Origin of the sequence: Peribacillus sp. NPDC096540, assembly GCF_050278525.1 — a bacterium.
Taxonomy (GTDB): Bacteria; Bacillota; Bacilli; order Bacillales; family DSM-1321; genus Peribacillus.
Map to the genome: position 1 here is coordinate 222,357 of NZ_JBNNTG010000001.1, position 57,671 is coordinate 280,027.

Genomic DNA, 57,671 nt, shown 5'->3' on the forward strand with positions numbered 1-57,671 from the left:
TTCCCCTTTAATATATGTCATTTGGATCATACTGAACTAGACATTGAACTGATTTGTTCTGAGACGGGTAAAAATTTAGGCAGACCATATTTATCACTTTTAATAGATGCCTTTTCTAGAAGGGTTTTAGCGTCTTACCTCTCTTTTGAACCTCCGAGCTATAGATCATGCTTGATGGTTTTCCGTGAGTGTGTAAAGCGGTATAACCGGCTACCTCAGAAGTTAGTCGTAGATAATGGGAAGGAATTTCATAGCACATATTTTGAAACTTTACTTGCAATGTATGAATGTGAATCTAAAAGGCGTCCTGCAGCGCAACCGAGATACGGTTCGGTTTTAGAACGACTATTTGGTACAACTAACACCAGCTTTATTCACAATTTAACAGGAAATACAAAAATTATGAAAAATGTGAGGGAGGTTACTAAAACTGTAAACCCAAAATCTCACGCAAGATGGAACTTAAAGAATTTAACAATTGCTTTAGAGAGTTTTTTCTTTGAACTATACGATACCATTGAACATCCTGCTTTAGGTAAAACACCTAGAAATGCTTATGATGATGGTCTGTTTTTAATGGGAGAAAGACAGCATCATTTCATTCCTTTTGATAGGATTTTTGAGATATTAACTTTACCAACTACTAGGTCAGGGGAATCAAAAATACAGCCGAGTATGGGTATTAAAGTGAATTATATATATTACTGGAATGATGACTTTAAAAACCCTCAATTAGAAAATACAAAAGTTAAAGTGAGGTATGATCCATTTAATGTGGGTATTGCTTATGCCTATATCAATAAGATGTGGGTAAAGTGTATATCAGAACATTATCCTCTTTTTAAGAATTTAACTGAAAAAGAATTGAAATTTATTACTGCTGAATTTAAAAAAACAAAGCAATTGCATGCCCAAAACTTTTCAATTACTGCACAAAGAATAGCAAAATTTATTGATGATTTAGAGGGAAATGAACAATTCCTTTTGTTGAAAGCAAAGTCAGAAGAAATAAAAAATGTGATTAATTTAGGAGATAATATACCCTTAGAAAAAACTGATTTATCAAAGAACAAACTGAATAGCAGTAATAGTGAGGGGATAGTAAAACAAAATAAAGTACGTATTGAAAAGTCATTAGATATCTATGGGGAATTTTAAGATGGATAGAAGTGAACTATTTCCTCTTAATATAGATACTGCAACCATTAAAGAAAGAGAAGACTTTTTTCTGGAACGAAATATAAACCATCCAATTCTTAATAAAACATATTTAGAATTAATGGAAAAAATAAAAAGATCTCCAGGTGGAAGAGTATATCTTATCTTTGGACCTACCGGCGTAGGAAAATCAACATTATGTCAAAGAGTTAAGACTCAGATTTTAAAAGATTACTTAAAGGAGATGCCACAAACTAGTGGACTGTTGCCAGTTGCATCAATTGAACTCCCCTCACCGGATAATGGTAAATTTAATTGGAAAGATTTTTACCAACGAATGTTACAAGTACTTCATGAGCCGTTAATTAAGGATAAAGTTGACCTTGATAATTCTGTAAAAAGGAAGAAGGTTTCTGATTATCTAACATATACCTCTCCTGAATTAAGGAAATCTTTGGAGAATGCTATTATTTATAGAGAAACAAGAGTGATTTTGCTAGATGAAGCCCAACATTTACTGAAAATGTCCAGTGGTAGGCGTCTACAGGATCAAATGGATGCTATAAAGTCATTAGCTAACCTGACAGGTTCAGTGTTCGTTATGTTTGGAACATACGAGCTTATGAACTTTTTGGATTTGAATGGACAACTAAGTAGAAGATCCGATGAAATTCATTTTCGACGTTACAATGCAAGACTGGAATCAGATCTTAGAGAATTTAAAAGTGTCCTTAATACCTTTCAATTGCATATGCCGTTTAATGAACCATCAATTCTTTTACCATACTGGGAACTTATGTATGAAAGATCTGTTGGTTGTATTGGAATCCTTAAGGAGTGGCTGGATGTTTGTCTTAAGGATGCTTTGCACAGTGGTCTTCCTAACATTAATTATGACTTAATTGTAAAACACGCTCCTTCACCAACAAAATCTTTAAAGATTGCTGAAGAAGCTATAGAAGGGGAGCGAAAGTTAAGTAATCACGGCAAGACGCTGTCGAATCTTCAAAAATTATTAGGTGTAGGGGATTTAGAATCTATAGAAGAAAAGGAAGAGAGTATTAGCTCTCCTAAAGAGAAGCGGAAGAACGTTGGAAGAAGAAAACCCAACAGAGATCAGGTCGGAATTACTGAAAATGGTGCTTAAAAGAATACAGATTAGGGAGGGAATATGTTCCACGATTTCGAAATCTATGATTTTAATATGAAAGAGGATGTTGAGGTAACTCCCCTTAAATTATATAATCTTAAACCTATTTCCAAGGGCAGTGGCAAAGAGATGGAAAGTCTGAGTAGTTACCTCCAACGAATAGCAGTTTCTCACTGTTTGCCTTTAAGCAAATTGTTATCCAATTTATTTCACCTCCAAATTAAAGATGATTTTTCTAACGGAAAAGTCTATAGTTCCCATAGAATTAACGGTAATGGAGATTTAACCAAAATAACAGTTAAACTTCTAAGTGAATATACAGGAAGGAATGATTTAAAAAAACTTACTTTAATAAGTACTGAAAACTTACTCTCAGGACATAAACTTTTTAGGCAGCAGAAAGCCTGGTGCCCTGTTTGTCTCCAAGAAATGGTTACAAGTACCTTGCCAATTTATGAAAAGCTAATATGGGTGATTAATCATTATGATTATTGTGTTCAACATTCGGTGAAATTGCATGATAAATGCAATAAATGTATGAGATACCAAAAAATTTTGCCTTTTAAAGGTAAGCCTGGTCATTGTTCTAACTGGAATAGCTGGCTAGGGGAAATGCAAAATAATTACTCAGGAATTTTTCAAGAAGAAATTTTCCATAAATCTATACAAATTGAGAAATTACTGGATTGGGTTATTGAAAGGGGTAATTTAAATCAATATTCATTCGCATCTTCTATTAGAACTATCATCCAAGAAGTAGAGAAGAATTTATGGAAAAGAAAGGCGGATTTTTATAATAAAGAACTTAAAATTTCTCACAGTGAGATGTTAAGATATGCAGAAGGAAGCACACCGACTTTAGGAAATATCCTTAAAATTAGTTCGGTATTTAAATTGGACGTTATTGACTTGCTCCAAAATAATCAAATTAACGAATTCCCCTTAAATTTTAAAATTGAGCGTTTACCTACCCAAGAAGATTCCGAAATGAAGCATTATTTAGAAGAAGTCTTAATAGTTGGAGAAATAATTTCCCTCTCAATATTATCAAGAATAATGAGATTGGAGGAAGCGACGTTGTGTAGAAGATTCCCTGAGTTAACTCGGAAAATAGTGAAAAAAAATAGGGAGATTGCAGCAAGTAAATTTAAATTTTCATTTCAATGTAATGATAGAGATAGTACAAATATAACAATATGGCTTGAGAAGGCTTTAAACTCTAGACAAATAACACCCTTAGAAGAAATTGCTCAACAGGTTAATATTCCACTAGAAACATTACGCAAGAAGTACAGGATAATTATAAATCGAATAAGTGAAAAGAATAAGATTATTAGGAGAGAAAATTATAATCGAGATAAAAGGATCATAGCGGATTTATGGGAATACTTGGATGGTGATATTTATGTTGAACCGGAAGTTATTGCTAATGAATACGGTCCAATTTTGAGGAGTGTGAAATATAGCTATCTTTGGAGAAAAGTCCAAGAAAAAGTTAAAAAATCAATTGAACCAAAAGATGATGTAGAAGAAGCAGATATAGATTCATTCCAAATTGCACTGTTAGAGATAGTTGAATTAAATAATGATAATCCTCCATCAGTTAATTCCGTTTGTAAGGCCTTAGGAAAATCGCGCTCCTTCTTAATGAGACATTACCCTATTTTAATAGATATAATTTATAAAAAAAACAAAGAGGCTATTGAAAGAAACCGCATTTTAACAAAATTAACCCGACAAGAACAATTGAGAGAAACAATTATGAAAATATACTCTCAGGGTATATATCCATCCATTTCTAAGATTCAGAAGGAGTTTAATTTAAACCCTTATGACAAAGTGTTGATGAATGTTTGGAGAGAAACTTTAAAGGAACTAGGTATTACCATACAAATTAGCAGATAGAAAAAACTCCCTCATTTTTGTCTTATTATTTGCTCAGTTTTTAAATAAAATTATTATTTGTTGTTTGATACTATTAGTATACAAATTGTGGAATTAATAGTATTTTAATAGTAAAGCAATAAAAGTATCAAATGAACAAATTTAACAATATTTAAATAAAATAAGGCTGTGAGTAAACATGTTTTTTGAAGAGTATAAAGAGTTCTTGATTCAGACTTCGAATGAAGTGTATCCAAAATATATTCAAAGTCATTTGTTAAAAGGTTTAGAAAAACAGGATATTGTTAATGATGATGGTAATTTATCATTGTTTGGTGAGAGTATTGATTTATCTGAGTTGCCAGAAGAAGAAAAGCTTGTTGCGAGTATAGAGCAAAGATCAGAAGTGATTAAGTTCATTGAAGAATGGGAGTTTAACAAACATTACAAATATTCCGTTATCTTCAATTGTGAAAATTTTAATAGGGAAAAAGTTGATAATGCAATCCTTAATAGTGAGATTCTAGATTTTACTTCAACTGATGACTCATTCGATGAACTTGTATCGACTAAGAGAAACAGATTTGGAGAGATGGAGTTTGCTGAAGAAGGCAAACCCACTAAATATGAAACAGAGGAATTCCTCTTTTTGAAATTTAATATTAAATATCAGTTTAACTTTCAAGAAGGGCGCATAACAAAGTTAAAGTACCCTATTTTAGTGGTATTCTTTAAAGAGCTAAATATATTTGAAATAAGATTCGATAAAATTAAAAATTCGTATAAGGATAAAGACACCCTTTATGTTGACAACATTAGCATGATACATGGATGGCTTAAATCTAAATTAGGAATAAATATCTCGAACGTTAATCTTGAACCAAAAATTGAATCTATTTGCAAGGATAAAAATAACCATGTGGTAGTACACTCTCAATGTATGAGTTTGAGAAGCGGTGGTAAAGCCACATTAGAAGTAGGAGGACATATAGAAAATTTACTTCCTATTTTGGGTGAATTGAAAGAACTAATGAAAAGAAATAAAATTTTATTTGATGAAAGCACTGAAATAAAGGATTTGCTAGAAGATTTTATTTCTGATACAGAAGAAACTGCAAATTTACCATGGATAGCCCTACGTTGGACAAATAAAGTCAAAGCAAAAGAAATAATAGTTAAATTCCAACACCGTTATATGGGCGCAGATTATAGTTTGCTTCAATATTTTGGAAGTCAAACACAGGTGGAGAGAATGAATTATGTTACCAATTATCTTATTAAAAGTTGAGAAGACACTTGAAGAAAAGGCAATTTTGTCTAAAGAACAGCTTATTGTATTTCTGTCGCTATTAAAGCGCTATAAAAAGAATGAGTGGTTGTATCCTGGCGTTCTAATTAGAAAATTGGATATTACTTCTGCTCAAGCTTATAAAGTACTTGAAATTATGAAAGAAATGGACGTTCTTGAGGTTAATTATGAACTATATTGCCATAATTGTAATACATTTGAAGGGCCGATATATGAAACGTTTTCTTTAATGCCTAATGAAGTCGAGTGTGAGTCATGTGATACAGAACTAAAGCCGTTAATTAACTCTATTGTTATTTACAAGGTGATTTTTGATGGTGAATAGTGGGGAACTCACTGCTAAGGATTACTATTTACAATTTATTAATGAAAAAGATAAAGTATTTAAGGAAATAACAAGATTTAAACAATCAGAGAAGGAATATTACAGTGATTTATTAGAACATTTAAAAGATGTAAATAAAAAAAGAACAAAATTTTCTAATGCCGAAAAAGGAAAGGCGCTGGAGGATTTAGTAAGTTTTATTTTGGAGAAATCTTCTGTTTTCGAGATCAAAGAAAATATTCATACATCTAGCAATGAAGTAGACCAATTGGTAATGCTTAATAGTACAGGGAGAGAGTTTCAAAACGCCGGTTATCTTGACATTCGTGGAGAACACCTTTTAAGTGAATGTAAAAATTATGGTGGTAAAGTAGGGGTAACTTGGGTTGGGAAATTTTATTCATTAGTTAGTGTATTAAGTTGTAGATTAGGGATTCTTTTTTCATACAAAGGCTTGTCAGGAAGTGGATGGAATAATGCTGTAGGTCTTACCAAAAAGCTATTCTTTACTAGAGAAAAGATTGAAGATCGAATTTTTATTATTGAATTTAACATAGACGACTATGAGGCAATAGCTAATGGAGAAAGTTTTTTAGGAATATTAGAGGCCAAAATAAATGCGCTAAAAACTGATACTAAATTTTCACACTATTTAACGGAGCATCCTGCAACGAAAAAAGCTAAAGCAAAAGGATTATCCTCAAGTATCTAAGAGACGATTCTATATCGTCTTTTTATTTTTGAAAATGGAATCTAAACCATAATGACGTCCAGAGTATATTAATAAATCATAATGTTGTCACGAGTAGAATATATACTAATTTTTAAAAAATTGAGCTTTATCTAATGACACTTTTTAGGTGTCATTTTTTGGTTAATTGCTCCAAAAATCAGTTACTCCAATGGTTTGCAATGTTATGCTTTATAATTGGAAACTTTATGGTTTAAGTCACATTTTATGTAACAAGAAGCATAACAAGGTTTTTGGAGATATTTGTAGAATAATTGTCTGTAATGAAAGGAAAATTAAGTTTCCTTAGTTAAGAAAAGGGCAGAAAGGACAATAATTTGAATGGATAAATGGGATTGTTTAAAGCAACAAATAAAAGAAAAGTACAAAAAGCATAATATAGATAGACCTTTTGTTCTTGCAATAGATGGTTAAGTGGTGCTGGGAAAACGACACTAGTACATCAACTAAAAAATGTCCTAGATAATGTAGTAATTATCCATATAGACGACCATATTGTTGAGAAAGCTAAGAGATATAATACAGGGCACGATGAATGGTTTGAATACTATCAGTTACAATGGGATACTAATTATCTAAAAGAACACTTATACGACAAATTGTATCAAAATGAAAAGTATTTATCTTTGCCATTTTACAACAAGGAAAAAGATACATTTACACAGAGAACGATAAAGATACCACCTAAAAGTATTGTAATCATTGAAGGTATTTTTCTTTTGAGGGAAGAATGGAAAACATTTTATGATTACGTAGTATTCTTAGATTGCCCTAGAGAGATAAGATACGAGCGTGTACTTCATCGTGATACATACATAGGGGATTTGGAAGAGCGATTAAAGAAATACCAAAATAGATATTGGGTAGCAGAAGATTATTATTTAAAAAAGCAAAAGCCTTTAGAATTTGCTCATTGCGTTCAACAACTAGCGGAGGCTGATTAATAATTATTCGCTACTCTAAAAAATAAGCATATTCGAGTTTCATTTCGAATATGCTTATTAAGTTTGAAGAAAATCAACAATCAAGTTTAACAGAGCCATCTTAATAAGGGTATCACCACATCTCCATCTAGCTAAGAAACTCATTGTTCCCCAAAACAAAAAATTCAGCTGAATTCTCATAAATAACTATAAAATAATAAATTTTTCGTTTTGGGGATACTTCAAAACTTTAGCTTGATGGGCATGGGGTAGTACCAACAAAACGTGGAAAACATACGTTATCAAGACCTAAATTGTAAAAAGTCATAAAAAATAAAGGATGATACATATTAGTCATGTATAATATGTATCATCCTTTTACTTCTTGTTCATCAAACGCGCCCGATTACGGAATAAGAATAACATATTTCTTTGTCTGCCTATTTTACATAATCAGATACTATAAGAACACTAAATTATTTTGTTTCTATACATTACCTTATTTACATTATGCCTTACGGTATTATGACCGGCTTTAGCACCTTTACCAATAGCTATAAGCATAACATCTAAATACCTTTCAGAAATATTTAAAATTGCTTTTAATTTCTTAGAATCATAGCCTGACATAGTAATTGTTTCAAAACCTGCTTCATTTGCTAACAAAATTAATGACATTGACGCAAGACTTACATCTCTAATTAATTCTAGCTTTAGATCTTCATTTGATTTATTTTCATAATAATTTATTGCAGCATTCGCTAGATAATCTCTTAGCGATCCATCAAAAAAACCTGCTTGAAAGCCTTCTTCATGAATTTTAATAATATTATCTTTGTCAAACGCTTGATAATCACCCAACATAACAATTAAAGTTGAAGCTTCTACCACTTGTTGTTGATTAAAAGCTATAGGTAGCAATAAATTTCTTAAGTCTGGATCATCAATAATTAAGTATCGAGTTGCTTGAATATTATTTCCGTTAGGTGACTTACTTGCACTTTCAATTAATGAGGTTAGAATTTCTGAACTTATTTTATAACTTGAATCATAATGTCTAACTGAACGTCTTTTTTCCAAAATATTTTTTACAGTCATTATTTCAACTCCGAAATTTTTATTTATTGCTCCTTTAATTATAGTAAGCAATAATAAATAAGAAAATAACGCACAAAAATGTGGTATAGCCACTTTTAAGTGCCTATTCAGGAGGAACAGCACATGGTTAACTATAATACTGGAATTAACATTTTTATGAACATTGCAGGAGGAAAATGGAAATGTTTAATACTCTTTTTCTTGAGTCAAAAATCAGTAAGGACAAAAGAGTTTTACGAATTAATACCTGGAATTACACAAAAAGTCTTAACAGATCAATTGAAACAGTTAGAGGGAGATGGACTTGTACGAAGAGAAATATTTAAAGAAGTACCACCAAAAGTAGAATACAGCTTAACTGATCTAGGAAGATCATTTGTACCAGTATTAAACACAATGTGTGAATGGGGTAATAAGTATGCAATTATAAAAGGTATAGATAAAGATCAACAAATTTATTGTGATCATAATTAAACCTAAATTTCACCTAATGGTTCCCTCTTATAATTTCAAAGACAATTATTAAAAATAACTTATTCAACAGGTAAACAAATCGAAAACTATATGAAGTTACTAAAAATGCCAAACCCATATGGCTCAATGGTTTGGCATTTGTTCGTTTTTTAATGTTTATGCATGATTCTATACATTGTTGATAAATCAACGTTTTCGGCTTCTGAAGAAACCTGGTGATTGCATAAAAAATGGATTTTTATTTAACCTCATATTCAATATAATGGCCCTTTAGTTGAATAAAGGAGGGAACGATGTTCCCTTAGATTTTTTTATAAACCTCTGCATAAGCAAATTTTAACTGCTCACGTAGTTTTTTATTTTCTTCATCCAATTTCTTAATTTTACGTTTTAAAGATACTATAATTGCATCTTTATTATTCTCATCCATCTCACGTTTTACCTGCTTTGGAGTTGAAACTTGGGCTTGCTGCTCTCGTAACGATTCAATTCGTCCTCGTATTTCTGGATTGTTATATAAAGTAGCTTTGCTAATTCCTGCTTCTTCTGCAACACTATTAAAGTTAATGTTATCATTGGCTCGGATGAGCCTTTGAATCGCATCATCAACTGTTTTACGAGTCTTTACTTTTCTTGCTTCATGTACTTGTTTCAAATGCTCTATACGGTCATATTTAGCCATTTAAATCACCTTACTTTCGTTTTGCACGTTCTAATCGACCAAAAATTATGTTTCCTTGCTTTATTGTGTTTAGGATGTCTTCATATCGCTTTAAATTAGTACGGTTCTTTTCTGCAGTGTCATGACGTCCTCGCTCATCCAGTACTTTTATCATCTTTGCTGTTGTTTTCATATGCAGTTCATATTTTTGTACATCTAACTCCGAGAAGCCGACCGCAAGGTCCTTACATGGGCTACCACTGTTACATGTCAAACATGGTGGTTCTTCCGAATGCGGGCAATTGCCATTAACTCGTGCATAACATGTACCATATGGGTTATCAACTGCATTCAGTTTATGATCCTTCCACAGCGCCTCTAAAATATCATTTGGGATGTCCTCATTTGGCTGTATCTGTTGAACCTCACCGTTTAGGTCAAAGCTAAAGACCCCTTGCTTTATGACAGATTCAAATGCTTTTCGCTTTGTATCATCTAATAGCCGCGCATAACACATAGTCATTCCTGGAGAGGCATGAGCTAATAGCTCTTGAACTGTTAGAATATCAGCCCCACCGTTTAACATCTTGACGGCATAAGTATGACGGAACTGATGAGGCCTAAATCGAAATAAATTCCCATTCTCGTCTTTAATATCCTGTTCTCTTGCGAAAAAATTAAGCTGTTCGCGAACCCAGTCTTGACTGTAAGGCCGTCCTCTTCGAGGACCACTATAACGTACAAAGATATACCGGTTAGGATTATTTTCCTCGTTACTATTCTTTTTAGATTTTTCAATAAGAGCTACTAAGACATTTAAGGCCAACTCATCATCAATAGGTATAGAGTGACCCTTTACATAGGTTTTCTTTATATCTGTAACAATATGATATTTGTCATTTAGTTTTACTAAACAGTCCTGTGTCAAAGTAAGTGTATCGGAGATACGGAGACCTGTTTTAAATGCAATCCATATGAATGGTTGAACTTCAGGGTGAAGGTATTCAATCTTCTGAAACAATTGCTCCAATACATAATCTGGAATATAGTCAACATGATCATAACTCTTTTTCCTGCGTTTCGGAATGTCTTCAGAAAAAATTAGTGTTCTCGCACTCTTCGTAGGTGCAATGCTATATTCATAGGTTTGAAGATCTTCTAGGAAATTTCGGATGATGACTAGGGTTGTTCCTACATAGTGTTCAGGGTGCGAATTCCTTTGTTTTAACTTAGTTTTCGCATGGTGGTGGATTTGCTCTATGTATTTCAACAGATGTTCTCTCGTCAATCCATTTAAATCATTCCATTCAGGTTCCATTGTACATATAAAATCGACGAACCTGGGAAGGAAGTTCATATAGGTTTTTGCTGTTGCCCAAGAGAAACCTCGACTTCCTAATATGCGCTGCTTAAAATATATTTTCACTTCATCACGAATATAGGTATTCTCTATTTTTGAGAAGTTGATGCAATGATTAGACCTGGACTGATTAAATTCGATGCCATACATTCGATTTAATACTCGTACATCCCATTTTTCCTTCTCCCATTCATCGCGGAGATCAGCCAACTGACATATGAAGGAGTATATGATTCTTAAGAAATTAGCTTCAGCTGTATATACTGTGGACTCCCCATATAGACTTTTATTTACCTTTTTTGTCGTTTTAATGTTATTCTCGTTTAACCACCATATCCATCTTTTTGTGCTTTCTCTATGTCTAAATCTAAGAGTGAACTCACATTTGGATAGATCTCATTTAAAAATTGTGCCAACTTTTTTAATAAAGTTCTTTGACCACCAAATATACTTGTTAATGCCCATTCCTCACTGAATAATTTTTTAAAAAATATATATTTCAGCTCTAAATTTACGGAAGAATTATGAACTAAAAACCGTAAACTTTTACTTCTAAAGTTCTTTCCTCTGTATCTTTCGAAATTACCCATCCCTGTTATAAAATCTAAATTCCAAACATCATTTACTAAAAAATAAGAATTAGAGACAGTGTTGTCTTGGTTTATCTTTCTTTCTGTAATAGTAGTGAACTCGTTTTGAATCTTCTGATGGAACTTTTGCTGTTCCGCAATAGATTTAACGTTTTTATAAATCATTCTTTACTCCTTGCTACATTCTGTATTGATTTGAAAAGCTGGCTGTGCCTTTTCCCAATTCTTACGAATTTCTTCGCTAGAAGGATGTACATACATATCCATTGTGGTTTGAATATTGGCATGGCCTAAACGTTCCTGTACCTGTTTAATATCTTTTGTTTCACGATAGAATAGAGTAGCGTGTGTATGGCGAAACAGGTGTGGATGCACATGTATCCCTGTTTTCTCCCGTAAACGCCTGAAGAGTGCACGAACATCCCAATCTGTCATTGGCAGCCCTTTATTTTGACCATGTAATTTCACAAACAGAAAGTTTGTATCAACCTCCATTTCATCAATGACCTCGTAGAGGTAATCATCATACAAGTCCATGAGTTCTTGTGATACATAAATTTCTCTTTCTCCTGTCTTTAACTTGGCTCATTTGACAATTCGCCACGGTCCCGTAATCGTAGGCGGTGTCCGCACTTATGGTCAAAGATGAAGTCTTCCAGAAAGAGCGCTAACGCCTCACCAATTCGCAGTCCAGTCTCAAAGAGAAGAGAGATAAGAAATCGGTCACGCACATTATTTATCGCTGCATACAAGACTTCTACTTCTTCTTTCTCCAGGACTTTCACCTTACGGCGAGGCACTTTCAATTTAAGGATGTTTTTACTTATAGGCTTACCTGCACTCACGTGATGAAGGAAGCTCTTGTACCGTCTACGTCCTCCAGTAAATACTTCTTTTATAATCCTGTCACGAACATCTTCTTCTAGTTCTCCATTTCGATACAGGTAATCATAAAAAGCAGTAACTACTGTAACCGTAAGGTTTATTGTTCTCTCTGTCTTCTTTGCCCTTATCTCTTTAAAGGGAGTAACTTTGTGGTGGCTATATGGATTCCGCAACCATCCGATAAACTCTGCTAGGTCCTGTAAGATGATCTCCATATAATCTTTGTCAATTTCCCCTAAGTAATCAAAATACTGTTTCAAGGCATAACAGTACGTCTTTTGAGTATTGCTACTCTTTCCAGTATTATCTAAATATTTGAGATATTTTGCCACTGGCATCACAGGAATACCATCCGAGTCGAGTAATAAATATCTCCTTTTGTTTTCATCCAACTTCACTTCTTGAACCTTCATTCTTCCTCCTCCAATAGCTTAAACATATGATTATATTAAACTTATTAAATAAGATTTATAAGCTCTTGTTTATCTTTCTGATATATTGAAAAAGAGAGGATATTCGCTCATATATTGAACGAACTATCCTCTCTTTATGATAGTCTAATTAACATACGCTAAGACATTAACTGGAAAATTCATGCCTCAAAAGTCTTAATCTAAGAATAGATTGAGACTTTGTTTTTGTTATGAGTTATGAACACTAATTAGGAAGCGAATTAGCTATAACAAAGCATAAACATAATCATCTCAAAAACGTTCATTTTTGAGATGTACCTTCTCTTCTGCTTCACACTAATTTATTCTCAATCACTTTGCACACCGAACATGTTTTAAGTACATAAAATACCTATATAATTCTTATGTAATGAGGTGAAGAAAATTATGACTTTAAATATGGATTACACATCACCATCAACTCAATACACATTTGACGTAAATAACAGTCCCTTGTTTAAAAAGGATAACAACAACCTTATTAACATATTAGGTGTGAACCAGTTAAATACATTGGAAAATGTATCTCTGTTAGACATTTTCCTAAGTGCCAATAATGTAGCAGAACCTCAATATCACCCAAATGCTGCCGAGTTGAACTATTGTATTTCCGGGGCGATAACTGTTTCGATGCTGAACCCATTTACAAAACAAATTCTCAATTACGCTATTACCCCCGGTCAAGTGGTAAACATTCCACAAGGTTGGTGGCATTATCAAATGGCTACTGCTGATAACACTCACTTTTTAGCAATTTTTGATGCACCAACTCCAGAGGTGGTTTTTGGTTCAGACATTTTAAAATATACTCCTACAAATATTATGGCACATACCTACTGTCTTGATGAAAATAAATGGAAAGATGCAATTGGACCGGTTAAACCATCAACAGTTATAGGTCCTTACACAAACTGCAATAGTAAAAATGAAAATTTCTCTCAGCGGTATTTAATTCAACAGTATCAACAACAACAATATAATCAACAATATCCCTACATGCCTCAGTATCAGCAATATTGGGGCTTTAGATAAATTAAATAAATAAATAAATAAATCTATCGGCATGGCTAAAACCATGCCTTTTCTGTGTACCTGTTTCGCTCAAAAGCAACATGAAGGAGTTATCTCGCTTTTTCAACTAAACTGCCCGTTAGTTAAGTATCTTCCTGTTTATTCTGGAGTAGCTGCTTCTTCAATTCTTGAATCTGACCGTTTTGAATCTCAATTCTTTTCTTTAACCATTCATTTTCTTGCGCCAGCTCCTCAACCTTTTTTTCCACTCCTTGATTGATGACTTCTAGTTGGGATGCCGTTGTATTTTTCCTTTTCTTTACGTAAACATCAAGTAACTCCAAAATATACAATAAAAGTTGATTTTGGAGTTATTTTTTGTTTTTTTCACTTTTTTTCGGCACTCTGCATCTAGATGGTAAATCTGTTGACCACGGCAAGACTTTATCAATTTCTTCTTTAATGTTTACATCGATATTGGGGAGTGTTTCAAACAAATAAAGAAGATAATGATAGGGACTTAAATTGTTCTCTTTTGCGGTTTCAACCACACTATACATGATGGCACTTCCTCTAGCACCTCGCGGTGTATTTGAGAACATCCAATTTTTTCTCCCGATTACAAACGGTTTTAAGAGCTATTCTACGAAGGTCACAAAAAAGACTACCGTTACGAGCTCTTTTATTATTAAGTTATTATACAAGGACACCTTTGTTAGAGGTAATGGGTGTATCATATAAAGATTCTAATGAATAAGCTAGTAATTTTGAATATCCTATGCTGCTAATAGGTATTTTTATTGCTGTTTTGTGAAATTCACGGTCAGCTTATGGGTTAATAATTAGCTCACGGCCAATTTATACTTCCAATTCTGTTGAATAATTAGATAATTATCTGCGAAAATAAGTGTTTTCTGGCCAACTTATGCTTCCAAATGCAGCCAACTTATAGGTAAAGTGACATTTTATATAACAGGAAGCGTAACTTTTCATAAAATGCAGGGTTATGCTTCCTTTTTTGTTGTGCAATAATATGCTTCCACAAAGTTAACGTTAACTCACTTATTGTGGTTTTATAAAAAAGATTGATAATTTATAATAAAGCAACACTTATTGGGATAGAGTCAGGAAAATGCGGATTTACAACGTTAAGAAAGTTTTAATGGTCTTTAAAGAATCTAGGGTGATCATTTTCTCTGAATTAATCCCGTAAATTAATATGATCCCATCCTAAAGTAGATATATGATGTAACAAGTCACCATTAAAATTACCTAATCCGAGATGAATTATATGGAATTGCAATATCTGAAAAATAACAAAGCATATCTGAGATTTCTCAGATATGCTTTCAAATACACTAAATAATAATGTTGACTATTTTAGTTATGTGATTCACTTTCGTATTTTTGAATTGCTACTTTTTCAGGCATAAAACATGCAAAAATAAATGCTACAAAAGATACGAATAACATAAATACATAGGCGTCACTTGAGCTGAAGATAGAAGATAATTTCGCTAGTTGTATAGCTGAAATGTCTCCATTTTCAATGGATAACTGAGAAGCATGCGAAGTTGCTTGAATTGTATACACTGTGATGATAACTGCTGTTCCTATAGCACCTGCTAATTGGCGAATGGTATTATTTACTGCTGAACCATGTGAACCCAATTCTCTGGGTAAAGCATTCAACCCTGCTGTATTTAAAGGCATCGAAATGAAACTTAATCCAATTCGTAAAATAATGGTACGAACCATTAAATACATATAGGTTGTAGATTCGGTCAAATCAATTGCACCCCACATCGAAATAATGATAAATACTAAACCTGTAATAAAGAGTGGTTTCGCCCCGTATTTATCATACATTTTACCTGTGATAGGTGATAAGAAGGCATTAATCACGGCTCCAGGTAATAGAAGTAGACCTGATTCAAATGCGGTAAAACCTCGTCCATTTTGCAAGTAAATTGGTAAAAGAATTAGATCGGCATACATAATCATCGTAATGAGTATGTTAATGACTGATGTAAGAGTGAAAATTTTATACTTAAATACGGATAAATTTAATAATGGATCGTTAGACTTTATTTGACGTAAACAGAATAGAGTTGTAACGATTATTCCGATGATGATTGTTGTAATAACAACTGGATGAGCCCATCCTTTGCTTCCTGCACTACTAAATCCAAATAAAATACAACCAAAGCCAATCGTTGATAAAATGACACTTACGATATCTAATTTTGCTTTTGTTGTGTCTGCAACATTCATTAAATATTTAAAAGCAAGAATAATGACGATTAATACGAGTGGAGCTAATCCAATAAATAGCCATCTCCATGATACATATTCAATGATAAAGCCAGATATTGTTGGAGCGATGGCTGGGGCAAAAATTATGGCAAAGCCGATAGTTCCCATAATACTTCCACGCTTTTCACTAGGGTATAAATATAAAATAACCGTCATCATTAGTGGCATAATAATTCCTGCCCCAATTGCTTGAATCATTCTTCCTGTTAACAGAATGCTAAAGTTCATGGCACAGGCACATAGCACAGTCCCCATGAACAAAAAGAACATCGAGCTAATAAACAGCTGCCTTGTTGTAAAACGTTTCATTAAAAACGCAGTAATCGGCACTAAAATACCGTTTACGAGCATAAAGCCTGTTGATAGCCATTGTACAGTTGCAGCCGTAACATGAAATACCTCCATAAAATTACTCATTGCTACATTTAATAGTGTTTGATTTAATGTTGATAAAAAACAGCCAGCAATCAGGACCATTAATAAGATTTTTTTATTTTTTTCCGCTATTTCCTTCTGCATTCATAAACTCCTTTATTCTAGACTTGAATTATCGACACCGTGTCGATAAAATCAATAGTAACAAAATATATATTCTTTAACCATGAACAGTTTTTTTAAAAATGTTCACTACTCGACATAAAACATATATGATGTTGAGAAAGTTAACGGAAAATCTATAAAGGGGGTTAAAAATGTCTACACCTAAAAAAGAAGATCCTCGTACAATTCGTTCAAGAGAAATGTTTAAAAATGCCGTCTTTTCTCTTTTATGTGAGGACCCCACCATTTCAAACTTAACGGTTCAGAAAGTCGCAGCCAAAGCAGAATTAAATCGGACAACATTTTACTTACATTATCAAGATATTCAAGATTTACTAACGCAAATCACCAACGAGATTTCAAATGAGCTTTCTAATAAAATTGTTGATTTAATACATGCAAAAGATTTATCAGAAAAACAAAAGCTAACACAATTTCTTGATTATTTATATATCCATCGAAATTATTTACTTATTATATTTAAAATGAATCAATTTGAGGAGCAATTGTTTTTATTTTTAAAGCAACTAGTAGAAACAAGAAGAAAGAATACCAAAAAGGATTTACCTGCTGACTATGTCGCGGTTGATATTAAAACAGCTTCATTGGTAGGCATCATCATGTGGTGGATAACGAAGGGGCTTCATTTTAGTTCAGATTATATTGCAAATCAAATTTATTTAATGTACAAAGTGCAATGATTTAATGGGAATTTCTTTTCTTGCTGAAAATATAGACAAATAAACTTTTGAACGACGGACTTGTTAGATAGGTCCGTTTTTTTTGTCGATATATCGAGTAGATAAATGAGGTGTTTTCGTAGAAATAACTCAATTTTCGTAGATATATCCCGAATTTCGTAGATAAACTACATGCAGAAAGAAAATAAGGCTGTCAAATAAAGGAATATCACTTGCTACTGTAGAATCCATTGTGAGAAACCAAGATTGGAGTGGAAAAATGATAGTAAAAGAACGGAAAGTCCCTCTTTCTATCCTTAAATTACGAGCCTTGGCGCACAGGCTTCCTCCGTACCATCCTAAAATTCCCTCAATAATGAATGAACTCAAAAAAAGAGAAGCGGGTTATAAAGGGGAAAGTGCCATTGATTTTCCTTTAAGCTTTCTTGAACCGAAAAACTATTTCATCTTCCACGATTTAAGGTTACTGGATCAATCCCGGTTTTTTCAAATGGATACCTTATTAGTATCCAAGAAATTCGCCCTTATTATAGAAGTGAAGAATATAGCTGGTTCCATCTACTTTGATCCACATTTCAATCAACTCATTCGAACGAAAGAGGGAAAAGAAACGGCATTTCCAGATCCTGTTATTCAAGTCAGCCGCCAGGAATCACAGTTGAAGAATTGGTTCTTGAAAAATGGATTTTCGGCTTCGCCCATCCTTTCTTTGGTTGTTATTAGTAATCCACAAACAATCATTCGTACGTCTTCTGAAAACCTAAAACTCCACTACAAAGTTATCCATCGCGACGTGCTTCCCTCTAATATTAATAGGATAGAACAATCTATTAAAAACCCAACATTTTGTGAAAAAGAACTGAAAAAATAATTCGGGTAATAAATAAGAATCATATCGAAGCGGATTTTACTGTCTTGGAACGTTATAATCTCAAACCGGGGGAACTTATTAAAGGAGTCATATGTGAGAATTGCAAGGAGAGCCCGTTATTAAGAAGGCATGGTACATGGTTTTGCGATCATTGCCAACTATCGAGTAAGGATGCTCATATCCATGCCTTACGAGATTATTTTTTCCTTTTCGGATCGACTATAACGAATCGTCAATTGAGGGAGTTTTTAAATGTTTCATCTACTGCTAGTGCAACGAGAATATTGCATTCATTGAATCTAAAAAGTAGGGGTGCGAATAAGGGGAGAGTATACAGCTTGTCTTTTGACGAGTAAAAAAAAAGAGGCCAACTCTTAAGAGTCAACCTGTTCCATTATGCTTGATTGATTATATCTTCTGCTAAAGATGTAAAGGTTTCTCCAACGTAAGATTCTTCATCAAAGACAGAGGCGTCGTTATTTTCTTTACGGTTTGAGAATGGAATGGTCGCGATTACTTCAGTTTCAAGTCGTTGTGCCAATATTTCCCCGCCGCCTTTTCCGAAAAGGTAATTCCTTGATCCGTCTTGTTCTTCAAAATATGCCATGTTTTCTATAACACCTAAGATTTCATGTTTAGTATGTTTGGCCATTGCACCTGCTCTTGAAGCAACAAAAGAGGCGACGTTATGCGGAGTGGTTACAACGATTTCCTTAGCTTGTGGAATCATGGCTGCTACATCGATGGCTACGTCTCCAGTTCCAGGAGGTAAATCAAGTAGTAAGTAATCTAATTCTCCCCAGTGTGTGTTCACAAGGAAGTTTTTTATCCATTTATTAAGCATAGGTCCTCGCCACATAACAGGATTATCATCTGCTGCAAAAAATCCCATGGACATGACCTTCACACCATGACTGACAACGGGTATGACGGTTTGGTCAATCATCGTTGGCTTTTGGCTAATTGCCATCATTGCTGGGACACTGAAGCCATATATATCAGCATCTAAAATGCCCACACGTTTGCCCATGCGTGCTAAAGAGACTGCGAGATTAATCGTAACAGTAGATTTTCCAACTCCACCTTTACCGCTTGTCACGGCAATGAAGGTCACACCTGAATCAGGGCGAAGCATATTAGGCATACCCGTTTCAGTGGTTGCATTGCTTTTTAATAATTTTGTCAAGGCTTCTCGTTCTTCTTTGGTCATCGCTCCAAATTGTAAAGAAACAGTGGAAGCGCCGATGGCTTTCAGTGAGTTTTCTATATCTTCCTGAATTTTCGCTTTTAAAGGGCAGCCTTGAATAGTTAACACCACTTTTAACTGGATATGGGTACCTTCGATTTTGATATTTCTAACCATATTCAACTCTACAATACTTTTATGCAATTCAGGATCTTCGACATGTTTCAAAGCATCCATGACTTTTTCATGTGTTAGCATTTCATCCATCCTTTTGTTTTCAATATCGTCGTGCATGATAGAAAAAAGACTCAAAAGAAGCATGAACTTCTTTTAAGTCTTATGTCTATTTGTTGAGAGAAAGCTGACTTTTGGGGATAGTGACTTACAAAAAAGATTCAAATCTATTCTTTTAATTCTTTACCCATTCCTTTTAGGAAGTGGATGCCAAAACCGATTGCTCGATTAATGTCTGGGTCATTTAATGTTTTCATTAAATTCATCACGCCAATTTTCTTATCGGTCTGAAGGAATTTGTTTGCTTCATCGACTCCTGCAAGTGCGCTGTTAAGTAGCTTTGTAGACTGTGCGGCATCAGCATTCATCAAAGCGCCTGTTGCTCCCATAAGGGTATTGATTAAATTGGTTACAGGTTGTCTTGTGACTTGTTGAAGAGCGATTTTCGCAATTTGTTCTTTTCCTTGAAGCATGGAATTCGCAGCGTCAAGTACACCCGATTCATTAAGTTCACCAAGGATTTTAAACATATTGTTCAACGCATCCTCATTGTTGGTGACAAGCGTTTTTAGTTCTTCGAGTTTTTGTAGCTTTATTTCTTCCTCTGTTATAGGATTATGGATTTCCGTAATTGGAGCTGCCATGAGCTTCACCCTCCTTTTTTATTTATCCGTTAAGTGAACATACCCTGGACGAGCCCACTTACGTTCTACCTCGACACCATTTTGAGGATGACGTTTTTTATTCCGTGGATTAGATCCCGGTAATGGAGTGTCTCCGCTTTTACTTAATACTTCCATGCGAACCATCGTTTGTTTATAAGCAGGCGTACTTGTACGGTTATCATACACAGGACCTGTAAGGAAATTAATGGCTGAGTCTTTGTCCACTGAATTCATTGGCAGGAAAAGCTCATTTGCTTGTACTCGGTCTGTGATAAGAACCTTTAATTTAACGGCTCCGAACGGTGACACTAAGCGTACGAGTCCGCCGTCATTGACTTTACGTTCTTTTGCAAGCTCAGGAGAAACCTCAACGAATATATCAGGAACTTTAGATTGAATTCCAATGGATTTATTCGTCATATTTCCTTCATGGAAATGTTCAAGCATACGTCCATTGTTGATATGAAGATCATATTCCTCTGGGAACTGAGCAGGTTCCACCCAATCAGATAAAGCAAAACGGGCTTTCTTATCAGGGAAGTTGAAGCCATCCACATAAAGAAGCGGCGTGCTAGTACCATCGTGGCTTCCCCATAGGAAGCTGTTCCAGCCTTCAAGAACTTCATAATTCGCTCCGCTGAATATTGGAGACAAGCTTGCCATTTCCGCATAGATTTCACTTGGATGATTGAAATTCCAATCCGCTTCTAAGCGTTTAGCAATTTCTTGGGTGATCCACCAGTCTGCTTTAGCTTCTCCTAAAGTAGGCAGTGCTTGGTATAAACGCTGTACGCGACGTTCTGTATTAGTGAATGTCCCGTCTTTTTCAAGAGATGGTACTCCTGGTAATACGACGTCTGCATATTGAGCTGTTCTAGAAAGGAAAATATCTTGAACCACAAAGAAATCTAAGCTTGATAACACATTATGGACGTGGTTGGCATCGGAATCGACAAGCGCCATATCTTCACCGACAAGGTACATTGCTTTCATATCGCCTTTTTCAATTGCATGAAGCATTTCGATATTGTTCATACCTGGTTTTCCATCAATTTTTACTCCATAAGCTTTTTCGAATTTAGCACGTGCTACATCATCAGATATATGTTGATATCCTGGAAGCCATGTTGGAAGAGTACCCATATCGCAAGCACCTTGTACATTGTTATGGCCGCGAAGCGGATAAGCTCCAGCTCCTGGACGACGGTAGTTTCCTGTAGCTAGTAAAAGGTTAGAAATCGCAGCGGAAGTATCAGAACCTCCAGTGTTTTGTGTTACACCCATTCCCCAAAGAATACAAGTCCCGTCAGCATCACGAATCATTTCAGCTACTTGAATAAGTGTTTCTTTTGAAATCCCTGTGTTTTGTTCTGCATATTCTAGAGTATATTTCTTAAGTATCTCTTTATAATCGTCGAAGAAGTTCACATTTTCATTGATGAATTCTTGATCATGCCAGCCTTGATCGATCATATATTTTGTAACGGCCATTAGCCATACTTGGTCAGTACCTTGTTTTGGTCTCATAAAGATATCAGAACGCTCTGCCATTTCATTTTTACGGAGATCTGAAACAATCAGTTTTTGACCATGAAGTTTATGTGCCCGCTTAACGCGTGTTGCTAGTACTGGATGGCCTTCAGCCGGGTTTGCCCCAACGATAATGACAAGACCTGCTGCGGCGATATCTTTAATCGTTCCAGCATCTCCACCCATGCCGACTGTACGGAACAATCCATCTGTTGCTGGAGATTGACAGTAACGGGAGCAATTGTCGACGTTATTGGTTTCGAAAACTTGACGTGCTAGTTTTTGAATGACATAGTTTTCTTCATTCGTAATCTTAGATGAAGAAATGAAACCTACAGAATTACCTCCGTGCTGTTGTTTGATTGATCCTAATCTAGACGCAACCAAATCAAGTGCTTCATCCCAGCTTGATTCAACAAATTGTCCATTTTTACGAATTAGGGGTTTAGTCAACCGTTTTTCAGAGTTTACGAAGTCCCAACCGAATTTCCCTTTAACACAAGTGGAAATCGCATTAACAGGGCCTTCATGAGTTGGTTGGACTTTAAGGATTTTACGGCCTTTTGTCCAAACTTCGAATGAGCAGCCTACCCCACAGAACGTACAGACTGTTTTTGTCTTCTTCGTACGTGTTTCGCGCATTGCTGCTTCAATTTCTGAAATGGCAAAAATACCACTGTAACCAGGTTCTACTTCTTTAACAAGATCAATCATTGGCTCAAGCATGTCGTTTTTCAAACCTGACATGAAACCAGCTTCACCAAGCATAGATTTTTCCATTAATGCATTACAAGGACAAATGGTTACACACTGTCCGCAACCGACACAAGATGAGTTGTTAATTTCTGTTCCTTCATCCCATATTACCCGAGGGCGATCTGCTTCCCAGTCAATGGATAGCGTTTCATTGACTTGAAGGTTTTGGCAGACTTCTACGCATTGTCCGCATGCAATACATTGATTAGCATCATAGCGGTAAAAAGGATGGGACATATCAACGTCACCCAATTCCACTTTCGGTGTGTAAGGATATTTTTGATGTTCAATTTCCATTAATTCTGCGGTGTTATGAAGTTTACAATTTCCATTATTATTATCACAAACTGTACAGTATAAAGAATGATTTTCCAGGATCCGGTCCATAGCTTCGGTTTGGGCTTCTTTTGCCTTGCTAGAGTCTAAGGCAATATCCATCCCGCTCACTGCTGCTGTCGAACAAGAACGGACGAGTTTCCCATTTACCTCGACGATACATGTATCACATGTTTGAATCGGATCTACTTCAGGAACATAACAAATTTGTGGATGAGCTATCTCATTTTGATTGATAACTTCCAGTATTGTTGATCCGGTTTTTGCTGTATAGTCCAAACCATTAATTTTAATAGTAATATTTGAATCGCTCATAATATTTCCCCCTTTATAGCCGAAAACACGAAAAAAACCACCATGATTACACCTCCGGCTCTGAACGGTGGTGTAAGTCATGGTGGAATAGTTTAATAGCAAAACTTGCCAATATACCAATCCATACCATTATGTATGGGTATTGAAAAAGATAGAAACACAACAGTACACTATTGCGTACCCAACTTTCATTATTGATATTATACCTTTAATTTCAAGAAGAAACAATCCTGTATAGGATCTGTCATTTCCAAATTCCTTTCGTTTTTTTCCTTGTTGATTTATGATAAGAAAATTGAGAAGTGTAATTCCGTGAATTGGAGTGAGTAATATGTCAAAAGTAATTCATGAATTCAATGATATGATTCGTAAGCTTCGTAAGGAACTATTCGGGAAAGGTCCAGAACGTATCCACACAGTTTTCGTTGAAAATATGGCCGTCTCAACGTTATACGGTAATTTAACTCCGACGGAAATGTTCATATCAAGCTCCGAGGAAGGAAAAGAGATGGTCCATTCAGCCAGAACTAAAATGATTCAGGATGTATACTCGGTGAATCCTCCGGAAGGAATGGAAAAACTGGTTGGAGCTAAACTAGTCCATTTGTTTTCTGATATAAAAGTAAAAGAAAATATAGCGATTTCCGTATTTGTCTTTGATAAGGAAATAGCGGAAAAACTAAACGGGCATTGACCAACCTCTAGAAGATCTAGGTTCCTAACATATTAGGTCAATTAGCTCCTAGACATTAAAAGGGGTGGGGACATGAAAGCAATTGAAATGAAGCGGGACATTATCCGTATATCTAATGGCAACATTGAGAGAACAGAAGATACGATTGTGACGGAGTTTCCCGTTACTGTGAAAATAAATGGACAAGAATTTGTTACCATGGTTTGTACACCTGAATACATCGAAGATATGGTCATTGGTTACTTGGCTTCTGAAGGGATTATCAAAAAATATGAAGAAATAAAGGAAATTTGGGTGCAAGAAAAAGAAGGTTTTGTTCATGTGAAAACGGATAAGGTGAACCCATACTACCAGGACTTTCAAAATAAGCGGTATATTACGTCTTGCTGTGGGATGAGCAGGCAAGGATTTGTCTTTGTAAACGATGCACTGACTGCTAAGAAAATGGATAATATTACGGTAAAGCTTACACCTGATGATTGCTTCCGCTTGATGAAGGAATTGCAAAATTCTGCTGTCACGTTTCAAAATACGGGCGGAGTTCACAATGCTGCGTTATGTGATGTCGATGGCCTCGTATTAAGTCGGATGGATATTGGAAGGCATAACGCTTTGGACAAAATATATGGATATTGCTTGAAAAATGGTATTTCGATAGAAGGAAAAGCTATCGTGTTCAGTGGCCGGATTTCATCGGAAATCTTATTGAAAGTGGCGAAGATTGGTTGTGAACTTATACTCTCAAAATCCGCTCCAACAGAATTAGCTTTGGAGTTAGCTGAAGGATTAGGAATTACGACGGTCGGATTTATTCGTAATGATTCAATGAATATCTATACATGTCCTGAAAGAATTCAATTAAAAGAATAAAACAGTTTATCTGTTTCTAAAAAATGAATAAATGAGAATACTTAGAACAACCCGGGTGGATATTAATCCATTTCGGGTTTTTTTGAGCAGTAATGATATTTGAATCACTATGGAAATATAGGAAGTCTAGATCATGAGAAATCAAAAAATAAAGCACACAAATCATTTACATCTAATTACTGAAGGAATATTAATATATTTCCATTTTAATGAGTTTGATATTGTGATATAGTCTTTTTAAGATAAACAATTGTATTTTTCAGGAGGACTGTAGTTGTGAAAATAAAGTTTGGTCTTTTACCACAAATAATTCTGGCTATTATTTTAGGGGTTTTAATCGGTAGTATTTCACCAAAATGGCTCATTATGAGTTTTGCAACGTTTAACGGTATATTTGGTAACTTTATAGGGTTTGTGATTCCATTCATTATCATTGGGTTCATAGCACCTGGGATAGGCCAGCTAGGAAAAGGCGCAGGTAAACTGCTTGGCTTAACGACTTTTCTAGCTTATCTCTCTACTATATTTGCTGGGTTTATGGCTTTTGCGGCAAGTTATACCTTGCTTCCGAAGTTCATTACTGGAAATCAACTTATAAAAGACGCGGATAATCCGGAAGATTTTCTAGTCGCACCTTTTTTCCAAATTGAAATGCCTCCTATTATGGGTGTTATTAGTGCCCTACTATTCGCATTCATCATTGGAATTGGCCTGGCATCTATTAAAGGAAAGACATTGCAGCATGCATTTGATGAATTTCAATTAATTGTGGAAAAATTAATTAAAACAGCGATTATACCATTATTGCCTTTTCATATCTTCGGTATTTTTGCCAATATGACATACGGTGGTCAAGTACAGTCGATTCTTTCCGTATTTGGAAAAGTGTTTGTCCTTATTATTGTGCTCCATCTTATAATGCTGCTGATTCAATACACGATTAGTGGTCTGGCAACTAATAAGAATCCAATTACATTATTGAAAACAATGTCTCCTGCTTATTTTACTGCAATTGGGACACAGTCTTCTGCTGCTACTATTCCTGTCACATTAAAACAAGTGAAGAAAACAGGTATCCAAGGAAGAATTGCAGACTTTACCGTCCCGTTATTAGCAACGGTACATCTGTCAGGGAGTACGATTACACTTATAAGTTGCTCAGTTGGCGTCATGCTTTTAAATGGAGGCACTCCAACCCTTGGGATGTTTCTTCCTTTCATTTTGATGCTGGGTGTTACAATGATTGCTGCCCCAGGGGTGCCGGGTGGGGCGGTTATGGCCGCATTAGGTTTGCTTGAAACGATGCTTGGATTTGATCCAACCATGATTTCATTAATGATTGCTTTATATTTAGCTCAAGATAGCTTAGGTACGGCAACGAATGTAACGGGAGATGGTGCTTTGTCCATCCTTGTCGACAGATTCAGTTCGAAAAAGTCTCAAGAAATTGATCTTACTCAACAATCAGTGCAATAGAACAAAAAACCAGCTGTATTACAGCTGGTTTTTTATTTTCTGAGTTATGACTTGAAGGTTGTCAAAGCGAAGGGCAGATGCATTACCATTCAATATGGGGTGAAAAGCTATCGGATTAGGGTGGAGAATTTGCTTAAAAAGGTCCTTGCCGGCATGGCTTGGACCTTGTTTTGACTTTGTTAAATAATATATCCTTCAAGCCTTTTATGGTACAGTTTGGGTAAAAAAATTACTGGAAAATGGTATCGGAGGAAAGTCAATGAATGAAAGGGATTGGCATATTTTAAAGGTTTTATATCAAAAAAAGAATATTACTAAAACCGCGCAAAGTTTATATATCTCGCAACCATCTTTAACGAAACGAATTCAACAAATCGAGAAAGAATTTAATTTGAAGATTGTGGAGCGGGGTACAAGAGGAGTCCAGTTTACCCCTCAAGGGGAGTACTTGGCGAATTGTGCTGATGAGATGCTGATAAGGCTCCGTCAGATAAAAGAGACAGCGTTTAACATGGGACAGGAGATTAGTGGAACGTTGAGATTAGGAGTTTCCAACTATATTACGCTTCATAAGTTACCGGGCCTGTTGAAAATTTTTCGTGAACAATTTCCTAAGGTTGATTTTAATGTGACAACGGGTTGGAGTAAGGAAATACTAAACCTCATTTATAATGAAGAAGTCCATGTTGGGATTGTACGGGGGGACTATCGATGGTCGGAATCAAGGCATCATCTTTTTGAGGAAACGATTTGTATCGCGTCAAAGGAGAAAATTGATATCCGGGACCTGCCATCTTTGCCGAGGATTGATTATGGGACCGACGCTCTTTTAAAGTCGATGATTGATAATTGGTGGAGAAGGAATTTCTCCAGACCGCCTTTGGTTGGAATGGAAGTGGACAAGGGTGATACATGTAAAGAAATGGTCAGGAATGGGCTAGGGTATGGGATTCTTCCAAGCGTCTTGTTGGAGAAAGACCAAAATCTATATCAGATTAATTTGAAGGATGAACTAGGAGATACACTTATTAGAAATACTTGGATGTTATATCATGAAAAGACGCTAGAATTAAAGCTGGTCAATGAGTTTGTCCAATTTGTTAAGAATGTCGATTTTATGAGAGATATTTAGATAAAGCATTTTCAGTTTGTAGACAAAAAGGTAATTTGTAATGGCTGGTGTTTTGTAAGCTGCATCTGCGGCAACAGCTTCAGGTTTTCCAACTTTCTCAATCACTTGTTCAACCAGAGGCTCTAAGATGGGGGCCTACCTCTGAATACATATCTTTCAGCAAGTCATAAATGAAAGAGAAATCAATGGCTGCCTCCATTTTACGAACCAAATGGTTCGATGACACCAGTTGATCTAAAGTAATCATTTCAAGTTGATCTCGCTGAATGGAATCATGTTTAGAAAGTATCCTTATCACCTCAAGTTTTAATACTTCTTTTTTAAAACAAAAAAGACTGTAGGAAAAAGGAGTTCTATCTAAATGTTAAAACAAAGTTGATTGGAACGGAAGGTACGAGACTCCTGCGGGAAAATCGCGTCCAAGGGAGACCCCGCAGGCGCAATGGCGCCGAGGAGGCTCCCGGACCGCCCGCGGAAAGCGAGTGCCTGGAGTGGAAATCAACGGTCAAATTTTAAAAACCTAAAAAAAACTGTAGACAAACTCAATTATTTATCGAGTTTGTCTACAGTCTGAAAGCACAGAAACTTCTGTGCTTTTTTTTATCATTCCTTTTTTGAATAGCCAACGATAATTTATTCGTATTTTAATTATGGGTTCCTCCACATTATGATATATGTGAGAAGTGAATCTACAAGATGTTTTCTTTTGAAATGGAGTGGTAGCAATATGAGTGTTTTGTTTTTAATTTTATTGAATGTCATTGTACCTGTCTTTTTTCTAATAGGAGCGGGGGCATTTCTTCATCGTAAATTCCACCTGGATATGAACACATTGTCTAAATTGAACAATTTCCTACTTATGCCGGCCATTAGCTTTGTTAATATTTATCAAAGCAGGATGGGAGGGGGGATGATTGTCCAAATATTTGGCTTCCTTGCTCTGCAAGCTGTAAGTCTCATCATAGTAAGTACATTGATTGCTAAACTTGCTAAGTTTGATCAAAGTCTCTCTGCAACTTTTAAAAATAGTGTGGTCTTAAATAACTCAGCCAACTTTGGGATGCCAGTCAGCCAGTTGGTGTTTCATAATAATCCTCTTGGTCTATCAATTCAAGTCATCGTTATCATCTTTCAAAATCTGCTGACCTATACATATGGATTGATGAATTCTGTTTCCGTTCATACAAAAAGTGCAAAGGGAGCGATCCGCGAGTTCTTGAAGAACCCTGTTATCTACGCTCTCATACTCGGTTTGGTTTTACAGGCGACATCAATCAACATTCCTATGTTTTTATGGACTCCGATTGATAATATAGCAAGTGCGTTCATAGCTATTGCCTTGATTACACTGGGTGCTCAGAGTGCTTACTTAAAAATAACTCACTTCCCGCTTCCGCTTATCCTTAGCTTGATTGGCCGTTTAATACTCTCCCCATCTATTGCATTTCTAATCATTCTCATGCTTGGGCTGGAAGGGACGGTTGCCCAAGGATTATTTATAGCAAGCTCATTTCCAACATCAAGAAACAGTGCTTTATTTGCTTTGGAATATGGTAACCATCCAGAGTATGCGGCACAGGCCGTCTTGATGTCCACTTTATTCAGCAGTATTACGGTAACGTTGGTCGTATATCTATCAAAAATTCTATTCTAGTTGGACTGCTCTTAATGGGCAGTCTACAGTTTTTTTTAAGTGTTTGTAAAATTCGAACCGTGATTGGAACGTAGGGCGCTCGCTTTCCGCGGGCGGTCCGGGAGCCTCCTCGGCTTGCGCCTGCGGGGTCTCCCCTAGACGCGCTTTTCCCGCAGGAGTCTCGCACCTTCCGCTCCAATCAACTTTGTTATAAAATTTAGATAGAACCTCTTTTGTTACAAACTGGGAATCGCCTGGTGGCGAATCTGTTTTTGTGTTTGATCAGTACATAGACTCACTTTACATATAAGGGAAGTAAGTTTCGTTTTAAAATAGTTCATTGTTTTCCCCATTCAATTGAGTAGATATATCATTTTTTGAAGGGTAAAAATGATAAATCAGGAAAAAATACATGTGAAAAGTGAAGGGTAGACAAGTATATGACATTTGTCATGCCAGCCGATTGACGTTTATGACTTCAGATGATCGGTGATTATTCCTATAATTAAAGAAGAGGAAGATAGTTTGTTAAATCTAACGTTTCCGTAAATTATTGTTCCTTTAAAATGTAAGCTTACCAATCCATTTAAACACTCCATTTTTCTATATAATATTTATTAGGAGGAAGTTATGAGTAACCATAAACAATTGAGAAAAGATGTTGCCCCTTTCGAAATGTCCAATACTAAATCAAGTGTGAAACAACTTTTAAATACATTTCCACCCTTTTTTCTATTATGGTTTTTAGCCTATCAGAGCTTATCAATCTCATATTGGCTGACCCTTGCATTTACCGTTCTGGCTTCAGGGTTTGTGATCAGGATTTTCATCATTTTCCATGATTGCTGTCATCAATCGTTTTTCAAAAGTAGGAAAGCGAATAATATCCTGGGTACAATCAGTGGAATCGTCACATTATTTCCGTATGAACAATGGAAGCATAGTCATTCCATACATCATGCAACCAGCAGTAATTTAAACAAACGCGGTACCGGCGATATTTGGGTCATGACGGTTGATGAATATGTAGCTGCTTCATTCTGGGGACGTCTAGCTTATCGTTTATATAGAAATCCGATCGTCATGTTTGGTTTAGGACCATTTTATCTATTCCTTGTGTCGAATCGTCTGAATACAAAAGGTGCTAGAAAGAAAGAACGTATGAATACTTATTTGACAAATGCTTCTATTTTGGTGATTTATGGTCTTTTATGCTTGGCTATCGGATGGCAGGCATTCTTGATGATCCAAGTACCGCTTCTTTTTGTAACAGGATCATTGGGCATCTGGCTGTTCTATGTACAGCATCAGTTTGAAGATTCTTATTTCGAAGAGGAATCAGAATGGGATTACGTGAAGGCTGCCATTGATGGAAGTTCTTATTATAAACTTCCAAAGGTTTTACAATGGGTAACTGGAAATATCGGTTTCCATCACGTGCATCATCTTAGTCCAAGAGTTCCAAACTATAATCTGGAAAAAGTCCATGATTCCACCCTGCCATTGCAACAGGCAACGACAATCACTCTTGGTTCAAGCTTAAAATCACTTCGCTTCCGCCTTTATGATGGCGAAAACAAAACGTTTGTAAGTTTTAAAGAGATTAAGCACCGTCTAAGCGATACAAAACCTAAGGTAGGAATCAATAATAAACGTCCAAGTCTTCAAGAAAAATAAATAGTTTATTAAAAAACCATTCAATTTCCATTGGATGGTTTTTTGATAAAACTCCGTAGTATATACTAGGAGTAAAAGAAAAAGAGGCGGCGCCATGCAAAGTTGGTATCATATTTTTCCGAAGAACACAGGGCTAAGCCCTTATGTCTGGATCATTTTTTGTATCCTCCCATTTTATTTCATTTTTAAATCTTCATCGATGTTGGAGATTGTTTTTGGAATTGTCATGATCATTTTGTTTTTCATTTCATATGGCCTCTCATTCGTTTCAAAGGGATGGCCCGTATACGTTTGGACTGCGATACAAATAGTCATATCCATATCCATGACCATATTTTTCAGCTACATTTACTTTTCACTTTTTTTGGCATTCTTTATTGGGAATGTTCAAAATAAGGTTGGTTTTTTCGTATTATATTCGATTCAGTTATTAGCAACCATCGTGTCCGTCAATATTGGGTTCATCATGAAAGATCCTACCTTCTTTTCGCAATTTCCCTTTATGCTTATTTGTGTAGTAGGCGTGATTCTTCTCCCGTTCAACACATATAATCGGAATAAACGGGATAGGCTGGAAGAACAACTGGAAGATGCGCATAAAAGAATATCCGAACTTGGCAAAATGGAAGAACGTCAGCGGATTGCTCGTGATTTACATGATACTCTTGGACAAAAACTTTCTTTGATTGGCTTGAAAAGTGACCTTGCTGGGAAATTGATTGATTTAAACCCGGATTCGGCTAAGAAGGAAATCAAGGATATCCGCCAAACGGCGAGGACGGCACTCAAAGAAGTACGGGAAATGGTGTCGGAAATGCGTGGAGCTAAGCTAAGCGATGAAATAATCCGGGTCAAGCAAATTTTGAAAGCGGCAGAGATAGAATTCAAATTGGAAGGCACCACGGAATTGCAAGATACCCCATTGCTTGTTGAAACGGTTTTAAGCATGTGCTTGAAAGAAGCTGTGACCAATATAGTCAAACATAGCCGTGCCGACTGCTGTAATATCGTTATAGAAGAATTAAAGACAGGAGTGACAATCAAAGTCCATGATAATGGAGTGGGGCTTTCACATAAATCAGAATTTTTTAAAGGCAATGGACTTCAAGGGATGAAAGAAAGGCTTGAATTCGTTAACGGAAGTTTGGATATTAAATCAACGGAAGGAACCACACTTTATATTAGAGTTCCGAATGCTATAAAAAATAATGAATAGGTGGGATTTACTTTGATTCGAATCGTTATTGCTGAAGACCAGCGGATGTTGCTTGGTGCGCTAGGTTCTATCCTTGATTTAGAAGAGGATATGGAAGTTGTCGGAAAAGCAAGCAATGGGGAAGAAGCAATGAATCTCGTCAATCGTTTAAAGCCGGATATCTGCATTACTGATATTGAAATGCCAGTTAAAACCGGGCTCGATGTAGCGGAAGAGATCAAGAGTCAGGGCCACCAATGCAAAGTCATCATTTTAACAACTTTTGCACGCCCTGGATATTTTGAAAGAGCAAGAAAGGCAGAAGTAGGTGGATATCTACTGAAGGATAGTCCAAGTGAGGAATTGGCAAACTCAATTAGAGTCATCATGGATGGTCGGCGCATATATGCTCCAGAGCTGGTGGATATGGCTTTTGAAGAAGAAAACCCGTTGACTGAACGAGAGAGTCAAGTGCTCAAACTGATTGCTGATGGTAAGAATACAAAAGAAATTGCCAGTCAACTTTATCTTACTAATGGAACAGTGCGTAATTATATTTCGGTCATTCTTGATAAATTGGATGTAAGCAATCGTGTGGAAGCGATTGTAAGATTCAAGGAAAAGGGCTGGTCTAAAGATTGATTTGGATTTGGGGTTTGCCAAAGGGCAAATCCTTTTTGGCTCGATTTGCATGCTCTATTATGAAGAGTGACTTCCTTAAAAATATATAGAATAAAAATTAAACACATGATTCATTTGGATATGATATATTAATTTTTATTACTTTGGTACAGAAGGAGATGACCACTTTGCAAAAAGCTACATTTGCTGGAGGCTGTTTTTGGTGCATGGTGACACCATTTGAAGAACAACCTGGCATTGGAGGAATCGTATCGGGTTATACAGGAGGACAAGTTGAAAACCCAACTTACGAGGAAGTGAAGACGGGTACTACGGGTCATTATGAAGTCGTTGAAATTACTTTCGATCCTTTATTATTTCCTTATGAAAGACTGCTTGAACTGTATTGGCAGCAAATTGATCCAACCGACGAGGGCGGTCAATTCCATGACAGAGGAAGCCAGTATCGCACGGCTATCTTCTATCATAATGAAACTCAAAAGCAATTAGCTATTGAAACTAAGGATCAGGTAGCAGCTGGCGGTAAGTTCAAGAAACCTATAGTAACGGAAATCCTGCAGGCCCAAACCTTTTATCCAGCTGAAGAATATCATCAAGGCTATCATAAGAAAAACAAAGATGATTATAAAGCGGACCGTGCAAAATCAGGACGCGATGAATTCATCGATCAACATTGGAATGGTAAATAAAAGAACTGGATGTGTCTTCGCATCCGGTTCTTTTTTCTCGATTTGCTACTAGAAGATGATCATAAAAGAACTGCAAGTGAACTATGGATATTCAAACCATGTAAGGTTTCTCTAAATGGGAAGTAAAGTAAAGCTCTACTATTCAGCTCACGGATAAGTTCACTTCAAAGTATCCACCCTTTGATACATAGATATCATAGTTCAGATAGGTGAGAATAATATTGCCTATGTTTGTTCCATTTCTCATGATATTTTCATTTTTCTTCAGTACACTAAGGGGTAGGTGGTGTTAAAGGATGAATAAACGAATTTTAATCATAGAAGATGAAGAAAAGATTGCAAGGGTCCTAAGCCTAGAGCTGAATCACGAAGGATATCAAGCTGAATCAGCTTTTACGGGAAAAACAGGTCTGGAAAGGGCTGAAGGTGAAGAGTGGGATTTAATCTTACTGGATGTCATGCTACCGGAATTGAATGGCATAGAAGTACTTAGACGTTATCGGAAAAAGAATAGCTCAACACCAGTCATCCTCCTAACAGCCAGGGATGCTGTACCTGATAAGGTGAACGGATTGGATCATGGTGCAAATGATTATGTTACGAAACCATTTGAAATTGAAGAACTATTGGCTCGAATTCGCGCTTGTTTTCGAATACATACAGGCAAAAGCCAATCTGATGATAAAGAGGATTTTCTTATGGTCCATGATCTAAGATTAGAACTTGGGACAAGGGATATTATCAGGCAAGGTAAGCGGATTGAGTTAACTTCTCGTGAGTTCGATTTGCTTGTATACCTTATGCAAAACAAAAATCAAGTTCTGTCACGTGACCAAATTCTCTCTCATGTGTGGGGATATGATTTTGTAGGAGATACGAATGTCGTCGATGTGTATATCCGGTATTTACGAAAAAAAATAGACTATCCATATAATTTGCAACTCATCCATACCTATCGCGGAGTAGGCTATAGCTTGAAGGAGCCAGTATGAAGATTAGGACCAAAATTCAATGGTATTCCAGCCTTTTTTTAAGCGTTATGCTGGTATTGCTGAGTATCATCGTTTTAATCGCTTTTCTTTGGATCTCCATTGAGAGAGAACAAGATATGCTTGAAAATCAGGCTTCATTAATCGAAGAAAATGTAAAAGCAAAAGATCTTATGTCTGGCCATTCCAGTTTGTTAGAGCCATATACGCCAGACGATGGAATGGTACGGGTATTTGATACTGAAAGACGTTTAGTCAACATATTTACTGATGAAGAGGATCTTCAGGAGTTAATGATAAAGTCCGTTGATGAGAAGGGATATGATTTCTCCAAGGTCGATGGCGAGTATGTGTTAACCTACCGTTATCCATATCCTGAAAAAGGGCAGTCGCTTGGAATGATTGAGGTTACTCAGACTCAGGATACTCTTTTAGATCATTTATCAACACTTGCCATTGTACTTGCTGGATCATCACTTTTGGTGATTCTTATATCTATTATTGCTGGAAAGTGGCTGGCAAATCTCATTCTTAAACCAATTGCCCTCATGAGCCGGACAATGACGGATATTGAGGAAAGTGGAGAATTTAAACAGATTCCACTTTCAGATCAATCCAAGGATGAACTGCAGATAATGGGAGTAGCATTTAACCGGATGATAGGAAGGCTGGAACTAAATTTTAACCAACAGCAACAATTCCTTTCAGATGCTTCACATGAACTGAAAACACCGATTACTGTCATCGAAAGTTACTCTTCTCTATTGAAACGATGGGGAATGAAGGATGCTGCCATTCAAGAAGAGGCGGTGGAAGCGATTCATCATGAAGCAACCCGAATGAAGCAGCTGACGGAGCATCTTCTGCAGGCTGCTTCCCAAACGGTGCCTGCAGCCGACATGGAGGAAAAAGTGGAGCTTCATTCATTTTGTGAACAAATTGCCCAGACGTTTAGGCGGACGGGGAATCGTGAAGTAACTGTACAATCAGAGTTTAATGAAATATATGTGATGATCACTCCGAGCAAACTTGAACAGGTGATAGTCATTCTATTGGACAATGCGATGAAATACAGTGAGTTGAGTATAAATCTCATAATAAAACAGCAAGATGAAAGGATACTCATCTCAGTGGTGGATCAGGGCCCAGGTATCTCACCGGAACATCTGCCGCATGTATTTGAACGTTTTTATCGTGTGGATTCATCGAGGACTAGGAAAACAGGTGGCAACGGGCTCGGACTATCCATTGCACGATCACTTGTTGAGTCCTTTGAAGGCAGCCTAGAGATTCAAAGTGAACTTGGAGTTGGAACAACCGTGACGATTATACTTTCTCATCAAATTCTAATCTAGCGTTCATGTGTGTTTCATGAAGGAAGGCTATCCTTAAGGTACTAACTTAAAGGAGGAATTCATTCATGAAAGAGATATGGGGCAAAATAAAACAAAGAATCATCCAGCGGAAAAAGTTACTGATGACGGTATCCTTAGCTTCGGTTTTACTTTTCGGTGGCGTTGCTGGAACGGCGGTATATGCAGTCAATAAGGGTACGCTTTCTGAAGCTGAAGCTATCAAAATGATTTCGGAAAAACTGGGTGGAGAGGTTACGCAATTTGAAAAAGACATGGATTATCCGATGACCTATGAAATGACTGTTAAAACGGATGAAGGTTATCAGGATGTGGATGTAGATGCGAAAAAAGGGGAGATTCTTACTCAGGAGATGGAAGATGATCTTGATGAGGACATAAGTATCCAAAATGCGTTGGAAACAGCAAAAATCAGCATGGATGATGCTGAAAAGATTGCATTGAAAAAAGTTGAAGGTCAAGTAACGGATGTGGAGATGGATTCAGAGAATGGCATCTTTGTGTACGAATTGGAGATAAAACAAGATAAGAAGGAATATGATATCGAAATCGATGCCAATACAGGAGAAGTATTAAAAGTAGAATTGGATGATTAACGGTACCTATCTTTTTGGAAGCATTGCGAAGAAGCAATGCTTCTTTTGGTTATTGTATAAATAAGTGATAAATTAGCCAATACTGTTGAATAAAATTCAATTCTCATTCAAAGGCATTTCAAACTTTCTTCACAGTTCTTGTCTATAATAAATTTGGAAGTATCAGTATAGCGGGGGTATATGCTATGAAAATTTTTAAAATGGCACTTTTTTTCCTCGTTCTATCTTTTTGTCTGCCTAGCATTAGTGAAGCATCTGGATTACTGCAGGCTAGAGTTGATCGTGCCTCGGCAGGAGCAACTATCGAAATAGAAGAAGGAGTTTATGAGGAATCAATCGTTCTTTCAAAGCCGATTACCCTAAAAGGCAAAGGTGAAGTAGTGATTCGTTCTTGTGTAGAACAACCAATCATTACAATTGAAGGCAAGCACGTTTCCTTACAAAACATAAAGGTGGAACAGTGCAGTGATGTGAAGAAAAGTACAGCCATTTCTGTGATGGGGTCGAATCATAATCTTCAAAACCTGTACATTGATACAACTCAGTTTGGTATCAAGCTCGACGGTGCTCAAAACGTGATGATACAAAATAGCGAGATTACTGGAAGGCAAAATGGAAATGGAATCGACTTATGGGAGTCAAATAATAATACGATTCGAAATATGAAGATCTCTAGAGTAGTGGATGGGATTTACCTGGAACAGAGCCATGATAACTCATTAAAAGGAAATTCCTTGAGCCGTTCACGATATGGCATGCATCTGATGTATTCCAATAATAATCTGCTTAAAGAAAATGTATCCAAAGGAAACATGACTGGAACAATGTTGATGGAGGCAAAAGGTACGTCCGTTTTACATAATGAGTTTTCAGATAATAAAGATAATGTGAATGCACAAGGGCTACTAATGTATTATGTGACAGGAACAGAGATTATTGGGAATCAAATGACTGAGAATCGGGTGGGAATTTATATGGAGAACTCCCAAAAAAATCTTTTGAAGTCGAATAAGTTAACGGATAACTTTATTGGTATTCAATTTAACAAAGCGAATGAGAATAAGGTAACCCTCAATACATTTGTAGGCAATGTGAATGAAGCCCAAGCCATTGAGAGTTCAAAAAATGGCTTCATCCAAAACTATTGGGATGCTTCAGCGAAGATTGATACAAGAGGAAAGGGAACGAGTGCTATAGCTTTCACAGCTGATCCATATTTCTTAACGTTGACAAAGGATGTTCCAGAATATCAGTTGTTTTTCCAGGCCCCAGGTTTGACCTTGCTTCAGAAAATGCTGAAAAGCCCAGAAAGTCAACTATTAAAGGATCCTAGACCGCTAATGCATCCTTCTGTAGATGTGGAAAAAGAAACATCATCAAGTCCTGTATTATGGACGATTAGTGCAATCATGGTTTGTTTGAGTTTACTATTATTTATTTTTGGGAGGAAAAGAATATGAAAAAGAAGCTGAGTTATATTTTACTAGTTGGCATTTTATCAATTTTGGCAGCTTGTGGAGACAAAGAAGTTAAACCGGTTGCCATAGATGAAGCAACAGATACTTGTGAGACATGTAATATGGCAGTCGTTGATAACCAATTCGCTACGCAAATCATTTTGAAAAACGGAAAGTCCATGGTATTTGATGATATTGGTTGTATGTATGAATGGCTTGGTGAGAATGAGGATAAGGACATTGATGCAGAATTTGTAAGAGACTTTGACGATAAAGAATGGGTCTTGGTCAATGAGGCTACATATGTTTACGACACATCTGTAAAAACTCCAATGGCTTATAATGTGATTTCATTTAAAGACAGTAAAGATGCAGAGCAATATGTGACAGATCATAAAGATAGCTCTATCATGACAGCAAAAGAATTAGATAAGCATTCTTGGAAGAGAAGTAGTGAAATGATGAAAGATATGAAAAAACATGGTGAAGAAACAGATCATTCTCATTCAGAGGATGGCGAGATGGAGAAGGAACATTCAGATCATGATATGTAAGGGTTAATGACTGGACCGGCTCTGTTCATGGCCGGTCTTTTTTGAAATACTATAGAGAATTTTAAAAGGGGAATGGCGATGTGGAATATATGGCGGTCTGAACTGCGTATGACGGTAAGGCAACGTTCCTATTATTCATTTTTATTTTTATGGGTGGCTGTTTTATCGCTTTTATTTTTACTGCAAAGTAGTGCTCCCTCTTTAACAGGTTATACGAATACGACGGGTACAGTCGTCAATGTAGCGTTGTATATCATTCCGCTATTCATGTTGATAATCGGTTCTTTTTCAATCGCAAATGAAATGGAAAATGGACAGTGGCGTTTGTTGTGTACATATCCTTTATTTACACTTTCTTATATAATGGGGAAAATTGGCGGACAATACACGTCCCAGTTAATAGTTTTTACGTTCAGCTATGGAATCAGTTTGGCTATAGGCTTAATGTTTGGAGCTGGATTCGCTTCAGAATGGCTATTGGCGATTTACTTTTTTTCTATTTCACTCATATTTTTCTTTCTTGTATTGGGAATTGTGATTGGAACAATCGTTTCAACAAGGTGGCAGGCGCTATCAGTTTCTGTGATTATTTGGTTTTTCCTGATTATGATTTGGCCGACTGCGTTAATGGGGGTACTGGGATTATTCCCTTACACATGGGTCGAACCGTTGATGAAGGTCGCCCTCTTTATTAATCCGGCTGAATTGTTAAGGGTAGTATTGGTCATTGGACTCGATGGCGGAGCGGTTTTCGGTCAGGCGTATGATTCTTTAGTGACCTTCTTGGAATCTCCAGTAGCCATCCTCATTTATATCCTTTATGTGATTGGATTTATCACACTCAGCTTGTTATTTTCTATGCTCATGCTGGAATGGAGGAAAAGGCGATGACGAAATTACAAGTAGAAAGAATATCGAAGGTATATAAACATAAAACGGCTTTGACAACCAGCTCCTTTGAGGTAGAAGAAGGGACATGCGTGGTTTTGTGTGGAGGAAATGGTGCAGGGAAAAGCACGATGCTGCAAATTATAGCTGGAATTATCGCTCCTTCAAGCGGAAAGACTTCGATTAACGGTAAAGAAATTCAATTTGATCGAGATAATTATTTAGCCGAAATTGGCTTTATGCCGGATGATTTTCATGCACAGGAAATGATGACGGTTGAAGAATTTCTTTCATTTTATGGCTCTTTTCGACAAGTGAAAAAGAAACGAGTTGCTGAAGTGATGGGGCTGGTTGGATTAAGCGAAAAGAAACGTGATTTAGTCAAAAGCCTATCGAAGGGAATGAGACAGAGATTGCTTTTCGGACAATCTATCCTAGCAACACCAGCTATTTTACTGCTGGATGAACCAACAAATGGACTTGATCCGTATTGGGTCACCCGCTTTGTGGAAATTCTGAATGAGATTAAGGAAAGTGGAACAATCATCGTATTCTCCACTCACATGATGGATGTTGCAGCCGAAACAGGCGATGTTATACTCTTCATGAAGCAAGGAGAAATCATCCAGACAATTAGAAATGAAGGAAATGTGGAAGAAACAACGATGAAGTTAATGAAGTTACACCGGCAATAATGGATATAGATATAGATATAGATATAGATATAGAAGGTACTTCTGTAAAATCTTTTTAAACCCCGCCTTAAGAAGAAGACGGGGTTTTTTTCGTTGTTATTTTGCCTGGTATGAACCTATCCTTACTTTCTTGAGCTTGAGTAGGAAATAAAGGGCTGCATCTAGAAATAAGCACGTAGAGATTTTTTCAATGGGGGAATGAGAGTGGATAATTTAGAAATGGCGCTATCGTTGCGGCACCAGAAAGAATTCGAGAAATCGAATCGTCTTTTAATGAATCTTGCAAAAGAAAATCCTAATGATGCTGTAATTCAGTATCAATGTGCCTGGAGTTTAGATATTCTTGGGCTTGAGTCACAGGCTGTGCCCTATTATGAAACAGCGCTCACATTGGGTTTATCAGAGGAGGATGCAAAAGGTGCATACTTAGGGTTGGGGAGTACATATCGTACCATTGGAGAATATGAAAAATCAAAACGAACATTAGAAACAGGGCTGAGCAAGTTTCCTGAGGACAAGGCCTTAATAGTATTTAGAGCCATGGCATTCTATAATTTAGGACATCACAATTTGGCAATGGAATCCTTACTGAAAATTATTGCGGAAACGTCTAAGGATCATGCAATCCAGTCATATGCAAAAGCAATAGAATTCTATAGCGATAAACTTGATACAGTTTGGAAGTGAAAAATAATAAAACAGTGAGAATTCATCCCCAAATTATCCACAAAACCAGTATCCTTTCTGCCTAATTACTTAACAAAAAAGGAAGAATGAGTAATACTCACAACGATTGTGGATAATTAATCGTCGATGAACGGGATGTTGTCCTTTTATTGAAAAAAATGATGTGGATAACCTTGATTTGTGGATAACTGTATCTTCATCTAGCTTCCTTTTCCACAAGTAATCCACATATTCAACAGCTTTAGATAGAAAAAACGCTGATAAACAGCGCCTAGACATTCATGAATTTGTTTCTGTAGTGACTTAAGGCCAGTAGCGGGTAAATATAGCGATAGCTGTGATAATGGGTATAAAAAACGCTTGCCATGAGCTGGCCTGCAGGATAGTCATTGGTCCAGTCTTCTTTTTGAGCTCCGCGGGTGAGATAGGTGATGCCCTTTTCAATTTCAGGTGTGGGTTTGTCAGATGTTGCAATCAACGCATCCACAGCCCAAGCCGTATGTGTCAGGGTACTGGTCCCGAGAGGTATATAATGCTGCTTGATGTCACTATAACAAGATTCACCCCAGCCGCCATCTTTATTTTGGATTTTTTTTAACCAGGAGATGGCTTTTTTGATGGCAGGATGTTCAGAGGAATGCCCAGCTGCCTTCAGTCCAGTCAGTGCTGACCATGTGCCATATAGGTAACATATTCCCCAGCGTCCGTACCAGGAGCCGTCCTGCTCCTGGTCTTTCAAGAGCCAATCTACGGCTTTTTTGCTGACTTTCTCAGGTTTCTTCAAATTTGTATAGTTCCCTAGAAATTCAAGCGTCCTGCCTGTTAAATCAGCTGTCGACGGATCAGTCAAGAGGTAATGTGATCCTTCGAAAGGAATGAGATGTACCCATTTATGATCGCTTTCTCGTTCAAATGCGGGAAATCCTCCATCGTCATTTTGCATGGAAATTGTGAAGGCGACACCACGCTGCCAGCTTTCCAGATTACCAGGTTTTGCTTGCATTTGACCTGCAAGCGCCCGTAATGATGCCGTCGTATCATCTACATCTGGATTCATTGTATTCAAATCAGAGAAACCCCAGCCACCTGGGACCGCGTCAGGATTATGAATTAACCAATCTCCATACATATAATGCTGGCGTGACAGTAAATACTGATTGGCGGACTTTACAGTTTCATCTTTTGATGGCAGTCCGGCTTCTTGCAGGGCATAGCTGATTAAGGATGTATTCCAAACATGTGCTGTTGTAAATTGGATATGTGTGTGACCATCAATGGAACAGGACATTCCCTTTAAACCGGAAACAGCTTTTAGGATTACAGGATCTTTTTTCGAGTAGCCGGTTGAAAGTAGGGCAAAAATCATGAAAAAGGTAGCCCCAAAATAATTATACAACGTTCCGTCGGGTTCTAGCCGGTCGAGCATAAATCGTTTTGTGGTTTCTAGGGCCAAGGAATGAAGATAATCTGGATAACCAATTAAAGTTTTGACACCTGTTTGAAGTTTGGAAAAGAAGGAGCGGTATTCGTCGGTTCGATATTCTTTCCACACATGCTCTTCAGACCGTTCCTCCCTTGTTTGATATAAATCTTTTAAACTAGGTGTGTTTGGGGTCATGATCTGGAACCTTTCATGTCCTAGTAAAAGCATAGGGACCATGTTGACACGCCCATATACGGATAGGTCATAAATGCTGAAGAAGAATGTTGGCGGCAGTAATATAGCTTCGAGCGGGATCGGGAATAGGAGTGGCCATTTATATTGTCCAGTGATGGTGAGCATCATTTTAGTTAATATTTTGGCCTGTTTAATTCCACCTTGAGAAAGAATGAATTGTTTGGCTTTCCTCATATGAGGATCTTGTTTTTTTCGCAGTCCGCTATAAAGAAGACCATAATAAGCTTCAATAGTGACTGAAAGATTACCGTCCTTTTCATCATGAAAAAGTCTCCAAGAACCGTTTTCCGTTTGTCTGCTTTCAATCCTTTTTACTAATGCCTCTATTAAAGAGGCATCTTCTATTTCTAAAACTTTAAGTAAAATAATCATATAGGCATCAGCTGTTATCCCAGTGTCAAAGGGATAATTCCAAGATCCATCTGCAGATTGGTCTTGTTTTAAGCGATGAATAAGGCGGTTCATTTCCAATTGCACATGCTGGTTCAAAGTCGTTCCCCCTCCTAAACACATCGTCCGTTTATATATATTCAAAAACTCTCAACACATTCAAAAAATAAAGTCGGCCAATAGGTTTAAAAGTGAATTAAATAGGAGTTCAAAAATAAAACGCTTCAGCAACGAAAGCTGCTAAAGCGTTTTAGAAAGTAGTCGAAATGTTTTATTTAACTGGTAATGCTGATTGTTTCATATAGCGATAAATCGGAAGTTCTTTTCCCTTAACAGCAGGGATGAAGCTGAATGTTACATAGCTATCTATTCCTTCAGGCTCGAGTGCAAGGGAAATGAAGTTAGCGTCAGGTTGGTCCATGTTAAATACATAGCTTCCTTTTGGGAAATCTTGTTTTTTATTAGTGACAGTGGTTTTCACTTCTTTGATTGTGTGCCCGCTTTCAAGTTCAGTGGAAACCGTCAAATCTTTTACGTTATAGCTTTCGACAGGTATTTTTACAGGCTTTTTTAATTTTTTCACTTGAACTCCCAATACCTGCAGTTTTTGTGCAATATCTTTGTATTCGGGTGGAAGGATATAGGCTGTTGGTCGATCTCTAACAAGGGTAGGGTAGGCATCGGTAGAATCCAGCCAATCGATAGGCGTATCGACCTTTTTGGCTTTTGCTAAATCGACTACTGTTAACCTTTGATTTTTCATTAATTTATTTTCGCTAGTGATGACAATTTTGTCATTATCATTTGCTTTTCTCCCTTTTTTCACCACTTCATTTTCAGCCTGCGTGACCACCTTTTTTACTTTATTGGCCTGATCAGCTGTCGTTTTAATGAAGGCAGCCTGAGCTGTAGCTTGTGCATAAACACGACGTTTGAAGTCAGTACGACCGATATTGATTCCCCTAGTTTCAATTAAATAGGTCATCGTATTTTTCAATCCGAGAGCGTTGCGACCGATGCGGGCTTCTGTGCTTCCTTCAGTAGCCGTAAGAATTCCAGTATCAGAAGTATCGAGTGTATAGTAATCATGATAGGAAAGCTTTTCTTTTTCCAATGTTTTAAAAACATTAGGCAAAAGAAGTTCATCGGATGCTTTTCGAAGCTGTTCCGGAATATTTAAATTCTTTGCTGATGAAATGAGCAGATCATAGGAAGCGATGGATCCATTTGCGCCTACATTTTTAAGGGGAGCGGGGTTCACTGTATATTCATGTACATCAAGAATGACTTCAGGCTCATATTCATTGATGGCTTGATGAATAGTCTGTACCTCAGGATACTCCACTTTTAAGTAATCTCGATTCGCATCCATGTCATTTGCGGTAAATCGTTTGAAATAATAGGAGCCATCTGGATTTACGCGTGGAACGATGGCAATGTTCACTTTATCGAGGACGTCACCAAGTTTTCCTTCAGCAAGCCATTGGGCAATCACTAATGTAGATTCACCAGAGGCGGGTTCATTGCCATGAATCTGACCTTGAATCCAAATCAACGGTTTATTAGTGTCCTTTTTCAGCTTTTTTGAATCCTTGCTGAAAAGGAGCATCGGGATATCGCGTCCTTCTGTAGATTGACCGATTGTCTTAATCTGGATATTTTCACTTTTGTGGGATAGGGTTTTGATATAAGCAATCATTTCTTCTTGGCTCGTAAAGGCAATCTTGTCATGTTGAAAGGAAGGTGTCTTGAAGGAAACTTTAGGGTCTGGGAAAAGGTAGGAGAGATTCTCAGGCTGTATGTAGCTTGGACCCTTGCCATAATAAGGGGTAAATTCATCTGCCTGAGCGATAGAGCCTAGGCCCGGCAATCCAGTGATAAGACTTAGAGAGACAACAGAAACAATCGTTGGTATGATCTTTTTCACAGACGTCCTCCTAATTAATCTTTTTTCCATAAATTATCATATATAATACTGAAAAAACAGTATAAACGATAAAAATAGTAAAAAACAGGAAGTATCTACTAGGTTGATAAAGGGCACTCTATGGCTTGGTGCCCAGTAGTAGTTAAGTATTTTGCTACTCCTCATAAATCCATTGTAAAACCAATATCAAAGAAATCCCCATCTGCAAAAATCCGATGGGGATTTCTCTACTTATAAATAAGGATAAAACAACAATAAGAGAGTTCTAGCCGTGAAACAGTAGTATGCGAAGTACTTAAGATCTCCTTTTTCCATAACGCCCCATGAAACATTTCATTGCAAAGGAAGTAACGAAAGATGGAAGAGGAGTAGTATTCAATGGTATCTTTAAACAAAATAATAAAAAGTCCCACAGGAATCGATTAGATGACAAAATATAAGGCGAAATTCAAATCAGCCTCATATGTATCATCTATTTTATTAACTTATATCATATGCATTTGTTGTCTAATAGGCAGAAAAATTGATAACAAAAAATAAGTAGTACCGCTAATCCTTTTATTCAGTCCTATAGTATAGAAGGAATAGGAGTTATAGTTTTTCTTCATTATAATTTTAGGGATATAATTAAAGTCTCTACAATAAAATAAGGACCAAAGCAATTTGAAGTTGCTTGGCCCGTATTTATTTTAATATGTTTTGTAACTGGTTTAACAAATCTTGTGTATTTTCCCCACTCATAATCTCCCCGTTTACTTTAGCATAGGGTGTCTTTTTACAAAGTTTACATTCACTTAAACATTCATATTCTTTATATTGAATCCGGGGGTTCGTCAAGAACTTTCCATAAACAGCGAGTGTTTGTTCATTAAGGAATCGGTCAAGATTATTTTGACAAAATTCAATCTGGATTTTCTCTTTTTTTGTGAACATTTTAGAAAGAAAAGTTTTCATCATATCGCTACTTTCATTGACAGAGTAAATATATGTTATTTTGATTTTAGCACTTAATGTTGCGAAATGCATGGTTTAATATGTCAAATCTAATCCACAAATTTATATTTACTATAAATGGATTGTGGAAACAGGGGAGGATGCAATTTCCAATTTATCAAAGTATTTCGCTTGTATATGTTGACACATGTCAAAGGAATGGTAGAATAGAAATGACTACGATATTGATAATGAATCTCATTATCAAAAAAACGAAAACACGTGCAGTTATTGTAGCTCATGGGTCTTATTTTTAATTAAAAATAGATAAAAACGTACTTATAGTCTTTATTCATATATTTTCAATTAAAAATATTATCACTGTGTTTTTACTGATATAGGAAGAGTAGGAAATGAAGATGAAGATAAGATATTTAGTCACGGCGTTAATTGTTTTATCATTTACCTCATTATTCATTGGAGTAAAAGATATTACGCCTCTCGATTTATTAGATTTAAGTGATGATAAAGTGCAAATAATGCTGCAAAGCCGTTTTCCTAGAGTGGTAACTATTGTCATTGCTGGGGTGGTTATGAGTATCAGTGGCCTAATCATGCAGCAATTGAGCAGAAATAAATTTGTATCACCAACAACTGCCGGTACGATGGATTCTGCAAGGTTGGGACTTCTTCTTGCTATTATCATTTTTCCATCAGCAGCACTTATTGAGAAAATGGCATTCGCCTTCATATTCGCTTTGGCAGGCACTTTCTTGTTCATGAAAATTCTTGATCAAGTTAAATATAAGGATACGATTTTCATTCCATTGGTTGGTTTGATGTTTGGTAATATCGTCGGATCTATTTCAACTTTCTTTGCTTATAAATATGATTTGATTCAAAGTCTCAACACATGGATGAATGGGGATTTCTCGATGATTATGTCGGGAAGATATGAACTAATATATTTAAGTATCCCTTTGGTCATTCTCGCATACTTCTTTGCTAATAAATTCACTGTGGCAGGTATGGGTGAGGAGTTTGCTATCAATCTTGGACTTAATTATAAATTTGTAGTCAATTTTGGATTGGTTATCGTAGCATTATCCTCTACTGTCGTCTTGTTAACCGTAGGAACCATTCCTTTTATAGGACTGATTGTACCTAATATTGTTTCACTTTACCTTGGTGATAATTTGAAGAAGAGTCTTTCTCATACAGCATTGCTAGGGGCTGTGTTCCTATTGATCTGCGATATTCTGGGCCGGATTATCATTTATCCATTTGAAATTCCGATTGGTCTCGTAGTTGGTGTAATAGGAAGCGCCGTATTTATCTATCTGATAATGAGGAGAAAGGCATATGAATAATAGAGGAAAAATTATTTTACTAGCTGCTGTTGCAACTGTTTTAACAGCAGGTTATATCTTTTGGGATCTTGGCCCAAATTGGGATTATGCACTTCCAAGAAGGGTTATCAAAATTATCGCCATAATTGTGGTTGGTTGTGCGATTGCCTTTGCAACAGTAGTTTTTCAGACAGTAACAAATAATAAAATTTTAACACCGAGCATTTTAGGATTAGATTCTATGTATATGCTGATTCAAACAGGAGTCATCTTTCTGTTCGGTTCAACACATGTCATGATTTTAAATAAAAATCTCAATTTCCTTGTTACTTTGACAGCTATGCTTATTTTCTCCAGTCTGCTGTTCAAGTTCATGTTCAAGCGAAATCGAAATATTTATTTTCTCTTGCTGATAGGCATCATTTTCGGAACATTATTCGGCAGTATGTCATCATTTATGCAGGTATTGATTGACCCGAATGAATTTCAAATCATTCAAAATAAAATGTTTGCGAGTTTTAACAATGTCAATACGGACTTATTGACATTAGCTATTGTCCTCATGATAGCAGTAATCGTATATTTTATGAGATTTTTGAAGTATTTAGATGTCATGTCCTTAGGGAGAGACCAAGCCATAAACTTAGGTGTGGATTATGATTTTGTTACGAAACGGGTTTTAATCGTTGTCACGATTTTAATCTCCATTTCAACGGCTCTGATAGGTCCTATCACATTCCTCGGCTTACTTGTTGCCAATGTGGCTTATCAATTTATTAAATCTTATCAGCACAAACATATCATTCCGAGTGCGATGCTGATTAGTGTGATTGCTTTGGTCGGCGGCCAATTCATAGTTGAGAGAATCTTCACCTTCTCAACCACTTTGAGTGTCATTATCAACTTTGTTGGCGGTGTCTATTTCATCTATCTTCTATTAAAGGAGAATAAGTCATGGTAGAAGTGAAAAGTTTATTCAAAAAATATAATAATAAAACGGTTGTCGAGGATGTATCCATTGAAATTACCAAAGGGAAAATCACTTCTTTCATCGGACCTAATGGTGCGGGGAAAAGTACGGTTCTTTCGATGATCAGCCGGCTCATTACTAAAGATTCAGGGGAAGTCCTGATTGATGGTAAAGACATGGGGAAATTCAACAGCAATGAGCTAGCGAAAAAAATAGCTATCCTAAAGCAAGCTAACCACATAAATATCCGATTAACGATTCGTGAACTCGTCGCCTTTGGTCGATTCCCTTATTCACAAGGAAAATTGACTAAAGAGGATTGGAAATATGTCGATGAAGCGATTGAATATATGGAACTTGCGAATATGCAGGATAAGTTTCTTGATCAGCTTAGCGGGGGCCAACAACAACGGGCATTCATTGCAATGGTAATTGCACAAAATACAGAGTATGTACTTCTTGACGAACCTTTGAACAATTTGGACATGAAGCATTCTGTCCAAATTATGAAAGTATTAAGAAGATTGGCTGATGAATTAGGGAAAACAGTCATTATCGTCATTCATGATATAAATTTTGCATCCTGTTATTCCGACTATATTGTCGCACTTAAGGATGGAAAGGTTGTCCAAAATGGACCTACCGAGCAAGTCATTAATTCCAATGTATTAAAGGAAATCTATGATATGGATATTGAGATTCAAAATATCAATGATAATAAGATTTGCGTGTACTTTACTTAGGATTTATGCCATATGGTTTTAAATTACTTCATTATTCGTAACCAACTAGGAAACATTACGAAAACTCTTTAGGCTGTTAATAGTTGGCGGGCGCCCAAGAATTAGCCGCCTCCTGTTTAAATATAAGGGGAAAAGAGATAAAGATGGATTCTAACAAGTTGCGGATTCAAAATGTAATTTTAAATAATAAAAAATACTTTTCGAGGTGACATGAATGATTAAGAAATTATCTTTACTGCTATTAGTTGCAATGCTAGCTGTAGTGGCTGTAGCATGTGGGTCAAATAATGAAAAAGAAGAATCAAGTCCGAAAAAAGAATCGGCTAAAAGCGAAGAATTAACAGTTAAGCACCAACTAGGAGAAACGAAAGTAAAAACAAACCCTGAAAAAGTTGTAGTATTCGATATGGGAACTCTTGATACACTTGATAAATTGGGTGTAGAAGTGACTGCTGTTCCTCATGATGGTCTCCCTAAATACCTTTCTAAATATGAAGGTACAACTGAAAATGCTGGTGGATTAAAAGAACCTGACTTCGAAAAAATTAACGAGATTGCTCCTGACTTAATCCTTATTTCAGGTCGTCAATCTGATGCATATGAAGAGTTAAGTAAAATTGCTCCTACTGTTTATGTAGGTGTGGATACTACAAAATATATGGAATCATTTGAAGAAAACGTAACACTTCTTGGTAAAATCTTCGGTAAAGAAGAAGAGGCTGCTAAAGAATTTGCAAGTGTTAAAGAAAACATTGCTGCTTTGAAAGAAAAAGCACCAACAGATAAAAAAGGTTTAATCATTCTTGCTAGCGGTGGAAAAGTAAGTGCATACGGTCCTGATTCAAGATTTGGTATTATCCATGATGTATTCGGCATTCCTGCTGTTGATGATAAATTAGAAGTATCTACACATGGTCAAAGTATTTCTTTCGAATACATTGCTGAAAAAGACCCTGACTACCTTTTCGTAGTTGATAGAGACGCAGTTTCTGGTGATGGAGCTGCAGCGAAAGAAACAGTTGAAAATGCTATTGTAAAAAATACAAAAGCTTATAAAGAAGGCAACATCATTTATCTTGATCCTAACTACTGGTACTTATCAGGTGGCGGTTTAGAGTCTGTTGATTCTATGGTTAAAGAAGTCTCTGAGGGTATTAAATAATAAAGATGTATAGCAAAGCCTGCTTTCACATAAAGTGAAAGCAGGCTTTTTTTGTTTTATATAAAGCAGAATAAGGATTGATATATAAATTATGACCAAATTTGCTCAAATAGGCTAAGAGTGCATACCCTAATGGTAGAGACATGACTGTACTTATTGAAGGATCCCCACATTTGAATAATGAGGGCTTATGCTCAACAACCGTTACCAAGCCTTGGAGTTGGGCACTTTAGTGAATACAATCCCAGCTATGTTCTATTTGGCAGAAGGAGATCAAAAGCTGGATAGGGACTCTTAGGAGCTTAAAGCAGGGAACCAAAGAAAAAACAAAAACCAGAGGAGAATAAATATACTTTCTTCCTATTATATATCGTTTGTTTAGCGCTGCTATTTATCTTGCTGCTATTTATGAGTCAGGGGTATTTTAAAATCAAAAATTCCAGTAAACTTTGGCTGGTCATCATTGGGATTGTATGCAACTTCTTTCATAATAACAATGAACAAACAGCGAAAATGATCCAAGATGCATTCATTTATCATTTGAGAGTGGGGAAGTAACATCACTTACGATTCAGTCTGAAAGCAGTAAATATATAATCACAGGGAAGCATAAGGGGGACAAAAACTTAGGAACGTACGTATCACAGAGTCAAATTGGTGCTATCGTAGATAATGCTTTTCAATTTTTTTACAATGTGTTTGTGAATCAACCTTTATCTTTATCATAGCTAATAAAAAAAAAAATTGCGGTATTAGCCATGGAAAGACTAATAATATTGTCAAAAATAGGAGATGAAAATGATCGAATTATAGGGAATTTAGAAGGGGAAGTTGTCGATAATACTCGAATTGAGCATAAGAAAAGCCATTTCTCGCAGTCACGAATACAAGTAAATGTAGGAATAAATGCTTTGAAGTATAAGTAGGATCCGCCTTGCGAATAACGTCAGGGATAAAAAGAGAACCCATGCAGGTGTATGTTCTGAACTGGAATTACAAAGGTGTTCAGGGAGTGATTACTGGACAAAAAGAAAATAAAATAAAAAAACGCAGATCATTTTTAGTCTGTCGAATTATCAGGAAAGAAGCCTTGGATAAATCTTATAGCTATAATGTGTATATATTTTTACAGTTTTTGTAATGTGCTGGTGTTTTTATATGGAGTCGTTTATAATGGTAAAAGCCTAAGGGGAGTGAAATTAAATATAACTGTCATCCACATTTACCAAGAATTTATGGTGATATTTATTGGAATAAGATTTGGAGTTCCTATATATTTATTATAGGAAATCAAACTTCAAAGGCGGGGCCAAACTCTGTTGTTTTTTCAAATGCTTGTTCATAAGCTAAAGAAGCGTTCTGTATGCAGGAGTAAAGATTGTGACAAAAAGTGGTTTTGCGCAATCTTGACTATCTTAGTGAAAGAATGCTATCATAAGGTTTGCGATTTTCCGTCTTCTGTAAGTATGTAAAAATTTATATATATAAACCACTAGATTAATAGAGGTGAAAGCATGAATAATTTTATTAAAAAGAGCCAGCATTTATTTGCAAATAACATACTAGGCTTTTTCTTTATTGCGGTAGTTATGTTCTGGATTAAAACTTATATTGGATATCGAGTTGAATTTAACTTAGGTCTTGAAAATGGACTACAACAGTTTTTGCTATTCATAAACCCGATTAGTTCAGCTATTTTATTCTTTGGGTTGGCATTACTGGCGAAAGGTAAAAAATCGTTTAAATGGATTATTTGGTTGAACTTATTGATGTCCATATGGCTATTCTCCAATATTGCATACTACCGTTCATTTACCGATTTCATTTCAGTATCAACCATGACACAAGTGCAAAATTTCGGGGATTTAGGACCGAGTACTTTAGCATTATTTAAATCTCATGATGTATTTTATTTCCTTGATACGGTTCTTTTAATTGTTTTATATAAATTCAAAGACTTTAAAGTGGAAGACATCAAAGTTAAACGTCGTACAGTTGGAATGGTTTACCTTGCAGGACTTGCAATTTTCGCTCTCAATTTGGGACTTGCTGAAAAGGATCGTCCGCAATTATTATCGAGAACATTTGACAGGAATTATATTGTGAAATATCTAGGCATGTTTAACTATACTGTCTATGATGCGGTTCAGAATACTAAAACCTATGCCCAGCGTGCAACCGCTAATAGCACGGATATCGCAGAAGTCGTCAACTATACAAAAGCGACAAGCGCTGAGCCTAATCCTAAATACTTCGGAGCAGCTGAAGGGAAGAATGTTATATACTTGCATTTGGAATCCATGCAGAATTTCTTGATTGACTATAAGTTGAATGGAGAAGAAGTAACTCCATTTTTAAACTCACTTGCACATAATAAATCTGATTTCATGTATTTTGATAATTTCTTCCATCAAGTTGGTCAGGGGAAAACAGCGGATGCTGAATTCATGCTCGAAAATTCTCTGTTTGGTTTACCACAGGGGGCAGCATTCACAAACCGATCCCAAAATACGTATCAAGCGGCACCAGCGATTTTAGGTCAAAAAGGATACACATCTGCTGTGTTCCATGGTAATTATAAATCTTTCTGGAACCGGGATAATATGTATAAGTCTCTTGGCTTTAATCAGTTCTTCGATGCAAACCATTATAATATGGAAAATAAAGAAGAAGTGCTAAGTTACGGATTAATGGATAAGCCTTTCTTTAAAGAATCCATTCCTATGTTAGAAACACTTAAACAGCCTTTCTATACAAAATTCATAACAGTATCTCACCATTTCCCTTATGTTATGGATCAGGAAAAAGCAACAATTGGTAAACAAACAACGGGTGATGCATCGGTTGATAGTTACTTCCAAACTGCACGCTATGCCGACGAAGCGCTTAAAGAATTTTTCGATTATCTGAAAGAATCAGGCCTATATGATAACTCGGTAATCGTTATGTATGGTGATCACTATGGTATTTCGGAAAACCATAACAAAGCCATGTCAAAAGTACTGGACAAAGAAGTAGGCACGTTTGAGAATGCCCAATTACAACGTGTACCATTATTGATTCATGTTCCAGGCGTTGAAGGCGGGGAAATGCATCAATACGGTGGACAGATAGACCTTCTCCCAACATTACTACATTTGTTAGGGGTTAAATCAAATGATTATGTACAATTCGGTTCAGATTTATTGTCAAAAGATCATAATGAAGTAGTACCGTTCAGGAATGGAGACTTTGTAACGCCAGATGTTACTTCCATAAAAGGGAAGTACTTTGATACGAACACAGGAGAATTGGTTGAGGAGAATGATGAAATTCTCAATTATAAAACGAGAGCTGAAACAATGCTTAATTTATCCGACCAAGTCGTAAACGGAGACTTACTCCGATTCTATACTCCAAATGGTTTTAAACCGATTAAACCGACGGATTATGATTACACGTACAATGAGGAAGATTCAAAAGAAGTTGATTCAAAAGAAGTTGAGTCTGATAAATAAAGGTTTAACGAAAAAACAGGTAGGGAGCAATAGCTTCCTGCCTGTTTTTTTATAGTTTAAGGAATAATTTTAATAAGGCAGTTCTTTAGGATTTTGCAGTCATCATGGCAATATACTTCCTGATTTCATCAGGCTTTCCTGCATACTTTTCTGCACGCTGTTCATCCTTTACGATTTTATTTTTTGCTTTTTTTAATATTTCTTCACAAATAGCTTGAGGGACGACCACTACTCCATCTACATCTCCTATTATAATGTCGCCTGGATATACAGTGACACCACCACAGGAAATTGGGATATTGGTTTCACCCACACCAGCCTTACCGCTTGAGGCAACAGTGGTCCCTTTACTGAATACAGGGAAATTTAGATCTTTAATGGCTGCTAGATCACGAATAACTCCATCGACGACGAGAGCTTCAATTTCCATTGTTTGCATCATGCCCACAACAAAGTCGCCAGCGATAGCTCGGTATGTATCCCCTTTGCAGTCAACAACTAATATGTCCCCTGCCTGGGCCTCACCGATTGCCTTTAAAACGGCTGAATTATCACCGACTGGTACCTGGACAGTAAATGCACGTCCGGCAAAATGATATTCATCTTTTAGGGGTTTAATTGCTGAGTCCAGATTGTTCAATCCATCCATTGCATCAGAAATGGCCGTGGTAGGTAAAGCTTTAAACTGTTGAATGAGAGTATCCATGAAAATAAGTCCTCCTTAGGGTTATTGGAATATAGCCTAATTATAACGATTTTTATAATTTTCGGATAATAGGTATAGGTTATCATTCTTTATAACTTTTAGCTCTTTTCGTAAAGATTGTTGTTTTTAAAACGAAACTATTTAAGGTTGATTGGAGAGGAAGTGCGAGACTCCTGCGGGAGCAGCGGGACAGGTGAGACCCCACAGGCGTTCACGCCAAGGAGGCTCACCGCCCGCCCCGCGGAAAGCGAGCAATGGAGGGGAAATCAACCACACCGCATTACTTGGTGGATAGCAACAAAGTATGCGAAAACAGCCTAACTTTTAGACGATGTTTCACAATTCTAAATGGATAAATCGACAAACCCCATCCTGTAGTAGGAAGGGGGCTTAGTTTATATAGTTACCAAATAGGGAATCTACAGTTTTTATCTTTTTAATTAAATAAGGTAAATCTTTTCAGAGCCAAGTTCAGCCCTTTTCCTGTTACACTTTAAGGATAGCGAAGGTTTTTTTATGAATTCAGTTTCTACTTCGAACATAGCGATCTTATGCTCTACTGCAAGAATGCCCCAAGCTTTGTCCCGTTTATCGGTCGGTGCTTGATTTTTAAACATATTTATGAGATTTCTACTCTTAGAAAGTCTGCGTTCCAGAGCAGGGATGGTTTTCTCCAATGGAAGATTATTAATGAACATAAGTCCGATTTCTCCATTATGATTGAGTAGTTCGTAAAAATATTGTTTACCTTTTTCGTTAATCGAGTATACTTTACGTGGTGGCCGGTTGCTTTTTGTTCAGTATGTACTTCAATGTAGTCTTGCTTGTTTACTTTTATCTAATGTTGCATAAGCAGATGGCTTTTTCATGTCTGTAATTGTGCTTAAGTTTTTTCGTAATTTCATTGATCTGATAGCCATGTTTACTCCGGGCCATAAGTGTAAACCGGTCCATGACTGGCCCCTTTCTGATGTGTGAAATCTATTCTACAGTAGCATGTTTTTCAACAAATCTATAGTCAGATATGGCTCTGTAGAGGGACACTACCAGGCAAATAAATTATACTAAGTGTATCGAAGTTAAAAGAAATGTTTACAAAAATGACTGCACAGAACTCAAATAATTTGATGTTTGGGGTTGAACTTTTAAAAGTTGTTAGTGAATCGTCTGCGGGAAATCTTTTTTATAGAGGGGTATTTTCATGTCAAAGAAAGAGTAATATTAAGACAGAGGTTGCCAGTGTTAGCCAAATAGGGCTAAATATTTCTGGATGAATGATTAGAAAAACGATTCCTGCAATTGTGGAAGCCTGCTGAATGGTTATATGCCTAATAAAGTGTAACCCAGCCTTTAGACAAGCCTTTATGAGAGGTGTGTGATTCATTTTTCATTCCTCCTTTTCTCTTCAATAATATGTCCAGGAATAAAAGAAAATACATAGCAAGTCGTTTTCTGCCCAGTAATATGGGTATAGTAGAGATAAAAGAAGAAGGAGGAATCATAGGTGTTTATTGTATATATTAGTCTTGCCCTCTTCATTGGAGCCATTATTTACTTAGTGTTTTTTGCTCTCAAAACATATAAGGATACTAAACCTGCAATTGAGAACGTGACGGGAACCGTTGCACGGATTCAGGCAAAAACGGATCAAATTAAATCAGAGACGGATCAGCTAGCAGTGAGACAGCAGGAAATCGCAGAAGATGTTCAATATAAAAAAGATGCCGTTCAATATACAGTTGATGCAGCTAAACAAACACCAGTACCATTTAAAAATATTTGGCTTACAATCAAGGGTGAAAAATGAAACCTTCGAAGCAGACGAAACGGTTGAGGGTGTATTTGACCACTTTTGATATTGCGTGATATAGTATGGGGAATAAAAAGTTTCTAGGGTTCCGCGGTTTAAGTGTCGGCTGATCCTAGAGAAGCGCGCAGGACTTTTTTGGCGTACACGGAGGGAAAAAAGCCCGGGAGGTTATAATATAACCTACTGGGCTTTTTTCTGTATTGGAGGGGAAAAGGATGGCTTGGTTATACTTAGTTATTGCAGGATTATTCGAAGTAATATGGGCAACGAGTTTGAAATACACGGAGGGGTTTACAAAGATAATTCCTTCTATCATAACGATTTTCGGTATGGTTATTAGTTTTTATTTTTTATCATCGGCGATAAAAACATTGCCGATGGGGACAGCATATGCAATCTGGACTGGAATAGGGGCAATCGGTGCCGTCCTTGTTGGCATCATTGTCTTTAACGAGCCAAAAGATGCGATGCGCTTAGTTTTTGTTGGCTGCATTTTAATTGGCATTATTGGGTTAAAGGTCACTTCTTCTGAATAATTAATGGCTTCCTTGCAAATAGTAGCATTAAACAATTTGTAAGGAGTGAGGAAAATGAATTATAAAGCGGTAGTATCAAGTGCGATGATGGCTTTATTGATTTCAGGCTGTGCGTCAAATGATAAACAAGGAGCAAATGAAAATCTTGGACTTAATCGGAACAATCAGGATAATTATGATACCCCTATGAAGGTAAGTGACACAAGGCTAAATAACAATGATCTAAATAACAATGATCTAAATAATAATAATCTAAATGATAATGTAAATGATAATGGTACAAACGATTTGAGAGTTTCTGAAGATATCTCAAATCGTGTCGAGGCCTTGAAGGAAGTAAAAAATGCCTGGGTTATTGTAACTGATCATCATGCGTATGTTGGGGCTGTGCTAAATGACGGGGAGGATAAGGATCTTACAAATGAATTGAAAGATAGGATCGCCGACACTGTAAGAGGAGCCGATTCATCTGTCGAAAAAGTGTATGTGTCTACGAATCCTGATTTTGTTCAAAGGATGAATGATTATGTGACGGATATAAATAATGGTAAACCTGTTAAAGGACTTGTTGATGATTTCCGTGATCTTGTAACACGAATTTTTCCAAGCCCAAAGTGATTAATAAGGGGTAAAATGATATTTAAGAATCCCTTCCATACTAAGACTTATTTGTTTATTTTCAGCTTTTTAAGAGCTTGAAAATGATACGGATAGGTCTTTTATGTTTTATGAAAAGATAAACCACTAGCTAGAGTAATCAGCTACTATGTCAGGTTCTGATGTAATGGGAATTTATGACTAACTTTTGGGAGTCTGGTTACAATAATTGGGTAAACTTAGAACGGTGTTAGGGGGTGGGGAAAGTGAGATTTTTTAATGGAAAAAAGAAATCTGAGGTAACAGCTTTTCAGCATTCTTCTGAGGATTTTCAGGAACTGTTTAAAAAGTTTGAAGAGTCATCTGATTTTCTTACTTACCCATTCCCAAATGAAGAAGGCTACATCATTTCCTATTTTAAATCACTAGTTAGTTCACAACAGGCCCATGAACAATTGCTACCTGTTATCTCGAATCAACCAAAGAAAGATATCCACCAATTAAAAAGTGATTTTCCAGTCGGAGATATAAAAGAAACGGCGGACTTAAACGAAATAAAAGAGTTGATGCTGACAGGATCAATCATGATTCAATACAAAAAAGATGATGAAAAGTGTTTGTTAATTCCATGTGTAAACAGTGTAA

At 36.4% G+C, this 57,671-nt stretch carries 52 protein-coding genes and 3 pseudogenes (2 of these 55 cut by a window edge); 37 read left to right on the forward strand and 18 right to left on the reverse strand.

The window, feature by feature from the left end; genetic code table 11:
• The 7 genes from ACQKMR_RS00985 to ACQKMR_RS01015 all read left to right on the forward strand — a co-directional run.
• Nucleotides 1-1,158, forward strand: the final stretch of a protein-coding gene (locus ACQKMR_RS00985) for a TnsA endonuclease N-terminal domain-containing protein (protein WP_427695594.1). 1,542 nt of this gene lie to the left of the window's left edge; 1,158 of the gene's 2,700 nt are visible here — the last part of the coding sequence; its start codon lies off the left edge, out of view; it ends in the stop codon at nucleotides 1,156-1,158.
• A 1-nt stretch (nucleotide 1,159) separates the two neighbouring features.
• Complete coding sequence (locus ACQKMR_RS00990) at nucleotides 1,160-2,305, forward strand: AAA family ATPase (protein ID WP_427695595.1); 1,146 nt, start codon at nucleotides 1,160-1,162, stop codon at nucleotides 2,303-2,305.
• Nucleotides 2,306-2,329: 24 nt separating this feature from the next.
• Nucleotides 2,330-4,213, forward strand: coding sequence for a TniQ family protein (locus ACQKMR_RS00995; RefSeq protein WP_427695596.1), 1,884 nt, complete (start codon nucleotides 2,330-2,332; stop codon nucleotides 4,211-4,213).
• 178 nt (nucleotides 4,214-4,391) lie between these two features.
• Nucleotides 4,392-5,480 carry a hypothetical protein gene (locus ACQKMR_RS01000; RefSeq protein ID WP_427695597.1) on the forward strand — a complete coding sequence of 363 codons (1,089 nt, stop codon included), beginning with the start codon at nucleotides 4,392-4,394 and terminating at the stop codon, nucleotides 5,478-5,480.
• Entirely contained in the window at nucleotides 5,452-5,826 is a 375-nt protein-coding gene (locus ACQKMR_RS01005) for a hypothetical protein (protein WP_427695598.1), read from the forward strand. The genes ACQKMR_RS01000 and ACQKMR_RS01005 overlap by 29 nt, the downstream gene beginning before the upstream one ends.
• The gene (locus ACQKMR_RS01010) at nucleotides 5,816-6,538 is read left to right on the forward strand and encodes an acetylglutamate semialdehyde dehydrogenase (protein ID WP_427695599.1); all 723 of its coding nucleotides are present in this window, start codon (nucleotides 5,816-5,818) and stop codon (nucleotides 6,536-6,538) included. Before ACQKMR_RS01005 ends, ACQKMR_RS01010 begins: the two co-directional genes overlap by 11 nt.
• Nucleotides 6,539-7,050: 512 nt before the next feature.
• A complete protein-coding gene (locus ACQKMR_RS01015; protein WP_427695779.1) occupies nucleotides 7,051-7,521 on the forward strand; it encodes a kinase in 471 nt (156 codons plus the stop codon).
• A gap of 450 nt (nucleotides 7,522-7,971) precedes the next feature.
• On the opposite strand, the gene ACQKMR_RS01020 is transcribed toward ACQKMR_RS01015, so the two are convergent.
• Nucleotides 7,972-8,598, reverse strand: a complete 627-nt coding sequence (locus tag ACQKMR_RS01020; protein WP_427695600.1) for a nitroreductase family protein — start codon at nucleotides 8,596-8,598, stop codon at nucleotides 7,972-7,974.
• 123 nt (nucleotides 8,599-8,721) lie between these two features.
• Here ACQKMR_RS01020 and ACQKMR_RS01025 point away from each other — a divergent pair, with 123 nt between their 5' ends.
• The gene (locus tag ACQKMR_RS01025) at nucleotides 8,722-9,072 is read left to right on the forward strand and encodes a winged helix-turn-helix transcriptional regulator (RefSeq protein WP_427695601.1); all 351 of its coding nucleotides are present in this window, start codon (nucleotides 8,722-8,724) and stop codon (nucleotides 9,070-9,072) included.
• A gap of 301 nt (nucleotides 9,073-9,373) precedes the next feature.
• Here the strand turns inward: ACQKMR_RS01025 and ACQKMR_RS01030 are convergent, their stop codons facing one another.
• From ACQKMR_RS01030 to ACQKMR_RS01045, 4 genes and pseudogenes are all read right to left on the reverse strand, one after another.
• The gene (locus ACQKMR_RS01030) at nucleotides 9,374-9,754 is read right to left on the reverse strand and encodes a DUF6262 family protein (RefSeq protein WP_427695602.1); all 381 of its coding nucleotides are present in this window, start codon (nucleotides 9,752-9,754) and stop codon (nucleotides 9,374-9,376) included.
• 10 nt (nucleotides 9,755-9,764) lie between these two features.
• The gene (locus ACQKMR_RS01035; RefSeq protein ID WP_427695603.1) at nucleotides 9,765-11,243 is read right to left on the reverse strand and encodes a tyrosine-type recombinase/integrase; all 1,479 of its coding nucleotides are present in this window, start codon (nucleotides 11,241-11,243) and stop codon (nucleotides 9,765-9,767) included.
• A 173-nt stretch (nucleotides 11,244-11,416) separates the two neighbouring features.
• Nucleotides 11,417-11,848 carry a transposase gene (locus ACQKMR_RS01040; RefSeq protein ID WP_427695604.1) on the reverse strand — a complete coding sequence of 144 codons (432 nt, stop codon included), beginning with the start codon at nucleotides 11,846-11,848 and terminating at the stop codon, nucleotides 11,417-11,419.
• 3 nt (nucleotides 11,849-11,851) lie between these two features.
• A pseudogene (locus ACQKMR_RS01045) lies at nucleotides 11,852-12,981 on the reverse strand (tyrosine-type recombinase/integrase).
• Nucleotides 12,982-13,407: 426 nt separating this feature from the next.
• Here ACQKMR_RS01045 and ACQKMR_RS01050 point away from each other — a divergent pair.
• Nucleotides 13,408-14,052: a cupin domain-containing protein gene (locus ACQKMR_RS01050; protein WP_427695605.1), complete on the forward strand. Its 645-nt coding sequence runs from the start codon at nucleotides 13,408-13,410 to the stop codon at nucleotides 14,050-14,052.
• 122 nt (nucleotides 14,053-14,174) lie between these two features.
• Here ACQKMR_RS01050 and ACQKMR_RS01055 read toward each other — a convergent pair whose 3' ends face one another.
• The 3 genes and pseudogenes from ACQKMR_RS01055 to ACQKMR_RS01065 form a co-directional block, all read right to left on the reverse strand.
• Nucleotides 14,175-14,384: a hypothetical protein gene (locus tag ACQKMR_RS01055; RefSeq protein WP_427695606.1), complete on the reverse strand. Its 210-nt coding sequence runs from the start codon at nucleotides 14,382-14,384 to the stop codon at nucleotides 14,175-14,177.
• Between the two features lie 18 nt (nucleotides 14,385-14,402).
• Nucleotides 14,403-14,666 (reverse strand): annotated as a pseudogene (locus ACQKMR_RS01060) (transposase domain-containing protein); the annotation flags it as partial.
• Nucleotides 14,667-15,411: 745 nt separating this feature from the next.
• Nucleotides 15,412-16,866, reverse strand: a complete 1,455-nt coding sequence (locus tag ACQKMR_RS01065; RefSeq protein WP_427695607.1) for a DHA2 family efflux MFS transporter permease subunit — start codon at nucleotides 16,864-16,866, stop codon at nucleotides 15,412-15,414.
• A 173-nt stretch (nucleotides 16,867-17,039) separates the two neighbouring features.
• On the opposite strand from ACQKMR_RS01065, the gene ACQKMR_RS01070 reads away from it, so the two are divergent.
• Nucleotides 17,040-17,588 (forward strand): TetR/AcrR family transcriptional regulator, encoded by a 549-nt coding sequence (locus ACQKMR_RS01070; RefSeq protein WP_053348628.1) that lies wholly within the window; start codon nucleotides 17,040-17,042, stop codon nucleotides 17,586-17,588.
• Nucleotides 17,589-17,847: 259 nt separating this feature from the next.
• Nucleotides 17,848-18,459, forward strand: coding sequence for a nuclease-related domain-containing protein (locus ACQKMR_RS01075; protein WP_427695608.1), 612 nt, complete (start codon nucleotides 17,848-17,850; stop codon nucleotides 18,457-18,459).
• Between the two features lie 394 nt (nucleotides 18,460-18,853).
• Here ACQKMR_RS01075 and ACQKMR_RS01080 read toward each other — a convergent pair whose 3' ends face one another.
• From ACQKMR_RS01080 to fdhF, 3 genes are all read right to left on the reverse strand, one after another.
• Nucleotides 18,854-19,903: a P-loop NTPase gene (locus tag ACQKMR_RS01080; protein ID WP_427695609.1), complete on the reverse strand. Its 1,050-nt coding sequence runs from the start codon at nucleotides 19,901-19,903 to the stop codon at nucleotides 18,854-18,856.
• A 143-nt stretch (nucleotides 19,904-20,046) separates the two neighbouring features.
• Nucleotides 20,047-20,523 (reverse strand): DUF1641 domain-containing protein, encoded by a 477-nt coding sequence (locus ACQKMR_RS01085; protein ID WP_427695610.1) that lies wholly within the window; start codon nucleotides 20,521-20,523, stop codon nucleotides 20,047-20,049.
• An 18-nt stretch (nucleotides 20,524-20,541) separates the two neighbouring features.
• Entirely contained in the window at nucleotides 20,542-23,481 is a 2,940-nt protein-coding gene (gene fdhF, locus ACQKMR_RS01090) for a formate dehydrogenase subunit alpha (RefSeq protein WP_427695611.1), read from the reverse strand.
• Nucleotides 23,482-23,812: 331 nt separating this feature from the next.
• Between fdhF and ACQKMR_RS01095 the strand changes: the two genes are divergently transcribed.
• The 4 genes from ACQKMR_RS01095 (at nucleotide 23,813) to ACQKMR_RS01110 (ending at nucleotide 27,653) form a co-directional block, all read left to right on the forward strand.
• The gene (locus ACQKMR_RS01095; protein ID WP_427695612.1) at nucleotides 23,813-24,175 is read left to right on the forward strand and encodes a DUF2294 domain-containing protein; all 363 of its coding nucleotides are present in this window, start codon (nucleotides 23,813-23,815) and stop codon (nucleotides 24,173-24,175) included.
• Nucleotides 24,176-24,262: 87 nt separating this feature from the next.
• On the forward strand, nucleotides 24,263-25,045 hold the full coding sequence (fdhD, locus tag ACQKMR_RS01100) for a formate dehydrogenase accessory sulfurtransferase FdhD (RefSeq protein ID WP_427695780.1): 783 nt from the start codon (nucleotides 24,263-24,265) through the stop codon (nucleotides 25,043-25,045).
• Nucleotides 25,046-25,327: 282 nt separating this feature from the next.
• The gene (locus ACQKMR_RS01105; RefSeq protein WP_427695781.1) at nucleotides 25,328-26,521 is read left to right on the forward strand and encodes a dicarboxylate/amino acid:cation symporter; all 1,194 of its coding nucleotides are present in this window, start codon (nucleotides 25,328-25,330) and stop codon (nucleotides 26,519-26,521) included.
• Nucleotides 26,522-26,780: 259 nt separating this feature from the next.
• Nucleotides 26,781-27,653: a LysR family transcriptional regulator gene (locus ACQKMR_RS01110; protein ID WP_427695613.1), complete on the forward strand. Its 873-nt coding sequence runs from the start codon at nucleotides 26,781-26,783 to the stop codon at nucleotides 27,651-27,653.
• Nucleotides 27,654-27,795: 142 nt separating this feature from the next.
• Here ACQKMR_RS01110 and ACQKMR_RS01115 read toward each other — a convergent pair.
• Nucleotides 27,796-27,942, reverse strand: a pseudogene (locus ACQKMR_RS01115) (IS5/IS1182 family transposase); the annotation flags it as partial.
• 438 nt (nucleotides 27,943-28,380) lie between these two features.
• Between ACQKMR_RS01115 and ACQKMR_RS01120 the strand changes: the two are divergent.
• From ACQKMR_RS01120 to ACQKMR_RS01180, 13 genes are all read left to right on the forward strand, one after another.
• Nucleotides 28,381-29,307 carry an AEC family transporter gene (locus ACQKMR_RS01120; RefSeq protein WP_427695614.1) on the forward strand — a complete coding sequence of 309 codons (927 nt, stop codon included), beginning with the start codon at nucleotides 28,381-28,383 and terminating at the stop codon, nucleotides 29,305-29,307.
• A 609-nt stretch (nucleotides 29,308-29,916) separates the two neighbouring features.
• On the forward strand, nucleotides 29,917-30,963 hold the full coding sequence (locus ACQKMR_RS01125; RefSeq protein ID WP_427695615.1) for a fatty acid desaturase: 1,047 nt from the start codon (nucleotides 29,917-29,919) through the stop codon (nucleotides 30,961-30,963).
• Between the two features lie 94 nt (nucleotides 30,964-31,057).
• A complete protein-coding gene (locus ACQKMR_RS01130) occupies nucleotides 31,058-32,179 on the forward strand; it encodes a sensor histidine kinase (RefSeq protein ID WP_427695616.1) in 1,122 nt (373 codons plus the stop codon).
• Nucleotides 32,180-32,191: 12 nt separating this feature from the next.
• The gene (locus ACQKMR_RS01135; protein ID WP_053348644.1) at nucleotides 32,192-32,800 is read left to right on the forward strand and encodes a response regulator transcription factor; all 609 of its coding nucleotides are present in this window, start codon (nucleotides 32,192-32,194) and stop codon (nucleotides 32,798-32,800) included.
• Between the two features lie 167 nt (nucleotides 32,801-32,967).
• Nucleotides 32,968-33,489 (forward strand): peptide-methionine (S)-S-oxide reductase MsrA, encoded by a 522-nt coding sequence (msrA, locus tag ACQKMR_RS01140; protein ID WP_427695617.1) that lies wholly within the window; start codon nucleotides 32,968-32,970, stop codon nucleotides 33,487-33,489.
• A gap of 296 nt (nucleotides 33,490-33,785) precedes the next feature.
• Entirely contained in the window at nucleotides 33,786-34,481 is a 696-nt protein-coding gene (locus tag ACQKMR_RS01145) for a response regulator transcription factor (RefSeq protein WP_427695618.1), read from the forward strand.
• Nucleotides 34,478-35,833, forward strand: a complete 1,356-nt coding sequence (locus ACQKMR_RS01150) for a sensor histidine kinase (RefSeq protein WP_427695619.1) — start codon at nucleotides 34,478-34,480, stop codon at nucleotides 35,831-35,833. The genes ACQKMR_RS01145 and ACQKMR_RS01150 overlap by 4 nt, the downstream gene beginning before the upstream one ends.
• Nucleotides 35,834-35,898: 65 nt before the next feature.
• A complete protein-coding gene (locus tag ACQKMR_RS01155; protein ID WP_427695620.1) occupies nucleotides 35,899-36,447 on the forward strand; it encodes a PepSY domain-containing protein in 549 nt (182 codons plus the stop codon).
• A 185-nt stretch (nucleotides 36,448-36,632) separates the two neighbouring features.
• Nucleotides 36,633-37,907 (forward strand): right-handed parallel beta-helix repeat-containing protein, encoded by a 1,275-nt coding sequence (locus tag ACQKMR_RS01160; protein ID WP_427695621.1) that lies wholly within the window; start codon nucleotides 36,633-36,635, stop codon nucleotides 37,905-37,907.
• Nucleotides 37,904-38,458: a nitrous oxide reductase accessory protein NosL gene (locus ACQKMR_RS01165; protein ID WP_427695622.1), complete on the forward strand. Its 555-nt coding sequence runs from the start codon at nucleotides 37,904-37,906 to the stop codon at nucleotides 38,456-38,458. The genes ACQKMR_RS01160 and ACQKMR_RS01165 overlap by 4 nt, the downstream gene beginning before the upstream one ends.
• A 78-nt stretch (nucleotides 38,459-38,536) precedes the next feature.
• Nucleotides 38,537-39,349 carry an ABC transporter permease gene (locus ACQKMR_RS01170; RefSeq protein WP_427695623.1) on the forward strand — a complete coding sequence of 271 codons (813 nt, stop codon included), beginning with the start codon at nucleotides 38,537-38,539 and terminating at the stop codon, nucleotides 39,347-39,349.
• Nucleotides 39,346-40,041 carry an ABC transporter ATP-binding protein gene (locus tag ACQKMR_RS01175; protein WP_427615199.1) on the forward strand — a complete coding sequence of 232 codons (696 nt, stop codon included), beginning with the start codon at nucleotides 39,346-39,348 and terminating at the stop codon, nucleotides 40,039-40,041. Before ACQKMR_RS01170 ends, ACQKMR_RS01175 begins: the two co-directional genes overlap by 4 nt.
• A 198-nt stretch (nucleotides 40,042-40,239) precedes the next feature.
• Nucleotides 40,240-40,728 carry a tetratricopeptide repeat protein gene (locus ACQKMR_RS01180; protein ID WP_427695624.1) on the forward strand — a complete coding sequence of 163 codons (489 nt, stop codon included), beginning with the start codon at nucleotides 40,240-40,242 and terminating at the stop codon, nucleotides 40,726-40,728.
• A gap of 271 nt (nucleotides 40,729-40,999) precedes the next feature.
• Here ACQKMR_RS01180 and shc read toward each other — a convergent pair whose 3' ends face one another.
• From shc to ACQKMR_RS01195, 3 genes are all read right to left on the reverse strand, one after another.
• Nucleotides 41,000-42,895: a squalene--hopene cyclase gene (gene shc, locus ACQKMR_RS01185; protein ID WP_427695625.1), complete on the reverse strand. Its 1,896-nt coding sequence runs from the start codon at nucleotides 42,893-42,895 to the stop codon at nucleotides 41,000-41,002.
• A 172-nt stretch (nucleotides 42,896-43,067) separates the two neighbouring features.
• Entirely contained in the window at nucleotides 43,068-44,723 is a 1,656-nt protein-coding gene (locus ACQKMR_RS01190) for a M14 family metallopeptidase (protein WP_427695626.1), read from the reverse strand.
• 684 nt (nucleotides 44,724-45,407) lie between these two features.
• On the reverse strand, nucleotides 45,408-45,749 hold the full coding sequence (locus ACQKMR_RS01195; protein ID WP_427695627.1) for a DUF1450 domain-containing protein: 342 nt from the start codon (nucleotides 45,747-45,749) through the stop codon (nucleotides 45,408-45,410).
• 326 nt (nucleotides 45,750-46,075) lie between these two features.
• Between ACQKMR_RS01195 and ACQKMR_RS01200 the strand changes: the two genes are divergently transcribed.
• The 5 genes from ACQKMR_RS01200 (at nucleotide 46,076) to ACQKMR_RS01220 (ending at nucleotide 53,377) form a co-directional block, all read left to right on the forward strand.
• Complete coding sequence (locus tag ACQKMR_RS01200) at nucleotides 46,076-47,026, forward strand: ABC transporter permease (RefSeq protein ID WP_427695782.1); 951 nt, start codon at nucleotides 46,076-46,078, stop codon at nucleotides 47,024-47,026.
• Entirely contained in the window at nucleotides 47,019-47,966 is a 948-nt protein-coding gene (locus ACQKMR_RS01205; RefSeq protein ID WP_427695628.1) for an iron chelate uptake ABC transporter family permease subunit, read from the forward strand. The genes ACQKMR_RS01200 and ACQKMR_RS01205 overlap by 8 nt, the downstream gene beginning before the upstream one ends.
• The gene (locus tag ACQKMR_RS01210; RefSeq protein ID WP_427695629.1) at nucleotides 47,960-48,718 is read left to right on the forward strand and encodes an ABC transporter ATP-binding protein; all 759 of its coding nucleotides are present in this window, start codon (nucleotides 47,960-47,962) and stop codon (nucleotides 48,716-48,718) included. The genes ACQKMR_RS01205 and ACQKMR_RS01210 overlap by 7 nt, the downstream gene beginning before the upstream one ends.
• A 217-nt stretch (nucleotides 48,719-48,935) precedes the next feature.
• Nucleotides 48,936-49,880: a siderophore ABC transporter substrate-binding protein gene (locus ACQKMR_RS01215; RefSeq protein WP_427695783.1), complete on the forward strand. Its 945-nt coding sequence runs from the start codon at nucleotides 48,936-48,938 to the stop codon at nucleotides 49,878-49,880.
• Nucleotides 49,881-51,394: 1,514 nt separating this feature from the next.
• A complete protein-coding gene (locus ACQKMR_RS01220) occupies nucleotides 51,395-53,377 on the forward strand; it encodes an LTA synthase family protein (RefSeq protein WP_427695630.1) in 1,983 nt (660 codons plus the stop codon).
• Between the two features lie 85 nt (nucleotides 53,378-53,462).
• Here ACQKMR_RS01220 and ACQKMR_RS01225 read toward each other — a convergent pair whose 3' ends face one another.
• From ACQKMR_RS01225 to ACQKMR_RS01235, 3 genes are all read right to left on the reverse strand, one after another.
• Entirely contained in the window at nucleotides 53,463-54,083 is a 621-nt protein-coding gene (locus tag ACQKMR_RS01225) for an RraA family protein (RefSeq protein WP_427695631.1), read from the reverse strand.
• Between the two features lie 440 nt (nucleotides 54,084-54,523).
• Nucleotides 54,524-54,781, reverse strand: a complete 258-nt coding sequence (locus ACQKMR_RS01230; protein WP_427695632.1) for a hypothetical protein — start codon at nucleotides 54,779-54,781, stop codon at nucleotides 54,524-54,526.
• 506 nt (nucleotides 54,782-55,287) lie between these two features.
• A complete protein-coding gene (locus tag ACQKMR_RS01235) occupies nucleotides 55,288-55,467 on the reverse strand; it encodes a hypothetical protein (protein ID WP_427695633.1) in 180 nt (59 codons plus the stop codon).
• A 120-nt stretch (nucleotides 55,468-55,587) separates the two neighbouring features.
• Between ACQKMR_RS01235 and ACQKMR_RS01240 the strand changes: the two genes are divergently transcribed.
• From ACQKMR_RS01240 to ACQKMR_RS01255, 4 genes are all read left to right on the forward strand, one after another.
• A complete protein-coding gene (locus ACQKMR_RS01240; RefSeq protein WP_427695634.1) occupies nucleotides 55,588-55,890 on the forward strand; it encodes a DUF948 domain-containing protein in 303 nt (100 codons plus the stop codon).
• Nucleotides 55,891-56,108: 218 nt separating this feature from the next.
• A complete protein-coding gene (gene sugE / locus ACQKMR_RS01245; RefSeq protein WP_427695635.1) occupies nucleotides 56,109-56,429 on the forward strand; it encodes a quaternary ammonium compound efflux SMR transporter SugE in 321 nt (106 codons plus the stop codon).
• A gap of 54 nt (nucleotides 56,430-56,483) precedes the next feature.
• Nucleotides 56,484-57,047, forward strand: coding sequence for a YhcN/YlaJ family sporulation lipoprotein (locus ACQKMR_RS01250; RefSeq protein WP_427695636.1), 564 nt, complete (start codon nucleotides 56,484-56,486; stop codon nucleotides 57,045-57,047).
• A 245-nt stretch (nucleotides 57,048-57,292) separates the two neighbouring features.
• Nucleotides 57,293-57,671, forward strand: partial view of a spore germination protein gene (locus tag ACQKMR_RS01255; RefSeq protein WP_427695637.1) — the 5' portion only. 1,130 nt of this gene lie beyond the right edge of the window; 379 of the gene's 1,509 nt are visible here — the first part of the coding sequence; the start codon lies at nucleotides 57,293-57,295; the stop codon falls past the right edge of the window.

Bases quoted from the DNA above. Each gene is read 5' to 3' on its own strand.
- ACQKMR_RS01080 (WP_427695609.1), bottom strand. From the start codon at position 19,903: ATGCTAACACATGAAAAAGTCATGGATGCTTTGAAACATGTCGAAGAT.
- ACQKMR_RS01175 (WP_427615199.1), top strand. From the start codon at position 39,346: ATGACGAAATTACAAGTAGAAAGAATATCGAAGGTATATAAACATAAA.
- sugE (WP_427695635.1), top strand. From the start codon at position 56,109: ATGGCTTGGTTATACTTAGTTATTGCAGGATTATTCGAAGTAATATGG.
- ACQKMR_RS01205 (WP_427695628.1), top strand. From the start codon at position 47,019: ATGAATAATAGAGGAAAAATTATTTTACTAGCTGCTGTTGCAACTGTT.
- fdhD (WP_427695780.1), top strand. From the start codon at position 24,263: ATGAAGCGGGACATTATCCGTATATCTAATGGCAACATTGAGAGAACA.
- fdhF (WP_427695611.1), bottom strand. From the start codon at position 23,481: ATGAGCGATTCAAATATTACTATTAAAATTAATGGTTTGGACTATACA.
- ACQKMR_RS01005 (WP_427695598.1), top strand. From the start codon at position 5,452: ATGTTACCAATTATCTTATTAAAAGTTGAGAAGACACTTGAAGAAAAG.
- ACQKMR_RS01110 (WP_427695613.1), top strand. From the start codon at position 26,781: ATGAATGAAAGGGATTGGCATATTTTAAAGGTTTTATATCAAAAAAAG.
- ACQKMR_RS01050 (WP_427695605.1), top strand. From the start codon at position 13,408: ATGACTTTAAATATGGATTACACATCACCATCAACTCAATACACATTT.
- ACQKMR_RS01075 (WP_427695608.1), top strand. From the start codon at position 17,848: ATGATAGTAAAAGAACGGAAAGTCCCTCTTTCTATCCTTAAATTACGA.
- ACQKMR_RS01225 (WP_427695631.1), bottom strand. From the start codon at position 54,083: ATGGATACTCTCATTCAACAGTTTAAAGCTTTACCTACCACGGCCATT.
- ACQKMR_RS01250 (WP_427695636.1), top strand. From the start codon at position 56,484: ATGAATTATAAAGCGGTAGTATCAAGTGCGATGATGGCTTTATTGATT.
- ACQKMR_RS01200 (WP_427695782.1), top strand. From the start codon at position 46,076: ATGAAGATAAGATATTTAGTCACGGCGTTAATTGTTTTATCATTTACC.
- ACQKMR_RS01180 (WP_427695624.1), top strand. From the start codon at position 40,240: ATGAGAGTGGATAATTTAGAAATGGCGCTATCGTTGCGGCACCAGAAA.
- ACQKMR_RS01040 (WP_427695604.1), bottom strand. From the start codon at position 11,848: ATGATTTATAAAAACGTTAAATCTATTGCGGAACAGCAAAAGTTCCAT.
- ACQKMR_RS01150 (WP_427695619.1), top strand. From the start codon at position 34,478: ATGAAGATTAGGACCAAAATTCAATGGTATTCCAGCCTTTTTTTAAGC.
- ACQKMR_RS01095 (WP_427695612.1), top strand. From the start codon at position 23,813: ATGTCAAAAGTAATTCATGAATTCAATGATATGATTCGTAAGCTTCGT.
- ACQKMR_RS01070 (WP_053348628.1), top strand. From the start codon at position 17,040: ATGTCTACACCTAAAAAAGAAGATCCTCGTACAATTCGTTCAAGAGAA.
- ACQKMR_RS01165 (WP_427695622.1), top strand. From the start codon at position 37,904: ATGAAAAAGAAGCTGAGTTATATTTTACTAGTTGGCATTTTATCAATT.
- ACQKMR_RS01025 (WP_427695601.1), top strand. From the start codon at position 8,722: ATGGTTAACTATAATACTGGAATTAACATTTTTATGAACATTGCAGGA.
- ACQKMR_RS01145 (WP_427695618.1), top strand. From the start codon at position 33,786: ATGAATAAACGAATTTTAATCATAGAAGATGAAGAAAAGATTGCAAGG.
- ACQKMR_RS01130 (WP_427695616.1), top strand. From the start codon at position 31,058: ATGCAAAGTTGGTATCATATTTTTCCGAAGAACACAGGGCTAAGCCCT.
- ACQKMR_RS01235 (WP_427695633.1), bottom strand. From the start codon at position 55,467: ATGAATCACACACCTCTCATAAAGGCTTGTCTAAAGGCTGGGTTACAC.
- ACQKMR_RS01160 (WP_427695621.1), top strand. From the start codon at position 36,633: ATGAAAATTTTTAAAATGGCACTTTTTTTCCTCGTTCTATCTTTTTGT.
- ACQKMR_RS01020 (WP_427695600.1), bottom strand. From the start codon at position 8,598: ATGACTGTAAAAAATATTTTGGAAAAAAGACGTTCAGTTAGACATTAT.
- ACQKMR_RS00990 (WP_427695595.1), top strand. From the start codon at position 1,160: ATGGATAGAAGTGAACTATTTCCTCTTAATATAGATACTGCAACCATT.
- ACQKMR_RS01035 (WP_427695603.1), bottom strand. From the start codon at position 11,243: ATGTATGGCATCGAATTTAATCAGTCCAGGTCTAATCATTGCATCAAC.
- ACQKMR_RS01210 (WP_427695629.1), top strand. From the start codon at position 47,960: ATGGTAGAAGTGAAAAGTTTATTCAAAAAATATAATAATAAAACGGTT.
- ACQKMR_RS01195 (WP_427695627.1), bottom strand. From the start codon at position 45,749: ATGCATTTCGCAACATTAAGTGCTAAAATCAAAATAACATATATTTAC.
- ACQKMR_RS01085 (WP_427695610.1), bottom strand. From the start codon at position 20,523: ATGGCAGCTCCAATTACGGAAATCCATAATCCTATAACAGAGGAAGAA.
- ACQKMR_RS01220 (WP_427695630.1), top strand. From the start codon at position 51,395: ATGAATAATTTTATTAAAAAGAGCCAGCATTTATTTGCAAATAACATA.
- ACQKMR_RS01000 (WP_427695597.1), top strand. From the start codon at position 4,392: ATGTTTTTTGAAGAGTATAAAGAGTTCTTGATTCAGACTTCGAATGAA.
- ACQKMR_RS01030 (WP_427695602.1), bottom strand. From the start codon at position 9,754: ATGGCTAAATATGACCGTATAGAGCATTTGAAACAAGTACATGAAGCA.
- ACQKMR_RS01010 (WP_427695599.1), top strand. From the start codon at position 5,816: ATGGTGAATAGTGGGGAACTCACTGCTAAGGATTACTATTTACAATTT.
- ACQKMR_RS01170 (WP_427695623.1), top strand. From the start codon at position 38,537: ATGTGGAATATATGGCGGTCTGAACTGCGTATGACGGTAAGGCAACGT.
- ACQKMR_RS01230 (WP_427695632.1), bottom strand. From the start codon at position 54,781: ATGTTCATTAATAATCTTCCATTGGAGAAAACCATCCCTGCTCTGGAA.
- ACQKMR_RS01065 (WP_427695607.1), bottom strand. From the start codon at position 16,866: ATGCAGAAGGAAATAGCGGAAAAAAATAAAAAAATCTTATTAATGGTC.
- ACQKMR_RS00995 (WP_427695596.1), top strand. From the start codon at position 2,330: ATGTTCCACGATTTCGAAATCTATGATTTTAATATGAAAGAGGATGTT.
- ACQKMR_RS01155 (WP_427695620.1), top strand. From the start codon at position 35,899: ATGAAAGAGATATGGGGCAAAATAAAACAAAGAATCATCCAGCGGAAA.
- ACQKMR_RS01120 (WP_427695614.1), top strand. From the start codon at position 28,381: ATGAGTGTTTTGTTTTTAATTTTATTGAATGTCATTGTACCTGTCTTT.
- ACQKMR_RS01125 (WP_427695615.1), top strand. From the start codon at position 29,917: ATGAGTAACCATAAACAATTGAGAAAAGATGTTGCCCCTTTCGAAATG.